General features: G+C 72.6%; 54 protein-coding genes and 2 pseudogenes (1 of these 56 only partly in view). 26 read left to right on the top strand and 30 right to left on the bottom strand.

Translation table 11 applies throughout. The features are described from left to right. The 4 genes from DVR05_RS23440 to DVR05_RS23425 form a co-directional block, all read right to left on the bottom strand. On the bottom strand, positions 1–91 hold the 5' portion of the coding sequence (locus DVR05_RS23440; RefSeq protein WP_116248071.1) for an FdhF/YdeP family oxidoreductase. It extends 2231 nt beyond the left edge of the window; only the first 91 of its 2322 coding nucleotides appear in the window; it begins with the start codon at positions 89–91; its stop codon lies beyond the left edge, outside the window. Between the two features lie 116 nt (positions 92–207). Beyond that, a complete protein-coding gene (locus tag DVR05_RS23435) occupies positions 208–684 on the bottom strand; it encodes a YbaK/EbsC family protein (RefSeq protein ID WP_116248070.1) in 477 nt (158 codons plus the stop codon). A gap of 151 nt (positions 685–835) precedes the next feature. Further along, positions 836–1633: a siderophore-interacting protein gene (locus DVR05_RS23430; RefSeq protein ID WP_116248069.1), complete on the bottom strand. Its 798-nt coding sequence runs from the start codon at positions 1631–1633 to the stop codon at positions 836–838. A gap of 96 nt (positions 1634–1729) precedes the next feature. Continuing rightward, positions 1730–2122, bottom strand: coding sequence for a helix-turn-helix domain-containing protein (locus tag DVR05_RS23425; RefSeq protein ID WP_116248068.1), 393 nt, complete (start codon positions 2120–2122; stop codon positions 1730–1732). Between the two features lie 115 nt (positions 2123–2237). Here DVR05_RS23425 and DVR05_RS23420 point away from each other — a divergent pair, with 115 nt between their 5' ends. The 8 genes from DVR05_RS23420 (at position 2238) to DVR05_RS23385 (ending at position 11281) form a co-directional block, all read left to right on the top strand. Beyond that, positions 2238–3095 carry an SDR family oxidoreductase gene (locus DVR05_RS23420; RefSeq protein ID WP_116248067.1) on the top strand — a complete coding sequence of 286 codons (858 nt, stop codon included), beginning with the start codon at positions 2238–2240 and terminating at the stop codon, positions 3093–3095. A gap of 631 nt (positions 3096–3726) precedes the next feature. After that, positions 3727–5130 (top strand): family 2B encapsulin nanocompartment shell protein, encoded by a 1404-nt coding sequence (locus tag DVR05_RS23415; RefSeq protein ID WP_116248066.1) that lies wholly within the window; start codon positions 3727–3729, stop codon positions 5128–5130. A gap of 35 nt (positions 5131–5165) precedes the next feature. Then, positions 5166–6527 (top strand): family 2 encapsulin nanocompartment cargo protein terpene cyclase, encoded by a 1362-nt coding sequence (locus tag DVR05_RS23410; RefSeq protein ID WP_116248065.1) that lies wholly within the window; start codon positions 5166–5168, stop codon positions 6525–6527. A gap of 79 nt (positions 6528–6606) precedes the next feature. Further along, positions 6607–7467, top strand: coding sequence for a geranyl diphosphate 2-C-methyltransferase (locus DVR05_RS23405; RefSeq protein WP_116248064.1), 861 nt, complete (start codon positions 6607–6609; stop codon positions 7465–7467). 125 nt (positions 7468–7592) lie between these two features. Beyond that, positions 7593–8192 carry an isopentenyl-diphosphate Delta-isomerase gene (idi, locus tag DVR05_RS23400; protein WP_116248063.1) on the top strand — a complete coding sequence of 200 codons (600 nt, stop codon included), beginning with the start codon at positions 7593–7595 and terminating at the stop codon, positions 8190–8192. A gap of 13 nt (positions 8193–8205) precedes the next feature. Next, positions 8206–8745, top strand: coding sequence for a class IV adenylate cyclase (locus DVR05_RS23395; protein WP_116248062.1), 540 nt, complete (start codon positions 8206–8208; stop codon positions 8743–8745). Positions 8746–9271: 526 nt separating this feature from the next. Next, a complete protein-coding gene (locus DVR05_RS23390; RefSeq protein ID WP_116248061.1) occupies positions 9272–10810 on the top strand; it encodes a sodium:alanine symporter family protein in 1539 nt (512 codons plus the stop codon). A gap of 171 nt (positions 10811–10981) precedes the next feature. Next, positions 10982–11281 carry a DUF1540 domain-containing protein gene (locus DVR05_RS23385; protein WP_116248060.1) on the top strand — a complete coding sequence of 100 codons (300 nt, stop codon included), beginning with the start codon at positions 10982–10984 and terminating at the stop codon, positions 11279–11281. A gap of 17 nt (positions 11282–11298) precedes the next feature. Here the strand turns inward: DVR05_RS23385 and DVR05_RS23380 are convergent, their stop codons facing one another. The 9 genes from DVR05_RS23380 to DVR05_RS23340 form a co-directional block, all read right to left on the bottom strand. Then, a complete protein-coding gene (locus tag DVR05_RS23380; protein ID WP_198659315.1) occupies positions 11299–12306 on the bottom strand; it encodes a LacI family DNA-binding transcriptional regulator in 1008 nt (335 codons plus the stop codon). 137 nt (positions 12307–12443) lie between these two features. Beyond that, complete coding sequence (locus tag DVR05_RS23375; protein WP_116248059.1) at positions 12444–13514, bottom strand: C45 family peptidase; 1071 nt, start codon at positions 13512–13514, stop codon at positions 12444–12446. After that, positions 13511–14539, bottom strand: coding sequence for a P1 family peptidase (locus tag DVR05_RS23370; protein WP_116248058.1), 1029 nt, complete (start codon positions 14537–14539; stop codon positions 13511–13513). The genes DVR05_RS23375 and DVR05_RS23370 overlap by 4 nt, the downstream gene beginning before the upstream one ends. Further along, entirely contained in the window at positions 14539–15597 is a 1059-nt protein-coding gene (locus DVR05_RS23365) for a P1 family peptidase (RefSeq protein WP_116248057.1), read from the bottom strand. The genes DVR05_RS23370 and DVR05_RS23365 overlap by 1 nt, the downstream gene beginning before the upstream one ends. Continuing rightward, a complete protein-coding gene (locus tag DVR05_RS23360; RefSeq protein WP_116248056.1) occupies positions 15594–16355 on the bottom strand; it encodes an ATP-binding cassette domain-containing protein in 762 nt (253 codons plus the stop codon). Before DVR05_RS23360 ends, DVR05_RS23365 begins: the two co-directional genes overlap by 4 nt. Further along, positions 16352–17332 carry an ABC transporter ATP-binding protein gene (locus tag DVR05_RS23355; RefSeq protein ID WP_116248055.1) on the bottom strand — a complete coding sequence of 327 codons (981 nt, stop codon included), beginning with the start codon at positions 17330–17332 and terminating at the stop codon, positions 16352–16354. Before DVR05_RS23355 ends, DVR05_RS23360 begins: the two co-directional genes overlap by 4 nt. Beyond that, the gene (locus tag DVR05_RS23350) at positions 17329–18204 is read right to left on the bottom strand and encodes an ABC transporter permease (RefSeq protein WP_116248054.1); all 876 of its coding nucleotides are present in this window, start codon (positions 18202–18204) and stop codon (positions 17329–17331) included. Before DVR05_RS23350 ends, DVR05_RS23355 begins: the two co-directional genes overlap by 4 nt. Then, positions 18201–19166 carry an ABC transporter permease gene (locus DVR05_RS23345; protein ID WP_116248053.1) on the bottom strand — a complete coding sequence of 322 codons (966 nt, stop codon included), beginning with the start codon at positions 19164–19166 and terminating at the stop codon, positions 18201–18203. The genes DVR05_RS23350 and DVR05_RS23345 overlap by 4 nt, the downstream gene beginning before the upstream one ends. A gap of 1 nt (position 19167) precedes the next feature. After that, positions 19168–20784: an ABC transporter substrate-binding protein gene (locus DVR05_RS23340; RefSeq protein ID WP_116248052.1), complete on the bottom strand. Its 1617-nt coding sequence runs from the start codon at positions 20782–20784 to the stop codon at positions 19168–19170. A gap of 317 nt (positions 20785–21101) precedes the next feature. On the opposite strand from DVR05_RS23340, the gene DVR05_RS23335 reads away from it, so the two are divergent. From DVR05_RS23335 to DVR05_RS23325, 3 genes are all read left to right on the top strand, one after another. Continuing rightward, the gene (locus DVR05_RS23335) at positions 21102–22886 is read left to right on the top strand and encodes an MOSC domain-containing protein (RefSeq protein WP_116248051.1); all 1785 of its coding nucleotides are present in this window, start codon (positions 21102–21104) and stop codon (positions 22884–22886) included. A gap of 179 nt (positions 22887–23065) precedes the next feature. After that, positions 23066–23461: a Fur family transcriptional regulator gene (locus DVR05_RS23330; RefSeq protein ID WP_116248050.1), complete on the top strand. Its 396-nt coding sequence runs from the start codon at positions 23066–23068 to the stop codon at positions 23459–23461. 151 nt (positions 23462–23612) lie between these two features. Next, complete coding sequence (locus DVR05_RS23325) at positions 23613–23909, top strand: hypothetical protein (RefSeq protein WP_116248049.1); 297 nt, start codon at positions 23613–23615, stop codon at positions 23907–23909. A 28-nt stretch (positions 23910–23937) separates the two neighbouring features. Here DVR05_RS23325 and DVR05_RS23320 read toward each other — a convergent pair whose 3' ends face one another. Then, positions 23938–24816: a LuxR C-terminal-related transcriptional regulator gene (locus DVR05_RS23320; RefSeq protein WP_116248048.1), complete on the bottom strand. Its 879-nt coding sequence runs from the start codon at positions 24814–24816 to the stop codon at positions 23938–23940. Positions 24817–24922: 106 nt separating this feature from the next. Between DVR05_RS23320 and DVR05_RS23315 the strand changes: the two genes are divergently transcribed. Together DVR05_RS23315 and DVR05_RS23310 are read left to right on the top strand one after the other, a co-directional pair. Beyond that, a complete protein-coding gene (locus tag DVR05_RS23315) occupies positions 24923–26635 on the top strand; it encodes an AMP-binding protein (protein ID WP_198659314.1) in 1713 nt (570 codons plus the stop codon). 213 nt (positions 26636–26848) lie between these two features. Continuing rightward, on the top strand, positions 26849–27445 hold the full coding sequence (locus tag DVR05_RS23310; protein ID WP_116248047.1) for a TetR/AcrR family transcriptional regulator: 597 nt from the start codon (positions 26849–26851) through the stop codon (positions 27443–27445). Between the two features lie 11 nt (positions 27446–27456). Here the strand turns inward: DVR05_RS23310 and DVR05_RS23305 are convergent, their stop codons facing one another. The 6 genes from DVR05_RS23305 to DVR05_RS23280 all read right to left on the bottom strand — a co-directional run bounded on the left by DVR05_RS23305 (position 27457) and on the right by DVR05_RS23280 (position 33263). Beyond that, a complete protein-coding gene (locus DVR05_RS23305) occupies positions 27457–28218 on the bottom strand; it encodes a DUF4184 family protein (RefSeq protein ID WP_116248046.1) in 762 nt (253 codons plus the stop codon). A gap of 102 nt (positions 28219–28320) precedes the next feature. Beyond that, positions 28321–28758, bottom strand: a complete 438-nt coding sequence (locus DVR05_RS23300) for a PPOX class F420-dependent oxidoreductase (RefSeq protein WP_116248045.1) — start codon at positions 28756–28758, stop codon at positions 28321–28323. Positions 28759–28863: 105 nt separating this feature from the next. Beyond that, positions 28864–29571 carry a gamma-glutamyl-gamma-aminobutyrate hydrolase family protein gene (locus DVR05_RS23295; protein WP_116248044.1) on the bottom strand — a complete coding sequence of 236 codons (708 nt, stop codon included), beginning with the start codon at positions 29569–29571 and terminating at the stop codon, positions 28864–28866. Positions 29572–29603: 32 nt separating this feature from the next. After that, complete coding sequence (locus DVR05_RS23290) at positions 29604–30368, bottom strand: 3-oxoacyl-ACP reductase (RefSeq protein WP_116248043.1); 765 nt, start codon at positions 30366–30368, stop codon at positions 29604–29606. A gap of 84 nt (positions 30369–30452) precedes the next feature. Then, entirely contained in the window at positions 30453–31829 is a 1377-nt protein-coding gene (locus tag DVR05_RS23285) for an aldehyde dehydrogenase (RefSeq protein ID WP_116248042.1), read from the bottom strand. Positions 31830–31889: 60 nt separating this feature from the next. Continuing rightward, positions 31890–33263 carry a glutamine synthetase family protein gene (locus DVR05_RS23280; RefSeq protein WP_304598601.1) on the bottom strand — a complete coding sequence of 458 codons (1374 nt, stop codon included), beginning with the start codon at positions 33261–33263 and terminating at the stop codon, positions 31890–31892. 353 nt (positions 33264–33616) lie between these two features. On the opposite strand from DVR05_RS23280, the gene eat reads away from it, so the two are divergent. Both eat and DVR05_RS23270 read left to right on the top strand, forming a co-directional pair. After that, a complete protein-coding gene (gene eat / locus DVR05_RS23275; protein WP_116248041.1) occupies positions 33617–35098 on the top strand; it encodes an ethanolamine permease in 1482 nt (493 codons plus the stop codon). A 156-nt stretch (positions 35099–35254) separates the two neighbouring features. Beyond that, positions 35255–36025 (top strand): FadR/GntR family transcriptional regulator, encoded by a 771-nt coding sequence (locus DVR05_RS23270; RefSeq protein ID WP_116248040.1) that lies wholly within the window; start codon positions 35255–35257, stop codon positions 36023–36025. A gap of 40 nt (positions 36026–36065) precedes the next feature. Here DVR05_RS23270 and DVR05_RS23265 read toward each other — a convergent pair whose 3' ends face one another. Next, positions 36066–36317, bottom strand: a complete 252-nt coding sequence (locus DVR05_RS23265; RefSeq protein ID WP_116248039.1) for a hypothetical protein — start codon at positions 36315–36317, stop codon at positions 36066–36068. Between the two features lie 441 nt (positions 36318–36758). Here DVR05_RS23265 and DVR05_RS23260 point away from each other — a divergent pair, with 441 nt between their 5' ends. After that, a complete protein-coding gene (locus DVR05_RS23260) occupies positions 36759–38522 on the top strand; it encodes a TIGR03767 family metallophosphoesterase (protein ID WP_116248038.1) in 1764 nt (587 codons plus the stop codon). 32 nt (positions 38523–38554) lie between these two features. On the opposite strand, the gene DVR05_RS23255 is transcribed toward DVR05_RS23260, so the two are convergent. Continuing rightward, entirely contained in the window at positions 38555–38815 is a 261-nt protein-coding gene (locus tag DVR05_RS23255) for a Prokaryotic metallothionein (protein ID WP_116248037.1), read from the bottom strand. Between the two features lie 190 nt (positions 38816–39005). Between DVR05_RS23255 and DVR05_RS23250 the strand changes: the two genes are divergently transcribed. From DVR05_RS23250 to DVR05_RS27605, 4 genes and pseudogenes are all read left to right on the top strand, one after another. Beyond that, positions 39006–39209 (top strand): zinc ribbon domain-containing protein, encoded by a 204-nt coding sequence (locus tag DVR05_RS23250; RefSeq protein ID WP_198659313.1) that lies wholly within the window; start codon positions 39006–39008, stop codon positions 39207–39209. Positions 39210–39583: 374 nt separating this feature from the next. Further along, complete coding sequence (locus DVR05_RS23245; RefSeq protein WP_116248085.1) at positions 39584–40729, top strand: sensor histidine kinase; 1146 nt, start codon at positions 39584–39586, stop codon at positions 40727–40729. Further along, entirely contained in the window at positions 40726–41412 is a 687-nt protein-coding gene (locus DVR05_RS23240) for a response regulator transcription factor (RefSeq protein WP_116248036.1), read from the top strand. The genes DVR05_RS23245 and DVR05_RS23240 overlap by 4 nt, the downstream gene beginning before the upstream one ends. A gap of 127 nt (positions 41413–41539) precedes the next feature. Next, a pseudogene (locus DVR05_RS27605) lies at positions 41540–42136 on the top strand (DUF2306 domain-containing protein); the annotation flags it as partial. A gap of 33 nt (positions 42137–42169) precedes the next feature. Here DVR05_RS27605 and DVR05_RS23230 read toward each other — a convergent pair. The 4 genes from DVR05_RS23230 to DVR05_RS23215 form a co-directional block, all read right to left on the bottom strand. Further along, entirely contained in the window at positions 42170–43525 is a 1356-nt protein-coding gene (locus DVR05_RS23230) for an NAD-binding protein (RefSeq protein WP_116248035.1), read from the bottom strand. 253 nt (positions 43526–43778) lie between these two features. Then, complete coding sequence (locus tag DVR05_RS23225) at positions 43779–44357, bottom strand: suppressor of fused domain protein (RefSeq protein WP_116248034.1); 579 nt, start codon at positions 44355–44357, stop codon at positions 43779–43781. Between the two features lie 66 nt (positions 44358–44423). Continuing rightward, positions 44424–46784: a hypothetical protein gene (locus tag DVR05_RS23220; RefSeq protein ID WP_116248033.1), complete on the bottom strand. Its 2361-nt coding sequence runs from the start codon at positions 46782–46784 to the stop codon at positions 44424–44426. A gap of 158 nt (positions 46785–46942) precedes the next feature. Continuing rightward, complete coding sequence (locus tag DVR05_RS23215; RefSeq protein WP_116248032.1) at positions 46943–48316, bottom strand: MFS transporter; 1374 nt, start codon at positions 48314–48316, stop codon at positions 46943–46945. A gap of 69 nt (positions 48317–48385) precedes the next feature. Between DVR05_RS23215 and DVR05_RS23210 the strand changes: the two genes are divergently transcribed. Further along, complete coding sequence (locus DVR05_RS23210) at positions 48386–48967, top strand: TetR/AcrR family transcriptional regulator (RefSeq protein WP_116248031.1); 582 nt, start codon at positions 48386–48388, stop codon at positions 48965–48967. Between the two features lie 36 nt (positions 48968–49003). On the opposite strand, the gene DVR05_RS23205 is transcribed toward DVR05_RS23210, so the two are convergent. Then, the gene (locus tag DVR05_RS23205) at positions 49004–49321 is read right to left on the bottom strand and encodes a nuclear transport factor 2 family protein (RefSeq protein WP_116248030.1); all 318 of its coding nucleotides are present in this window, start codon (positions 49319–49321) and stop codon (positions 49004–49006) included. A 325-nt stretch (positions 49322–49646) separates the two neighbouring features. Between DVR05_RS23205 and DVR05_RS23200 the strand changes: the two genes are divergently transcribed. The 3 genes from DVR05_RS23200 (at position 49647) to DVR05_RS23190 (ending at position 52704) form a co-directional block, all read left to right on the top strand. Continuing rightward, entirely contained in the window at positions 49647–51143 is a 1497-nt protein-coding gene (locus DVR05_RS23200) for a CYTH and CHAD domain-containing protein (RefSeq protein WP_116248029.1), read from the top strand. A 183-nt stretch (positions 51144–51326) separates the two neighbouring features. Further along, positions 51327–52199, top strand: a complete 873-nt coding sequence (locus tag DVR05_RS23195) for an SDR family NAD(P)-dependent oxidoreductase (RefSeq protein WP_116248028.1) — start codon at positions 51327–51329, stop codon at positions 52197–52199. 10 nt (positions 52200–52209) lie between these two features. Next, the gene (locus DVR05_RS23190) at positions 52210–52704 is read left to right on the top strand and encodes a MerR family transcriptional regulator (RefSeq protein ID WP_116248027.1); all 495 of its coding nucleotides are present in this window, start codon (positions 52210–52212) and stop codon (positions 52702–52704) included. Between the two features lie 333 nt (positions 52705–53037). Here the strand turns inward: DVR05_RS23190 and DVR05_RS23180 are convergent, their stop codons facing one another. After that, a complete protein-coding gene (locus DVR05_RS23180) occupies positions 53038–53232 on the bottom strand; it encodes a hypothetical protein (RefSeq protein ID WP_157982515.1) in 195 nt (64 codons plus the stop codon). Between the two features lie 267 nt (positions 53233–53499). Here DVR05_RS23180 and DVR05_RS27600 point away from each other — a divergent pair. Beyond that, a pseudogene (locus DVR05_RS27600) lies at positions 53500–53697 on the top strand (multiprotein-bridging factor 1 family protein); the annotation flags it as partial. A 206-nt stretch (positions 53698–53903) separates the two neighbouring features. Here the strand turns inward: DVR05_RS27600 and DVR05_RS23170 are convergent. Further along, positions 53904–55085, bottom strand: coding sequence for an NAD(P)/FAD-dependent oxidoreductase (locus DVR05_RS23170; protein WP_116248025.1), 1182 nt, complete (start codon positions 55083–55085; stop codon positions 53904–53906). Continuing rightward, on the bottom strand, positions 55082–55399 hold the full coding sequence (locus DVR05_RS23165; protein WP_116248024.1) for a bifunctional 3-phenylpropionate/cinnamic acid dioxygenase ferredoxin subunit: 318 nt from the start codon (positions 55397–55399) through the stop codon (positions 55082–55084). Before DVR05_RS23165 ends, DVR05_RS23170 begins: the two co-directional genes overlap by 4 nt. A 132-nt stretch (positions 55400–55531) precedes the next feature. Here DVR05_RS23165 and DVR05_RS23160 point away from each other — a divergent pair, with 132 nt between their 5' ends. After that, positions 55532–56317 (top strand): IclR family transcriptional regulator, encoded by a 786-nt coding sequence (locus tag DVR05_RS23160; protein ID WP_198659311.1) that lies wholly within the window; start codon positions 55532–55534, stop codon positions 56315–56317. Positions 56318–56622: the final 305 nt, after the last annotated feature.

The raw sequence follows: 56622 nt of genomic DNA, 5'->3' as shown, positions 1-56622 counted from the left end.
GACCGACCGCGCTCTTCTTGGGCGGACCCACCCGGGGGGAGTCCTGGGCGGGGTCGGGCTGTGCGGAGTGCTGGTGTGTCACACTCCGCATTGTTCCACCGGGCGCCCCCGCGTGGAACCGGGCGGGGCCACGGGCGCGTCGAACCGCGGCGGAGCCCTCGGGGGCGGCCGAACCCGGTCCGAGGCGCGGCGGAGGGGCCGGGGAGACTAGTTCACCGCGACGGGGGTCCCGTCGGTGAGCTTGACCAGCTCCGCGAAGTCGGTGGGAAAGACGGTGTGCGGCGTCCCACCGGCCGCCCACAGGCGCGGGTAGTCCTCCAGGGCGGTGTCGACCACGGTCTCGACCGGGGCCGGGTGGCCCACGGGGGCGACCCCGCCGATCGCCTGACCGGTGGCGGCGCGCACCTCCTCGGCGGTGGCGCGGCGGACGCGCTCCCGCCCGAGGCGCTCGGCCAGCAGCGCGGGGTCGACCCGGTGCCGTCCGCTGGTCATGACCAGCAGCGGATGCTCGTCGGCCATGAACACCAGGCTGTTGGCGATCGCGCCCACCTCGCAGCCCAGGGCGTCGGCGGCCTCCGCCGCGGTGCGCGCCGAGGCCGGGAGTTCGCGCACCACGCCCCGTGCTCCGGCGTGTTCCAGTGCCTCGGCCACCTGCCGGCTGCGCTCCGGGAGCCCCTCGCCCATCGTGTCCCGTCCCCTCCGCTCACGCTTTCCGCGCGGCCGAACCGACCGCGGACCCTCGTTCTACCACGCGGCCGGGGCCGCCACCCCAGGGGCACCGGTCCGGGCCGCGGTCCGCCCGGACCCCGGGCTCCGCCCCGTCCGACGGGGCGGGTCAGTCCATGGCGGCGCGGCCGTGGCGCCAGTAACCGATGAAGGAGATGTCGGGCTTGGGCACGTTCCGCTCGCGGACCAGGTGTCGGCGCAACCCGGTGGCCAGCTTGTTCTCCCCGGCCACGAAGCAGTAGGGGCGCCCCTCGGGCAGGTCGGCGGCCCTGACGGTCTCCAGTGCCAGGGCGCCGGGGACGGCGTGCGGGTCCGTGCGCGGCAGCCAGTGCATGGACACGCCCGGAGGGACGGCCAGGTCGCGGACGTCGTCCTCGGCGGGGACCTCCAGGTAGGCCCGGGCGCGCAGGTCCTCGGGGGCCTGCTCCAGAATCGACACCAGTGCGGGCACGGCGCTCTCGTCCCCGACGAGCAGCTGCCAGTCGGCGCCCTCGGAGGGCTGGTAGTAGGCGCCCTCGGCCAGGATGCCCATCTCGTCGCCGGGGCGGGCGGCACCGGCCCAGGCGGAGGCGGGACCGGCGTCGCCGTGGTCGACGAACTCCATGTCGAGTTCGCACCGTTCGGCGTCGTACCGGCGCACCGTGTAGTTGCGCACGTGCGGGCGTCTGCTCCTGGACATCGCGTAGAGCTGGACGACCCACTTGCGGTCGGCGCTCGCGGGCATGTGCAGCCGGTCCTGGCCCTCCCTCGGCAGGAAGATCCGGACGAACTGGTCCCGGCCGAGGTGGGGGAAGTCGGCCAGGTCCTCACCGCCCAGGGTCACGGTGATGAAGTGCTTGCTGGTCCGCTCCGTGCGCACGACACGGGTCCGGAGCATCGCGCGGTGGCTGGGCTGTTCGACGCGCACGGGGCCTCTCTCCTCGACGGGGGACGCGGCCGGCGTCGGCCGCATGTTATTAGGTTAGCCTAACCAACTCCTGTCGTCGATGCGAGGTGCCGCGGTCTACCCCTCGCCGGCTGGACTCCCATCCCGGCCGACCGCCAGCGGCACATGGGTCTCGGCCCAGTCGAGCAGGGGCAGGAGCAGGTCGGTGACCTCGCGTCCCGCGTCGGTGAGGCGGTACTCCACGTGCGGAGGCACGACCGGCCGCGCCCGGCGTAGCACGATCCCGTCGCCCTCCAGCGTGCGCAGGGTCTGGGCGAGCATCTTCTCGCTGATGCCGCCGATGCCGCGCAGCAGTTCGCTCCAGCGCCGGGGGCCGCCGTGCAGGGAGACCAGGACGAGGACCCCCCACTTGCTGGTGATGTCGCCCAGGAGGCGGCGCGAGGGGCAGTCGGCGGACAGAGCCCGCCCCCGCTCGGCCGTCACGGGTGTGCTCTGCGTGTCGTCGTTCATGTCTCTAACTTACCAAAAGGTGGGTACCCAACATTTGGAATGTGGCGTCGACGTGCCCGGTTGGCACAAGACAGCGACCGGGAGCGACCCGGTCCGTCCACGGAAGGAACACACCATGAGCGTCGTCGTCACCGGTGCCACCGGACACCTGGGTCGTCTCGTCGTCGAGGAACTCCTCGAACTCGGACACCCCGCGGAGGAGATCACCGCCGCCGGGCGCAGGACCGACCGGCTCGGCCCCCTCGCCGATCGAGGCGTGGCCACCACCCGCGTCGACTTCGACGACCCCGCCTCGCTCAAGGCCGCCTTCGCGGGCGCCGACGCCGTCCTGCTGGTCTCCGGCAGCGAACTCGGCAGGCGGGTGGAGCAGCACCGCAACGCGATCGAGGCCGCCCGGGAGGCCGGGGTCGGACACCTCGTCTACACCAGCGCGCCCCGGGCCACCACCACGAGCCTCGTCCTGGCCCCCGAGCACAAGGCGACCGAGGAGATCCTCGCCGCGTCGGGCCTGGAGCACACGATCCTGCGCAACGGCTGGTACCACGAGAACTACGAGCAGCAGCTGCACCAGGCGCGGGAGACCGGCGCCGTCGTGGCCAGCATCGGGGAGGGCCGCGTCGCCAGCGCCGCGCGCCGGGACTACGCCGCCGCGGCCGCCGCCGTCCTGCGTGCCCCGGCCCGGCACGCGGGCGCGGTGTACGAGCTGTCCGGCGACACCGCCTGGACCCTCGACGACCTGGCCGCCGCGGTCGGCGAGGCCCTGGGCCGCGAGGTGGTCGCCCGGAACCTCACCCCCGAGGACCACCTGGCGGCGCTGCTGGCGTCGGGCCTGGACGAGGACACGGCCCGCTTCGTCGTCGCCCTGGACGGCAACATCCGTGACGGGGAACTGGCCGACACCAGCGGTGAGCTCGCCCAGCTGATCGGTCGTCCGACCACCCCGCTGGTCGAGGCCCTGCGTGCCCTGGTCTGATCCGGTTCCGGCCCCTCCCGCCCCAGGGGGAGGGGCCTCCGGTTCGGTCGCCGCCGCCGGACCGGCCCCGCCGGCGGACCCCGGCGCCCTCCGTGCGGACACGCCGTGTTCTCTCCGGTCGAACGCCGTTCGTGTCCGTCTCGCTCGGGGAGGGCGGATCAGCCGTAAGGTCGCCTGTCTCGGTGACCATAATTGACTGTCTTGTCCATTCCTTCCCGAGTCGCATTTCACGATATCGACGGCAAATCGGGCACTTTTCTTGTCGGTGTCCCCGGTGTTCCGTGAGGTGGATCCGTGCTGAACCCGCAGTTCATCGCGGGAACAGACAGGGCCTCCCACGGCGGGAGCGCACCCGGTTCCGAATGGGTCCCGGATCAGTTTCCCAGGATTGGGACAGGCGGGCGGAGGATGTCGGTCGACGGTTCGCAGTGAATAACCACGAATCGGTTGTGCGTCGAGAGTTCGCCCTCTTAGTGTCTCCAGCGGTTCACGGAGCGCGTCTGACCAGTCACGACGGCGGGTCGGCGCGGGTGAGCCGATCACGGGCAACTCCCGGGGACTTCCCGACCGCGCGCCTCCGGCGGACCGCGCGGGACGGGCCCGCGGCCAACGACGAGGAGAAACACGGCGGATGTCGATCGACTCAGCTCCTGAGGTGCGTACCGACGAGCAGCAGAGCCTGGCCACCGCGGCGGCGCGGAACCTGGCCACCACCACCAAGTCCGCACCCCAGATGCAGGGGATCAGCTCCCGCTGGGTGCAGAAGTCGCTCCCGTGGGTGCAGACCGACGGCGGCACGTACCGCGTCAACCGGCGGCTCACCTACACCGTCGGCGACGGCCGGATCGAGTTCCACCAGACCGGCTCCGAGGTCCGGGTCATTCCGCAGGAGCTCGCCGAGCTGTCCCTCCTGCGCGGCTACGACGACGAGGAGGTCCTGAGCGCCCTGGCGGACCGGTTCGTCCAGCGCGAGTTCGAGCCCGGCGAGGTGCTCGCCCAGGAGGGCACCCCGGCTACCCACCTGTACCTGCTGGCCCACGGCAGGGTGCACAAGACCGCCCAGGGCCCCTACGGCGAGACCACGCGCCTGGGCGTCCTGGCCGACGGTGACAAGTTCGGCGAGCGGTACCTGCTCGACACCGAGCCGAACTGGGAGTTCACGGTCAAGGCCGCGACCGCCGGCACGCTGCTGGAGCTGCCGCGCGAGCAGTTCATCGCCCTGGTGGACGACTCGCCCAGCCTCCAGGCCCAGATCCACCGGGTTCAGAGCCTGCCCAAGCACCAGCAGAACAAGTACGGCGAGGCCGAGATCGCCCTGGCCTCCGGCCACAGCGGCGAGCCGGACCTGCCCGCGACCTTCGCCGACTACGAGCTCAGGCCCCGCGAGTACGAGCTGAGCGTGGCACAGACCGTCCTGCGGGTGCACAGCCGGGTCGCCGACCTCTACAACAAGCCGATGAACCAGACGGAGCAGCAGCTGCGGCTGACCATCCAGGCCCTGCGCGAGCGCCAGGAGCACGAACTCATCAACAACCGCGAGTTCGGCCTGCTGCACAACGCCGACTTCAAACAGCGGATCCAGACCCAGGACGGGCCGCCCACCCCGGACGACCTCGACGACCTCATCACCATGCGGCGCAACACGCAGTTCCTGTTCGCCCACCCCAAGGCCATCGCCGCCTTCGGCAAGGAGTGCAACAAGCGCGGCCTGCCCATCGACACCGTCGACCTCAACGGCCACCACGTGCCCGCCTGGCGCGGTGTCCCGCTCCTGCCCTGCGGCAAGATCCCGATCTCCGCGCACCAGACCTCCTCCATCATCGCCGTCCGTACCGGCGAGGACAACGAGGGCGTCATCGGCCTGCACCACACCGGCCTGCCCGACGAGGTCGAGCCCGGCCTCAACGCCCGGTTCATGGGCATCTCCGAGAAGGGCATCATCTCCTACCTGGTCAGCACCTACTTCTCCGCCGCGGTCCTGGTCCCGGACGCCCTCGGTGTCCTGGAGAACGTCGAGGTCCGGCCGCGTGACTGACCGCTCACCGCTGACAGGGAAGGAGGGCTGAGACGGTGTCACTGCTGTCCCGGATGTCCGCCTCCACCGCCACCCACCCGGCGGTCGACCTGGTGGACCTCCTGCTCCGTGACCCGAAACGGCCCGGTAGACGGGACCTGCTGGGTCCGCCGACCACCCCGGCCGGGGAGGGGGCCGCCGCGACCCGGCTGCCCGCCGGACCCACGGGGCTCGGCAGCGCGGCGGCCACGGCCCTGCTCCCCGAGCGCGTCGTCCCGGCGCCCGGCTCCGTCCCCGCGGGGGTTCCGGCGCCGTGCGGGGGCGGCGCCCGGCGCGGGGCGGTGCGGATCCCGAGCGCCCCGCCCGGACCGAGACTGCCGGGCGGCTCCGGCGACCGGGTCGAGGATCTCGCTGAGGGCAGGGCCGCGCCCCACGTCGAACCGCGTCCCCGGAAGGGCCGTCAGGACCTGGTGCTGTACTGCCCTCCGGCGGTACGGGACGACCCCGCGCTGGGCAGGGAGGTCGACCGCCGCCTGGTCGAGTGGGCCGAGGAGGTGGGGATCTACCCCGGCCAGCTCGACAAGGTCAGGAAGGCCGAGTTCGGGCGCCTGATGATGCTCGCCCATCCCGAGACCGACGACCCCGAGCGCCTGCTCGCGGCGGCCAAGTGCGGGCTGTCGGAGTGGGCGGTGGACGACCACTACGTCGACGGCGAGGTGGAGGACGCGCGCCCGGAGCTGCTCGGTCAGCGGCTGGCGATCGCCCACTCGGTCATCGACCAGGCCAACCTGCCGCTGAGGTACGCGCCCCAGCTGGAACGGGTGGTGCGCGACGACCCGGTGTGCGTCGCGCTGCGCTCGGCGATCAACAATCTGTCCACCATGGCGACGGCGTCGCAGGTGCGCCGTCTGCGCCACGAACTGGGCATCATGTTCGTCGCCTACAACCAGGAGGCGGTCTGGCAGGCCCAGGGCCAGCGCCCGCCGGTGTGGGAGTTCCTCATGCACCGGCACGAGAACAGCTTCGTCCCGTGCATGGTCCTCATCGACGCGATCGCGGGTTACGAACTGCCCTACGGAGAGTTCGCCGACCCGCGGGTCCGGCGGGTGTTCACCCTCGCGGGCAGCGCCACCGTGATCGTCAACGACCTGTACTCCATGGCCAAGGAGGACCCCGGTGACTTCAGCCTGCCCCGGCTGATCGCCGCCGAGGACGACTGCTCGCTGACCGAGGCCGTCGAGCGGACCGTGGAGATCCACGACGAACTCATGCACACCTTCGAGGCCGAGTCCTCCGCCCTGGCCGCCACCGGGTCACCGGAGCTGCGCCGGTTCCTGGCGGGCACCTGGGCCTGGCTCGGCGGCAGCCGCGAGTGGCACTCGTCGAGCGGCCGCTACCACCAGGCCGCCGCCGACTGAACGTCCGAGGGGTGTGCGCCCCTCGACCCGGTCCGGCATCCCGCCGGACCGCCCCTTCACGACAAGGAGTTCCCCCTCTATGACGTCGACCATGCCCTCCTCCGACCAGGTCCTGCGCACTGACTACCAGAAGTCCGTCGCCGCGTACTGGAACGCCGAGAAGGACCCCGTCAACATCCGTCTCGGCGAGGTCGACGGTCTCTTCCACCACCACTACGGGATCGGCGACTACGACCCGTCCGTGCTGGAGGGGCCGGAGGAGACCCGCGACGCGCGCATCATCGAGGAGATGCACCGTCTGGAGACCGCCCAGGCCGACGTGCTCCTGGACCACCTCGGGAACGTCGGCCCCGACGACAGCGTCATGGACACCGGATCCGGCCGGGGCGGCACGAGCTTCATGGCCCACCGGCGCTTCGGCTGCCACGTGGACGGCGTGAGCATCTCCCGGAAGCAGGTGGACTTCGCCAACGCCCAGGCCGAGGAGCGCGGCGTCGCCGACAAGGTGGCCTTCCACTTCCGGAATATGCTGGACACCGGTTTCGAGACGGGTTCGCTGCGGGCCAGCTGGAACAATGAGTCCACGATGTACGTGGACCTGTTCGAGCTGTTCCGCGAGCAGGCCCGACTGCTGGAGTACGGCGGCCGCTACGTCACCATCACCGGTTGCTACAACGACGTCACCGGCGGCCGCTCCAAGGCGGTGAGCCGCATCGATGAGCACTACACCTGCAACATCCACCCGCGCAGCGAGTACTTCCGGGCGATGGCGGCCAACAGCCTCGTGCCGATCAACGTCGTGGACCTGACCGACCAGACCATTCCGTACTGGGAGCTGCGGGCGAAGTCGTCGGTGGCGACCGGGGTCGAGGACCCGTTCCTGACCGCCTACAAGGAGGGCAGCTTCCACTACCTGCTCATCGCGGCCGACCGGGTGTGATCCGGAGTCGGCGCGGGCGCCCCGGCCACCGCCGGGGGCGCCCGCGCCGACCGCCCCGGGGGCCCGTCCGGGGCCACACCCGTCCCGCGCCCGTACCCGCCCACGGCCGACCACGAAGGACACTGATGACGACCACTCCCGCGACCGGGCGCACCGGCCCGTCCACCCCTGACGGCGGTCCCGACCAGCCGATCATGCTCGAACTGGTCGACGAGGCCGGGATCACGATCGGCACCGCCGAGAAACTGTCCGCGCACCGGGCGCCGGGGCGGCTGCACCGGGCCTTCTCGGTCTTCCTCCTCGACGACCGGGGACGGATGCTGCTCCAGCGCCGTGCTCTGGGCAAGTACCACTCGCCCGGCGTGTGGTCGAACACCTGCTGCGGCCATCCCTACCCGGGCGAGCCGCCGTTCGCGGCGGCGGCTCGGCGGGTCGGGGAGGAGCTGGGAGTGGCCCCCGCCCTGATGAGCGAGGCCGGAACGGTGCGCTACCGCCATCGGGACCCGGACTCGGAGCTGGTCGAGCAGGAGTACAACCACCTGTTCGTGGGGATGGTCAGCGACGCCCCCCGGCCCGACCCCGCCGAGATCGCCGAGACCGTGTTCGCCGACCCCGCCGAACTGGAGCGGATGACGGGCGAGCGGCCCTTCTCGGTGTGGTTCCCGACCGTGCTCGACGCCGTGCGCCCCGCCCTGCGCGGGCTCGCCGGCGGAACCGGCTGGTAACGGCGGGGGCGTGATGCGGGAGATCGAGACCAAGTACCGGGTGGCGGACCCCGACGCGCTCCTGGCCGCGCTCCGGGAGGCCGGGGTCACCCTGGGGGACCCGGTGCTCCAGGACGACCAGGTCTACGCCCCGGTGGGATGGGAGCCGGGGATGTCCAGGGTCGGGCGCACGTTCTGCCGTCTGCGCACCCAGGACGGACTGCACGTCTTCACCGCCAAGACGCCCGCGGCCAACCCGATGGAGCACACCGAGCACGAGACGGCCGTCGCCGACCGGGGGCAGATGCACGCGGCCGTCGTGCGGATGGGGTACGTGCCCAGTCTGCGGATCGTCAAGGAGCGTAGGGTCGGCGCGCTGCGCGACACGCTGGTCTGCGTCGACCGGGTGGAGGGTCTGGGCACCTTCCTGGAACTGGAGGTGGTCGTGGACGACGACCGCGACGGTCCCGCCGTCCAGGCGGAGTCGGACCGGTGGGCGCGCGGGCTCGGCGTGGAGTTGGAGCACACGACCGACACCTACGACATCCTCGTCCGCGCCGCCGGGAGCACCTGAGCGCGGACGGTGCCGGTCGGGGAGCCCGGGGCGGAGTCTCCGGTCCGGTCTGGACCACCCCGGTCGGGCGGGGACCCGGCGACGCGGGGAGGTGGATCGGTGCGCCAATTTTGATAACGAATAGGTAACGTGGCTGGCCGTGTGGCGTCGCCGGGTGGCGGCGGGCGTCAGTGCCCGACGGTGGGCGGGAAGTCCCGCGCCGTCGGGTTTTCCGCGTTCCGGGCCACTCTCGTGTAAACACTGATGACACACCGTGGCGAACTGGTGTGACGCATGGGCTGAAAGTAAAGCTTCGCCGCTTTTGTGTTGCTTGCCACTCTTGCGGGTTTAGGATCCCGAAAGTGAAGTTCAGCTAAAGCGTCCCTGTAGGGGTGCTAAACCCCGGATACCCACGGGGCCCGACTTCACCAAGCCCGTTCGACGGACCGGAACCGACCGCCCACGAGGCGGCCGAAGGGTCCCGTGCGGCCCGACCACCGGGCGCGCGGAGTCGTTCCGCGTCCTCCCCGGCCGAAAGGTGCGCTCCATGACCAGCGCTGACGCCGTACCCCGACAGCAGAGCATCGGCGAGACCATCGAAGGCGCCGTCGACGCCGTGTTCGACCCGATAGCGACGCTGCTCAGCGACGTCGTGTTCGCCAAGGTCCCCGTCTTCGGGGCGGAGTTCCCCTGGATCGTCGCCTGGCTCATCGCCGCCGGCGTGGTCTTCACCGTCTACCTCGGCTTCCTCCAGTTCCGGGAGCCCCTCACCGCGGTCCGGATCGCCCGCCGCGGCCTCGGCGACGGCGCTCCCGGCGAGGTGACCCACTTCCAGGCGCTCACCGCCGCCGTCTCCGGCACCGTGGGCCTGGGCAACATCGCGGGCGTGGCCATCGCGGTCACCATCGGCGGCCCCGGCGCCACGTTCTGGATGGTCCTGGCGGGTCTGCTGATGATGGCGGTCAAGTTCGCCGAGTGCACTCTGGGCGTGAAGTACCGCGAGATCGGCCCGGACGGCCAGGTCAGCGGCGGTCCCATGAAGTACCTCGCCAAGGGGCTCGCCGAGCGGGGACTGGCTCCCCTCGGCAAGGTCCTGGCCGGGATGACCGCGGCGTTCGTCCTCATCTTCGCCGTCGCCGGCGGCAACATGTTCCAGGCCAACCAGACGCTCGAACAGCTGCGCACGGTCACCGGCGGCGCGAGCGGCCCGCTCGGCGGCGGGCTGGGATCGTTCGTCTTCGGTGTGGTCCTCGCGGTCCTGGTCGGCGCCGTGGTCATCGGCGGCATCGGCAGCATCACCAAGGTCACCAGCAGGCTCGTGCCGAGCATGGCGCTGGTCTACGTGGTGGGGTGCCTGGTCGTCATCGGCGCCAACCTCCCCCTGCTGCCCGGCGCGTTCGGCCAGATTATCGACGGCGCCTTCGCTCCGACCGGTGTCGCCGGCGGTGTCATCGGCGCGATGATCATCGGCTTCCAGCGGGCGGCCTTCTCCAACGAGGCCGGGATCGGCTCCTCCCCGATCGCCCTGTCCACGGTCAAGACGGACTACCCCGCCAGCGCGGGCCTGGTCGCCATGCTGGCCCCGTTCATCGACACCGTCCTCATCTGCACCATGACCGCGGTGACCATCGTCATCGCCTCCCCGCAGTCCTGGCTGGCCGCCCGCGAGGCCGCGGCCGACGGCGCGGAGCTGCCCGGCGGTGTGAGCCTGACCTCGGACGCCTTCGCCACCGTGATGCCGTGGTTCCCCTACGTCCTCACCGTCGCGGTCGTGCTGTTCGCGCTGAGCACCGTCGTCACCTGGTGCTACTACGGCCTCAAGGGCTGGACCCACCTGTTCGGCAACGGACGGCGCAGCCAGCGCGTCTACCTGGTCGTGTACTGCGCGTTCCTGGTGGTCGGCTCGGTCCTGACCCTGGGGTCGGTCCTGAGCATGGCCGACGCCCTGGTGTTCGCGGCCGCGCTGTTCAACATCATCGGCCTGTACCTGCTGGCGCCGGTCGTCAAGAGGGAGCTGGCGCGCTTCCTGGCCCACCTGCGCGGCCAGGACGAGTCCGACGAACGGGAGAAGGAGCTCGTCGGATAGCCCCGAGGCCCCCGTCCCCCTGGAAGACGCCCGTCCGGCCTGCCCCGGGCGGGCGTCCTCGCGTTCCAGGACGCGCCCCACCCGAATGACCGCCACTCGGAGTGGTTGCTTGGAGACCCAACGTCATCACTGGAAGGCTTCGGGGTACGTCGACCCACTGGAGGAACCGCGATGAACCTGCCCCTGGCGAACCTGCCCCTGGTGAACTCGTGCAGCGCGGACGCGTGCGCGTACAACACGGACCACAACTGCCACGCCCTGGCCATCACCGTGGGCGAGACCGAGCACGCCCAGTGCGACACCTACGTCAGCGTCCCCGCGCAGGGCGGCGACCCCGTCGCCACGGGACACGTCGGCGCCTGCAAGATGTCCGACTGCCAGCACAACGTCCGACTGGAGTGCCAGGCCCCGGGCATCGCCGTCGGATACGTGGAGAACCAGGTGGACTGCCTCACCTACACGCCCGCCTGAGCCGGGGAGGCGACCGCTCAGCTCCGCGCGGAACCGCGCGGCCCGCCGAGGGTGGAGGCACGGGGGACGAAGCCCAGCTCCAACTCCCGGAAGGTGCCCTCCGGCGCGCGGTCCGCCAGGATGTCCAGGAGCAGTCGCCCGCAGGCCGCACCGGCCTCCTCGCCCCTGGGGTCGACCGCCGTGACCGGAGGGTCCATCGTCCGCAGGGCCGAGGAGTCCACGCAGGAGGCCAGGAGGAAGTCCTCACCGACACGCAGTCCGCGCGAGGCCAGGCTCGGGGCGACGGCCGCCGCCACCCCGTCCGAGGCGCACACGAGGGCGTCCACGTCGGGGTCGGCGTCCAACAGCGTCGCGACTTCGCGTCGCAACGCCTCCGGCTCCGTGCCGAAGGCGACGGTCGCCACGGTGGCGTGGTAACGGTGCGCCCGGCACCAGGCGTGGTAGGCCGACTCGATCGAGCGGGCCCAGTCGGAGTCGGTGGCCGAGGCCAGCAGCGCGATCCTGCGTGCACCGTGGTCACGTAGGTGGTCGAGGAGTCGGCCGGCCTGTCTGCCGTGGTCGGACCAGACCACGCCGGTCGGCCGTGCCCCGGCCATCCGCTCGCACGTGACCACGGGCAGACCCGACGACACCAGACGCGAGGCCATGGGGTCGCTGTGCACCGGATCGCAGAGGATGAGACCGTCCGCCCGGGGGAGCTGCGCCCTCCGCGTGTGGTGGGCGGACACCATCAGGGTCACGTCGTACTCGGAGACGGCCACGGTGTCCAGGACGCCGTGGACGAAGGCCAGGTAGTACTCCGAGCGGACGAGCACCTGGGGGATGTACAGGCCGATGGCGCCCGTGGTGGAGGTGCGCAGTGAGCGTGCCGAGCGGTTGGTGGCGTACCCCAGGCGGCGGGCCGCCGCGACGACGCTCTCCCGGGTCGCCTCCGACACGCGCCCCCGGCCCCGGAGGGCGTCGGACGCCGTGGTCTTGGAGACGCCCGCGGCACGGGCGACGTCGACGATCGTGACCGCGCTCAAGGATGTCGGTCCCTTCTGCGTGTGGACTCCATGATGCCTCGCAAGCCAGGGTAGGACCAGCGCCCCGTCCGCCGCCCACCCCGTCCGGGCGGACCGCCGACCGCGGGGCCGGTCCGGACGGGGTGGGCGGGCACCGGTCAGAACACCTGCCAGGAGGAGGCCGTGGCCGTACAGGGCGTGCCCTCGTGGAACCACAGCACCCCCGCCTCCAGATCCAGCGCCGCGGTCAGCAGGGTCTGCCACCGCCGGTGGAAGGGCAGGGCCGGATCGGCGTGGCAGCACAGCGGGGCGCCGTCCTCGGCGTGGGCGGTGATGCCCAGGGCGCGCTCGGGGACGCCGGGGGCCGCGAGCCGTTCGCGGTTCCCGTCCAGCAGGTCGAGCCTGGGATAGCTGTCGGAGGTCGGCGGCGCCATCTCCCCCCGTGCCAACTCCAGGTCGAGGAAGTGGTTGGTGTGCGTCAGCGACCCGTTCCGCGGCCGGATCACCGCCGACCCGCCCGCGCTGAGCTCCACGCACGCGGCGTCGCCCGCCCCGTCGCGGTGGGAGACGAGCGTCAGCACGGTCGACGCGGACACCCGAGCCGAGCACGCGATCGCGACCGCCTCGTCCAGGTCGCGCGCCCGGTCCAGGACCTCGCGCGCCACCGCGTGCACCGGGACGCCGACGCCGTCCCCGTCCGCGGCGTGGTGGAGGATGTTGAAGTGCACCCCCAGGCCCGCTCCGTTGAGGCCGATCTTGCCGAGCATCCCGAACTCGGAGAAGTAGCGGACCCGCGTTCCGTCCTCGGTGACGTGGCGGACCACCTGGGTGTCGGGGTTGGACTCGTCGTGCCAGTCCCATGTCTGCAGGGTGATCGGCGCGCCTCGCGGGGGCAGCACGACGGAGGTCGAGCACTCCCCCTCGCCGGTGGCGCCCACGGTGGCGAGGATCTCGGTGCGGGCGTTGAGCATCCCCAGCTCCCACGGGGGACGCCCCGAGCCCTCGGCGAGGCCGCGCAGTTCCGAGCCCAGGTCGGGCGACCAGCGGTCGACGGCCTCGACCGCGGCGTCGCCCAGGCCGGGCAGGTCGTCGGGACGCACCCCCACCGCCTCGAAGAGGCGCCGGTAGAAGCGCACGTTGAGGGCGATGCCGTCGGCGCCCGCGGCGCCGACGATTTTCCCCCTCGCCCAGGGGTCCGGTGTGTCGGCGGTGAGCCGTCTGACCGTCATCGGACGGCGCTCAGCACGGCGTCCCAGGCCACCTCGGAGGCGACGGTGGCCAGGGCGACGGAGTTCACCGAGTTCTCCCCGAGCGGGGGCGCACCCGCGGCGGGCAGGTCCACCTCGTCGGTGGTGAGCGCGAACAGGGTGTCCCCGTCGTGGTTGGTGTGGAAGGGCTGGATGGCCCGGTGCATGGAACTGTGCACCTGGCGGCCGAACAGCCGCAGGTCCTTGGCGCCCAGCCGCACGTTGGTCACCACCACGGTCACCGTGGTGTTGCCCGCTGCGGTCGTGGGGGCCACCCCCTCGGCCAGTGCCCGGGCGTAGTCGTCCCGGGGGTGGCGTCGGGTTCCCGTGGCGGGGTCGTAGTTGCCGCGCACGACGGCGCCGTCGCGGTCGACGACGACGCCGACGGGGTTGACCACGGTCACCACCAGGATCCTGATCTCGCCCAGGCGGCGGAACGCGGCGCCCTGTCCGGAGAACTCGCAGCGCGCGGCGGCGATCTTGCCGGCGGAGGCGCTGACCCCGGCGCCCGCGCGGCCCACCGCGACGGAGTCGGGCCGGGCTGCGAGCAGGGCCGCGCGCCCCAGCGCGGCGTCGGGCACCACCGCGTTGGGTCTGGCGCCCAGGTCGTAGACGACGGCCCCCGCGACGGCGCGCAGGTCCCGCCAGCCGACGCGGTTGCCGGTGCGCAGGAGCAGCTCCTGCTGCACCCCGGCGGCGGCGGCCAACCCGTAGGAGGAGCCGCCCGCGACGCACACGGCGTGGTTGAACTCCTCGTAGCGGCCGACGATGCCGATCGCGCCGCCGCGCGCGTCCACGCTGGTGCGGGCGCCGGCGGGCACGGAGACGACGGTCGCCCCGGTCGGTCCCTCGGCGTACTCGGCCGTGCCCACCTCCACTCCGGGGAAGTCGAAGCCGACCGTCCCGGAGCCGTCGCCGTGGACCGGGACGAGGCGGTCGAAGTCGTCGTTGCCCGGTCCCGGTTCCCAGTCGGGGATCGGAACCGGTCGCGGTGACAGGGTGCTCACTACTGCTCCTGGGACTCGTCGGTGCGGTGGGGGAGGACGCTGCTGAGCACGGCGTCCCACGCCGCCTCGGCGGCGATGCTGCCGACGGCGACGGACCGGGGCACGTCGTCGGCGCCGCGCCCCAGGTCGATCTCGTCGGTGGTGAGCGCGAACAGGGTGTCCCCGTCGTGCTCGGTGTGGAAGGGGACGATCGCGCGGTGCATGGAACCGTGGACCTGGCGTGCGAAGTGGTCGAGTTCCCGGTCGTCGAGGGCGGCGTTGGTGACCACGACGGTGAGCGTGGTGTTGCCGTGCTCGGCTCGCGGGACCGCGGCGGCGTCCAACGCCGCTGCGTAGTCGCGGTCCAGGTGGCGTCGGGTTCCCGTGGCGGGGTCGTAGTTGCCGCGCACGACGGCGCCGTCGCGGTCGACGACGACGCCGAGGGGGTTGACCACGGTCACCACCAGCACGCGGATATCGCCCGCGCGACGGAAGGCCGCCCCCTGGCCCGCGAACTCACAGCGAGACCAGTCCACCTTGCCCGCCGAGGCGGAGGATCCGGCGCCCACACGACCCACCGGAACGGAGCCGTGCGACGCGGCGCGTACCGCCTCCCTGCCCAGGCGTGCGTCGGGGACCACGCAGTTGTCACGGGCGGAGAAGTCGTAGATGACCGCGGTGGAGACCAGACGCAGGTACTCGACGCCGGTGCGGTTCCCCGCTCGCGCCAGCAGTTCCGCCGCCACCCCGGATCCGGCCCCGAGGCCGTAGACCGACCCCCCGGTCAGGCACACGGCGTGCGCCAGGTACTCGAATCCGCTGCTGAGGCCGATGGCGCCGCCCCGGGCGTCGATGGCCATGCGCGCCCCGGCGGGGACGTGGACGACGGTGGTCCCGGTGGGCCCCTCCGGGTAGGTGGCGACGCCGACCTCGACCCCGGGGAAGTCGTAGTCGACGCGCCCGTGCGGACGGCCCGGTCCTGGGCTCGGTGACAGGTCGGCGTTGCCGGGCCGGTCCCCCCAGGAGGGGACGCCGGTCAGCCGGGGCGCCTCCGCAGGCGGTTCGGGGCGGGTGTTCACGTGGCCTCCAGGAGTCGGCGCGAGTAGGGGTGACGGGGAACGTCGTAGAAGACCGACGTGGGTGCGGTCTCCACGATCTCGCCGCGGAGCATGACCGCGACGCGGTGGGCGACGTAGCGTACGGCCGCCAGGTCGTGGGAGATGAACAGGGAACCGAAGCCGTGCAGCTCCTGCAGGTCCCGGATCAGGTTGAGGATCTGAGCCTGGACCGAGACGTCGAGGGCGCTGACCGCCTCGTCGAAGACGATGAAGCGCGGTTCGGTGATCAGGGCGCGTGCGATGGCCACTCGCTGCCGCTGGCCTCCGGACAGTTCGTGCGGGTGGCGCGCGTCGAGGTCTGGTGGCAGGCCGACCTGTTCGAGCATGCGCCGGACGGCGTCGCGGTGAGCGTTGGGGGAACGGCCGTCGCGGGCGGCGAGCGGTTCGGCGACCGTCGCCCCCACGCGGAGCCGCGGGTTCAGCGACCAGTGCGGGTTCTGCAGGACCGCCTGGATCGCCCCCGGCCTGCGGCGCGCGCGGCGCAGCGGCTCGCCGAGGAAGGTCACCGTCCCCGAGGTGGGGCGGCGCAGGCCCAGGGCGACGGCCCCGGTCGTGCTCTTCCCGGAGCCGGACTCGCCGACCAGACCGAGGGTCTCGCCTGCGGCGACGTGCAGGTCCACGCCGCGCATGGCGCGCAGGACGCGGCGGGCGCGTCCCCGGCCCGAGGTGAAGACGGCATCGACGTCGCGTAGCTCGACCACGTTCTCCGGTGTGCTCACGATGCCGCCTTCACGTCGGACGGTACGGTGGTCTCGGTCTCGGGACGCAGGCACAGGACCGTGCGGCCGTCGACGGTCAGGGGGAGGGGCCGGTGCCCCTCGCAGTCGGCGACCGCGCGCGGACACCTCGGGGCGAAGGCGCACCCCGGGGCGCCCGCGACCAGGGTGGGCGGACCGCCCACGATGGCGGGCAGGCGCCGTCCCGGGACGGCGTGGGCGGGGTCCGACCGGGACAGCGCGCGGGTGTAGGGGTGCCTCGGGTCGTCGAGGACGGCGCGGGTGCTCCCGTCCTCGACGACCCGGCCCCCGTACATGACCGCGGTGCGGTCGCACCAGCGGCCGACGGCCCTCAGGTCGTGGCTGAGCCACAGGACGCTGGTGCCCTCGCTCTCGGCCAGGTCCATCACCAAGCCGGTGACCTCCTCCCTGGACTGGGCGTCCAGGGCGGCGGTGGGCTCGTCCGCGACCAGCAGGCGGGGGGCGGCGGCCATCACCGTGGCGATGACGATCCGCTGCGCCATGCCGCCGGAGATCTCGTGCGGGTACAGGCGCAGCACCCGGTCGGGGCGGTCGATGCGGACCCGCTCCAGTAGGTCGGCCGGGTTCCCGTCCTCGCCCGCCGACCCGCGCAGGGCGAGCCGCATCTGGCGTCCGACGCGCAGCGTGGGATCGAGCGCCCCGACCGGGTCCTGCGGGACGAAGCCGAGAACCTCCCGCCGCAGGGCCCGCAGATCCCCCGGCCTGAGGGAGAGCACGTCGCGACCGTCGACGGTGATGGTCCCGCCGACGCGCGCGCCGGCCGGAAGGAGCCTGCCGACGAGGAGCCCGAGCGTGGACTTGCCGGATCCGCTCTCTCCGACCAGGCCGACCCGCTCGCCCGGGGCGATCGTCAGATTCGCCCCGTCCAGGGCGCGGGTGGCGCCGTGGCGCGTGGTGTAGTCGACGGTCGCGCCGTCGACGCGTAGCAGGTGGTTCACAACGACCTCGCCTTCCGGGGTTCGAAGCGGTCCCGCAGGCTGTCACCGATGACGTTGATGGCCACGATGGCCAGGACCAGGATGACGCTGGGGGCGAGGAGCGCCCACGGCGCCTTGACCATGTAGACGGTGCCCTCCTGGATGAGCAGTCCGAGGGAGGAGGCGGGGAGCTGGACCCCGTACCCCAGGAAACTCAGACCGCCCTCCACCAGGATGGCGACGGACAGGGCGTAGGTGGTCTGCACGGCCACCGTTCCCGAGACGTTGGTCAGCACGTGCCTGACCATGATCCGCGGGGCGCTCACGCCGCTGATGCGGGCGGCGGTCACGTAGTCGCGCACGCACACCAGCCGGGCGGCCGCGCCCACCATCCGGGTCATGAGCGGCACGGTCACCAGCACGATGCTCACGAGCGCCGCCGTCCGACCCGGTCCCACCACCGACGCGACCAGGATGGCCAGGATGATGGCGGGGAAGGCGTACAGGACGTCGCCGATCCGCATGACCACGCCGTTGACCGCACCTCCGTGGTAACCGGCGACGATGCCGCCCGCGGTGCTGATGACCGCGGTGCACAGCACCGCGACGGCGGAGACCACCAGGGTGGTGCCCACGCCCTCGATCACCCGGGGCAGCAGGGAGCGTCCCAGGCTGTCGGTGCCCAGCGGGTACTCCGCCGAGGGCGGCGCCAGCCGGGGGCCGACGATGGCGGTGGGGTCGCCGCCCACGCCCGCCAGAGGTCCCGCGACGGCCGCCAGGGTGAGCAGCGCGAGCACTCCCGCGCAGGTCAGGGTCAGGGCATCGAAGGAGGCGAGGGCGCCGCGGACCGGGTTCCGGGGTCGGGTGGTGCTTTCGGTGGCGGTGTCCTTCATCGGCTCCTCCCGGAGACGGCCACCCTGGGGTCGAGCAGGCCGGTCACGACGTCGACGATCAGGCTCATGAGCACGAACACGGTGGTGGCGAGCAGGACGCAGGTCTGGATGACCGGGTAGTCGCGTCGCCCCAGGCCCTGCACCAGGTAGGAGCCGAGGCCGGAGACGTCGAAGACGCTCTCGACGATGACCGCCCCGCCCAGGAGCATGGCGGTGATGGTCCCGGTCAGGGTGAGCACCGGGACGGCGGCGTTGCGCAGCACGTGGTGGGTGATGATGAACAGCCGGGTCTCCCCCCGGGCCACGGCGGCCGAGACGTGCGGTTCGACCAGGACGTTGAGCACCGCGTCGCGGGTGGCGCGGGCGGTGGCCGCGATGGTGAACACCGCCAGGACCAGTGACGGCGGCAGGAGCGCCAGGAGCGTTCCCCCGAGGTCCTGCGCGGGCGCGCCGACGGCGCCGACGCTCGGCCCCAGCGGGAGGCTGGAGAGGGCGAAGACCACGACCGCGGCCAGGACGTAGTCGGGGACGCTGACGCCCAGGCTGCTGACCAGCCGTCCCGCCGCCGTGGAGCGGGTGGTTCCGGTCCGTGTCCCGGCCAGGATGCCCAGGGGGACGCCGATGACGACCGTCCAGACCACGGCCATCGCGGTGAGCAGGGCGGTGACGGGCAGACGGGCGGCGAGTTCCCCGGCGACGGGCTGCCCGCTGGCCAGGGAGTGGCCGAAGTTGCCCGTCACCGCTTGGCCGAGCCAGAGCAGGTACTGCTCGCCCACGGTGCGGTCGAAGCCGAACTCCGTCCGCAACGCCTCCCGTTCCTGCGCGGAGGCGAGCGGACCGAGGACGATCTGCGCGTAGTCCCCGGGCAGGAACCGCACGGCCGCGAAGATCAGCGCGGAGGCGCCGACCAGGACCACGGCCGCGCCGAGCAGCCTGCCGGGGAGCCAGGTGAGGATCCGCATGTCAGGAGCTCACGAGACGGAAGTCGGTGATGTTGCGCAGGATGTCGCCGTACCCCTCGACGGAGTGCAGGGTGGGGCTGACGGCGTCGGTCCGGTAGCCGATGACGCTGGGGCGTGTGACGAGGGGGACCACCTCGGAGCGCTCGTCGACGGCGGCGCACAGGTCGGCGATGACCGCCTCGCGCTCCGGCCCCCGCGGGGTCCGGCCCGCCTGGACGACCAGGTCGTTGACGGCGGGGTCGCCGACCATGAAGTCGGCCGTGAACGCCGCCGTGTCGGTGTTCCACCAGCGGGAGACCATGCTGGCGTCGCCGTAGCCCGCGTACCAGCTCACACCCATGTCGTCCGTCGCGGTGGACCCGCTGTAGAGGGCCGCCCCGAAGGACGCGTCGTCGACGATGTCGATGTCCACGCTCAGCCCGTGCCCGGCCAGCTGCTGCTGGACGACCTGGGCGATCTGTCCCGGCGCCGTCTCGGAGTTGAACGTGACCAGGGACAGTTCGACCTCGGTGACGCCCGCCTCCTCCAGGATCTCGGCGATCTCGTCGTCGTCGAGCAGCGCGGACGGGAGTTCTCCGGCGGGGCAGGCGTCGGGCAGCGTCGCCGGGGCGACGCCGGTGGGTCGGGCGTGTCCGCCCAGGGCCAGCTCGGAGAGCTGGTTCCGGTCGACGGCGGCGTTGACGGCGAACCGCACACGGTCGTCGGCGAGGGGGGAGCCGGGGTTCGCGGAGTTGAGGATCAGGTAGTAGAAGTCGGTGTTCTCCTGGAAGACGACCCGGGCCGCCGGTTCCGCCTCCAGCTGGTCGAGGGTGTCGATGTTGTTGAAGTAGGCGAAGTCGGCGCTGCCGTCGCGCAGGGCGGCCGCGCGGTTGAACTCGTCCGCCACGATCGAGATCTCCAGGCGCTCGACGGCCGGGGGCTCGCCCCAGTAGTGCTCGTTGACCTCGAAGGTCCAGGACTCGTCCTGGATGTGCTCAGTGGCGACGTAGGGCCCGGTGCCGACCATCTCGGCGGTGAGGTCGACCGACCCCCCGTCGACCTCCTCCATCGGCAGGATCCCGGCCGGGGTGTTGGCCAGCGCGCCCAGGAAGGCGGTGTGCGGGTGCTCCAGGCGGACGGTGACCTCGTGCTCGCCGGTCTCCTCGACGCTCTCCACGGGGCCGAGCTGAGCGGCCCAGGTGGACTCCGACTCCAGCAGGTGCTCCAGGCTGCGCCGCACGTCGCGGGCGGTCATGGGGCGGCCGTTGGAGAAGACCGCGTCGTCGCGCAGGGTGAACACGTAGGTGGTCGGGTCTGGGGTCCGCCAGGACTCGGCCAGGCTGGGCAGGAACTCGAAGTCCGGGCCGACCTCGACCAGCGTGTCGTAGCTCAGGCCCATCAGGCTCCAGGAGCGGGCGACGTCGGCGCTGCGCGGGTCGAGCCCGGCGGCCTCGGCCGTGTCGTAGTCGAGGTGGACGCGGAGGGTGCCGGTGCCCTCCAGAGAGGTGTCGGCCACGGCCAGGTACCCGGGCTCCTCCTCGGCGGCCGGGTCCGCCGCGGGGCCCGGGTCCGCGCCGCAGGCGGCGAGGGGGACCAGGAGCACGAGCGCCGTGCTGGCGACGGCGAGGCGTTTCGTCATGGTGGTCGTCCTTGTCGGCTCAGGGGGATCGGCCTCCGGGCACGTGCAGAGCCGGGGCCGGACACCGGAATGCCGGATCGTTCCGGCGTGCTGCGAACCTAATGTGACCCGATCCACACGTCAAGGGGGTGTTGGCAACTTTCCCTCTGGAAGATGCAGGTCAGTCGCTACAGAGCGAAGCGTGCGAGAGGCGTGAGGTAAGCGTTGACGATGTCCCCCATTGCTGTCTAGGCTCCTTCTGCCGGAACGATCCGGCATTCCATTGACAACCAACTGGACGCGAACGGAGCGCCGTTGTCCGGTGGGGAGGAGGCGATGTGGCCGACGGACGCCTGGCACGGCTGGTCCGCTACCCGGTGAAGGGGCTGGCCGGTGTCGAGATCGCGAGCGCCCGCGTGGAACCCGGACGCGGACTGCCGGGGGACCGCCTCCTGGCCCTGGCCCGCGCCGGGGCGAAGACCTCGGCGCCCTGGCGCCCGCGCGAGGAGTACCTCCACCTGGCGCGCGACGCCTACCTGGGCTCCCTCGACGTGCGCGACCCGGGCCACGCCCCGGTGGTCGTCGGCGTCCCCGGTGAGGGGGAGTTCGCGGCCTCGCCCGGAGCCGACGGGGACGCGCTCGGGGACGCCGTGGCCTCTCTCGCCGGGACCGGCGGCCCGCGCCCCCGGTTGGTGGGCGCCCCGGTCGGCCAGTGGGACTGGCCTAGCGCCCACCTGTCCGTGGTCAACCTCGCGACGGTCCGGCAGCTGTCCGCGGCCGCGGGTGTGGAGATCTCCCCCGAGCGGTTCCGCGCCAACCTCTACCTGGACGGGCTGCGCCCCTGGGAGGAGCTGTCCTGGGTGGGCGGTCGCATCGAGGTCTCCGGGGCGGTCCTGCGCGTCGTCCAGCCCACCGACCGGTGCCGCGCGACGGCCGTGCGACCCGGGTCCGGCGTCGAGGACCTCAACGTCCCCGCGCTCCTCGCCAGCGGCTTCGGCCACGGTTTCTGCGGGGTGTACGCGCGGGTCGAGGCGGAGGGGACGATCGAGGCGGGGGCCCCGGTCACGGTGACGCCCGGACGGGGGCGGGAGGCGGCCCCCTCCGGTGCGACGCCCTCATGGCCCCGGGCGGCGACGGTGGCGCGGACGGTGCGCGAGAGCGCGGACGTGCGCAGCGTCTGGCTGGCCGACCCGCTGGGCGGACGGCTGTCGCCCCGGCCCGGACAGCACCTGCGGGTCCACCGGGCCTGGACCGGATCCCCAGGATGGCGGTGCTACACGGTCTCCGCCGTGGAGGGAGGGCACGTCCGCGTCAGCGTGCGGCTCGACGGAGCCGTCTCCACGTGGGTGCACGGTCTGCGCGAGGGGGACCGCGTGACCGTGACGGGGCCCTTCGGGGAGTCGGAGCCGGACCTGTCGCGCACCCGCGACCTGCTGCTCTACAGCGCCGGGGTGGGGATCACTCCCACCGTGGCGTGGTTGCGCCACCTGGCGCGCACCCCGGACCCGGTGCGCGTGCGCGTCGTCCACGTGGAGCGCCGGGCCGACGAACTGGCCCTGTGGGACGAGGTGTGCGAGGCCGTCGCCGCGCTGCCGGACGCCAGAGCCCGCCTCTTCCTGACGGGGGAGGACGATCGGAACGCGCTCCGCGCGCTCGGAGCCCGGTCCGGGCGGCCCGCGCGCGCCGACCTCGCCGCGGACGTCGCCGACCCGTGCCGGACCGAAGCGCGCCTGTGCGGGCCGCGGCCGTTCGTCGGCGCGGTGCGCTCGGCGTTGATCCGCGCCGGTGTCCCCGACGCCGCCGTGCGGACCGAGTCCTTCACGGCCCCGCGCCGCCTCCGCACCGAACCGCCGCGCGCGCCCGCCACGCCGGGACCCCACACCGTGCGCCTGGGCGGGGACCGGCTCACCTGGACGGCCGGGGCCGGGTCGCTTCTGGAGGCGGCCGAGGCGGCGGGACTGTCCCCCGCGCACGCCTGTCGGGTCGGTGCCTGCGGCACCTGCGTCCGCCCGCTGCACTCGGGTCGGGTGGAGTACCTCGTGGAGCCCACGGTGGATACGGAGCCGGACGAGGTCCTGCTCTGCTGTGCCGCACCCCTGGAGGACGTGGAGGTGGGGCCGTGACCCCCGCCCGAGGGCGCCGGGGAGATCGTCGGTCGGGGCGGCCTGTGCGCCCGGGGGCGTGCGGACCGCATTCGACATGGCTATGATAATCATTCTCACAATGGTCCCGCTCCGCGTCGACGACCCCCGAACGCGGTGCGGGACCTCCCCGGTGCGGGCCGCGACGTCTGGAGGTTCCCTTGGCCAGGTACGACGCCGCCGTCTTGGGCGTGCTCGGTCGCGACCCCCGCTTCCGCAGCGCGCAGGAGGTGCACACACTCGTCGCCGGGCCGCGGTCCAGGCCCACCCGTCCACCGAGCCTGTCCACCGTCTACCGCACGCTGCGCCGCCTGGCCGACGACGGGGTCCTGGACACCGTGCAGTCGTCCGACGGTGAGCGCCTCTACCGCCTGTGCGGCAGCGACTCCCGCCACCACCACCTGGTCTGCCGGATCTGCGGCGAGGTCGAGGAGGTGCCCGAGCCGGGGGAGATCGCGCCGCTCGTCGAGCGCGTCGGACGCGCGAGCGGGTTCCGGTCGGTCGACTACTCCTTCGAACTCTTCGGCGTCTGCCCCTCCTGCGACCGGGGCGGATAATCCGTCCTCCATGAATACCTGAAAAACACTTCTTTCTGGTATTTGATATGAATTTTGTTCTCCGCCTTTTCGGCCCTCCCCTGATATGGTGAAAAGGGATTCGGGGCATGCTCCCTTTCGCCCCGGCCGCGTTCGGAGGAGGCGGAGCAGGGTGACTGAGCACCAGATCCACGGGGGCCACGTCCACGAGCACGGTGAGGGCTGCGGTCACGTGGCGATTCCGCACCAGGGCCACGTCGACTACGTCCACGACGGGCACCTGCACCGACAGCACGACGACCACGTGTGCGAGTGCGAACCGGGCACGGAGCACACCGCCCACGAAGGCCACCTCCACGAGCACGGTGAGGGCTGCGGTCACGTGGCGATTCCGCACCAGGGCCACATCGACTACGTCCACGACGGGCACCGACACGCCTTCCACGACGGGCACTGGGACGACCACTAGAGGGACGGCGCAGCGGCCCGACCGCCGATCAGGGCAGCAGACCCCGGCCGCGGGCGGCCACCACCGCCTCATGGCGGGTGCCCGCGCCCAGTTTGTGCATGGCCGAGCGCAGATAGGCCTTGACCGTCTCGGGCCGCAGCGACAGCCGGGCCCCGGCCTCGGCGTTGCTGCACCCCAGCGCCACCTGGGCCAGGACGTCGAGCTCCCTCGGCGACAGCGGTGACACCCGCCACGTGTCGCCGTCCGGCTCCGCGGCCCCGTCGGCGCCCAGCTCGGCCAGCCGACGGGCGGCGTCCAGGAGTTCGTCGCGCATCCCCTCGTCGTCGGCCCGCCGGGCCAGCGTGCGCAGCCGCGCGTGCACCCGCCTGACCTCCTCGGCCGCCGCTCCGCAGCCCAGGCGGCCCTCGTTGCTGCGGGCCGCGCGCCACCACCGCAGCCGCCGGTCGACCTCGTCGCGCACCGCGAGTTCGTGGGCGAGCTCCCGCGCGGCCCCGACCAGCGCCTCCGTGGCCCGCTCCCCGAGGACGGCACCGCGTGAGGCGCCGTAGAGCACACCCGCCACCGCTCCGGACACCACCACGGGCACCGCGACCACCGAGCGCAGCCCCTCGGCCAGGACGGGGCCGTCGTACTCGTGGGTGATGGAGGCGGCCGAACCGTAGTCGTCCACCGCGCCCGGCCGCCGCGACACCAGCACCCGGCCGCCCAGCCCCGAGGCCGCCGCCACCCGGAGTCCGCGCAGGCCGTTCGTGCGCACGCCGATGAACTGCGTCAGGCGCATCCCGCCCTCGGTCGCCACGCCGCCGAAGGCGACGGGCAGCCCGGCCCCGCGCCGCGCCGTCCTGAGCGCCAGTCGGAAGGCGTCCCCGTCATCCGGCCGCATCGGGCCGCTTCGGTTCGCGCTCACCGAACCACACCCTTTCGGGGGTATCCAGCCATTCGTGTGACATGGAGCATACGGGGATGCGGCGCACCGCCGGTTCCCACACATCCGAAGACGAAGGGGGAGGGGCGTGACCCACACCGATCCCACGGTTTCCCAGCGGGCGGATCACCCACCGGCCACGACGGCCGCCGAACGCGTACGGGAGCTCATCGCCCGTTTCGACGCACCGGACGCGTGCGTGGCCGAGCTCCTGTGCGACCGGCACCCCGCCGACGCGGTCGCCTTCACCGTGGTCGAGCCCGACCTGTCCGCCCGCGACCTCACCTACGGGTGGCTGTCGCGCGAGTCGGCGCGCTTCGCCGCCGCCCTGGCCGACCTCGGGGTGGGCCCCGGCGACGCCGTCGCCGTCCTCATGGGCAAGTCCGCGGACCTGTTGGTGGCGCTCCTGGGCATCTGGCGCCGCGGCGCGGTCCACGTCCCGCTGTTCACCGCCTTCGCCCCACCGGCGATCGCGCTGCGCCTGGCGGCCAGCGCGGCCCGCGTCGTCGTGGTCGACCGCGACCAGCGGCCCAAACTCGACCCCGGTCAGGACATCCCCGCCGACCCGCCGTGGCGCGTGGTCGTCGCCGACGGACAGGCCGGAGGGAGCGGAGCGCGGGACGCCGGAGGCGGCGACCTGTCGTTCTCCGGACTCCTGGCCGCCCACCGGGGCGACGAACCCGGGGCGGCTCCGGTCACGCGCGGCGGCGACGCCGAGTTCGTCCGCCTGTTCACCTCCGGCACCACCGGCACGCCCAAGGGGGTGCCGGTGCCGGTCCGGGCGCTGGCCTCCTTCCGGGCCTACCTGGAGCTGGGCCTGGACGTGCGCCCCGACGACGTGTTCTGGAACGCGGCCGACCCCGGCTGGGCGTACGGCCTCTACTACGCGATCCTCGCCCCGATGGCCGCCGGGAGGCGCGGCCTGCTCCTGCACGCCGGTTTCTCACCCGCCCTGACCTGGGACGTGATGGCCGAGTTCGGCGTGACCAACTTCGCCGCCGCCCCCACGGTCTACCGCGCGCTGCGCGGGGCCGACGTCCCCGTCCCCGACGGTGTGCGCCTGCGCGCGGCCTCCTCCGCGGGGGAGCCGCTCACCCCCGAGGTCGTGTCCTGGGCCGAGGAGGTACTGGGCACCACGGTGCGCGACCACTACGGTCAGACCGAGCACGGCATGGTCATCGTCAACGGCTGGGCCGACGCCGTGCGCGCACCGGTGCGTCCCGGGTCGATGGGCGAGGTGATGCCGGGCTGGTCGGCGCAGGTGCTCCTGGACGACCGGGACGAGCCCGCCCCCGCGGGGACCACCGGCCGTGTGGCCCTGCGCGTGGACGAGAGTCCGCTGATGTGGTTCACGCACTACGCCGACGCGCCGGAGAGGACCGCCGAACGCTTCTCCGCCGACGGTCGCTGGTACCTCACCGGCGACTCCGGATCCCGGGACGAGGACGGCCACTTCTACTTCGCCGCCCGCGACGACGACGTCATCATCATGGCCGGGTACCGCATCGGCCCCTTCGACGTCGAGAGCGCGCTGCTGCGGCACGAGCTGGTCGCCGAGGCCGCCGTGGTGGGCGCCCCCGACGAGCTGCGCGGCGAGGTCGTGGAGGCACACGTGGTCCTGCGCCCCGGGGCGGTCGGCGACCAGGCCCTGGCCGACGAGCTGCGCGACCTGGTCAGAACCCGGTTCGCCGCGCACGCCTACCCGAGGACCGTGCACTTCACCGAGAGCCTGCCCAAGACCCCCAGCGGCAAGATCCAGCGCTACCTGCTGCGGAAGGGGAGCGCCGACGGTCGGGGCTGAGCCGCCGCCCCGACCCCCGGCGGGCGGCGGACCCGGTCCCCGCCGCCCGCCACGGCCGGGGACGGATTGGACGCCGGTGGTCGGGTGGGCTTGCGTGACCACCGATACGGGGGTGTGATGGAGGGTGAGGGGGTGCTTCCAACCGAATGACGGTCCCTGTTGGGTGATATACGATATCTCCTGGGACGGGGTCTCCAGTTCTAGGATGATGACATGGAACGACCGCTCCCACGCCCGGAGTCGCTGCGCGAGCGCAAGCAACGCCGCACCCGCGAAGCGATCATCGAAGCCGCCCACGCATTGTTCGTCGAGCGCGGTTTCGACCGGGTCACCGTCAACGACATCGCCGAACGGGCCGAGGTCGGCCGGGCGACGTTCTTCCGGTACTTCGGTGACAAGCAGGAGGTGGTCTTCAGCGCCCAGCGGCAGCCCGATCCCGCCCGCCTGAGCGAACTCGTACCGCCACCGGACAAGCCCGTCGGAGGCTCCCTGGCGGCGGCGCTGACCCATCTGCGCCGGGTTGTGGCCGCGCTGGTGGCGCGACTGGTCGAAGACCACGAGGTCTACCTGCGCCACGAGCGCCTGCTGTCCCGGCACCCCGAGCTCTTCGCCCGCAGCCTCACCAAGTACCGCGCCTACGCCGAGGCGATGGACCGGATGCTGCGCGACCGGGGAGCCGACCGCGCCACCGCCGTGCTCGCCGCCGAACTCGCTCTCGCGTGCTTCCACGCGGGACGAGACGAGGCCGCCGACGACCCCGCGCGCCTGCCCAAAGCGGTCGACGCCGCCTTCGCCCGCCTCCTGCGCTGACACTCGGGGGTTCAGCGCGGTCCGGGCGAGCCCTTCCGCTCCTCCGTGCGGCAGGGGAGCCGACGCCGACCCCACCACACCGCCACGTAGCCGCCCAGACCGGCGCACCCCCCGGTGACCAGCCCGATCAGCAGGTCGCGCACGGCGTCGTACGGGCTCGGCACGGGCGCGGCGGTCCGTACCGCGACCACCGCCCCGACCACCGCGCACAGGGCGATCGCGCCGAGGACGGCGCCGCGCGCACCGCGTCCCAGACCGGCGGACTCCCCCTCCCCGGCCCGTGCGCGGTGCGCCGTCCACCAGACCACCGCCGCCAGACCGCCCGCCGAACTGACGTACATGAGCACGTTGAACAGCAGGTGCGGGCCGACGACCGGGGTGCTCAGCACCGGCCACGCCCGGACCGCGGCCCCGCCGAGCTGGGTGAAGGAGTCCCACGCCATGTGCGTCAGGGCGCCGACCGCCAGCGCCGCCACGGCCGGGAGCGCCGACCGGGGGAACGGCCCGGACCTCTCCTCGGGCCCGGCGCCCGCCCCGCGCACCAACGCGCGCAACGGCGCCCGGAGGGCGTACCGGTACAGCACCAGGACCACCGCGCCCATGAGCACGTCCGCGCCCACGCCCCACGGATGGTGGGTGTGCGCCGAGGACACCGGCAGCGGCAGGTAGTACGGCAGGTCGGGCACGAGGGCGCCGACGACGAGCGCGGCCGTGGGCAGCGGCGTACGGGCCAGCGGGAGGACCGCCGCCGCGTGGCTGAGGGTGAAGGGCATGGGGGAGATCCTGGCGCACGCGTACCGTCACGGGACGTCCGGGGAGTCCCGACCACGCCGCGCCGGTCCGGGGCCGCCTCGCTCGGGCGGTCCCGGGCCCGATCAGCGGATGCTGGCGCCGTACACGTGCTCGACCGTCATCGTCATCAGCACCCTGCGGTCGGAGACCATCACCGACCGGTACTCCTCCCAGTCCGGGTGCTCGCCCGCGGCGAGGCGGTAGTAGTCCACCAGAGCCTCCACCTCGGGGCCGTGGGGATCGGTGCCCGGACCGGTGAGCGTCACCGGGCCCTCGGCGGTGGCCCAGTCCATCCCGTCGGGGGCGGTGACCTCCAGCGCCGCCCACGGGTCCCGGCGCAGGTTCGCCGTCTTGGCCCGCCCCTCGGTCATCGACACGTGGAGGGTCTCGGTCTCCCGGCGGTAGAAGGGCATGACGGGGGACAGCTGCGGGCGGCCGTTGGACCTGATCGTGGCCAGGACACCGAGTCGGCTCTCCGCGAGCAGGGCGCGCGGGTCGAACGGGGCGTCGGGGTCGGGCATCGGTGCTCCCTCGTCGTGGGCGGGTGGGTGCTCTCGACCCATCATCGACCCTCACACCGGTGTCAAGGTCAAGACCGCGCCCGGTGGGGAGCAGTCCGGGCGGGCTCACCCCTGATCGGCGTCGCGGGCGCGCTCGACCAGCCAGTGGAACAGCGAGGGATCCCCACCCATCTCCGGATGCCACTGCACCCCCAGGACGTTGAACCGGTCGGTGTACTCGATCGCCTCCACCGTCCCGTCGTCCGTCCACGCCGTGGCGGTGACGTCCTCGCCCAGCTCCGCCAGCGACTGGTGGTGGTAGGTCGGCACCGCCAACTCGGTGCGTCCCAGCACCCCGGCGGTGCGGGAGAACTCGGCCACGACCACCGGGTGGGTGCCGAACACCCCGGCCTCCTCCCGGTGCCCGTGGTGCCCCACCAGGTCGGGCAGGTGCTGGTTGAGCGTGCCGCCGCGCACCACGTTGAGCAGCTGCATACCCCGGCACACCCCCAGCACCGGCAGCCCCCGCGCCAGCGCGGCGTCCAGCAGTTCGATCTCCGCGCTGTCCCGCTCGCCCCGGACCCCGGCGGTACGCGCGTCGGTCGGCGCGCCGTAACGTCCGGGGTCGATGTCGCCGCCGCCCGCCAGCAGCAGGCCGTCGATCCGCTCCACGGCTCCGGCCACCCCCGGCACGGGCGGCAGCAGCACCGGCACACCGCCCGCGTCCGCGACCTGGTCGGCGTAGGCCCTCGGCAGCAGGACGGCGGGCAGGTCCCACGCCTGGCCCCACCGGGCCTGTTCGGCGTAGGCGGAGATCCCGATCACGGGCCGCATCGGCCCCCCTTCCTCGTCGATCCCTCCGTGCCCTACAGCGGGGTGACGTAAGCCCCGGAGATCCCGCCGTCCACCAGGAAGTTGGACGCGGTGATGAACGAGGCGTCGTCACTGGCCAGGAAGGCCACGGCGGCGGCGATCTCGGTCACCTCGGCGAACCGGCCCAGCGGCACGTGCACCAGGCGGCGCTGGGCGCGCTCGGGGTCCTTGGCGAACAGCTCCCGGAGCAGCGGCGTGTTCACCGGTCCCGGGGAGAGCGCGTTGACCCGGATGCCCTCGCGCGCGAACTGCACGCCCAGCTCCCGGCTGAGCGCCAGCACCCCGCCCTTGCTCGCGGTGTAGGAGATCTGCGAGGTGGCCGCGCCCATCGTCGCCACGAACGACGCCGTGTTCACGATCGACCCGCGCCCCTGCTCGCGCATGTGTCCCAGCGCGTACTTGCAGCACAGGTAGACCGAGGTCAGGTTGACCTCCTGCACCCGCCGCCAGGCGTCCATCCCGGTGGTGAGGATCGAGTCGTCGTCGGGCGGGGAGATCCCCGCGTTGTTGAACGCCACGTCCACGCTCCCGTAGGTGGAGCGCGCGGTGGCGAACGCCTCGCGTACCTGGTCCTCGTCGGTCACGTCCGCGCGGACGAACAGCCCTCCGGTGTCCTCGGCGACCCGCTTGCCGCCGTCCTCGTCGACGTCCACGGCGACGATCCGCGCGCCCTCCTGCGCCAGCCGCAGCGCGGTGGCCCTGCCGATCCCGCTGCCCGCGCCCGTGATCACGGCCACGCGCCCGTCGAACCGCTGCATGTTCCCCCCTCGGGTCGATGTTCCTGGCTGTTCCCGGCGCGGTCGCGCGGCCGGGTGTCCTACGGTCCCCGTGTCCCGGCGCACTCAGGTGTCGTCGGACACGAAGACGGTCTTGGTCTCGGTGAACGCCTCCAGCGCGTCCGGCCCCAGTTCGCGGCCGATCCCGGAGTGCCCCATCCCGCCGAACGGCGTCCAGTACCGCACCGCCGAGTGGGAGTTCACCGACAGGTTCCCGGCCCGCACCCCGCGCGCCACGCGCAGCGCCCGTCCGACGTCACGCGTCCAGACGGAACCGGCCAGCCCGTACTCGGTGTCGTTGGCCAGCGCGACCGCCTCGGCCTCGTCCTCGAACGGCACCACGCACATCACCGGACCGAACACCTCCTCGCGCAGCACGCGGGCGTCGGGGTCGGTCGGGGTGAGCACCGTGGGCGGGAACCAGAACCCGGGCCCGGTCGGCGCCGTGCCCCGGAAGGCCACCGGCGCCCCCTCGGGCAGGTAGGAGGCGACCCGGTCGCGTTGGGCCGCCGAGATCAGCGGCCCCATCGCCGTCGCCGGATCGGCCGGGTCACCCACGGCGATCCCGGTGACGGCGGGCTCCAGCAGCTCCAGGAACCGGTCGAACACCGACCGCTGCACCAGCACCCGCGAGCGCGCGCAGCAGTCCTGGCCCGCGTTGTCGAACGCCCCGCCGGGCGCCCCGGCCGCCGCCCGCTCCAGGTCGGCGTCGGCGAAGACGATGTTGGCGCTCTTGCCGCCCAGCTCCAGCGTCACCCGGGTGAAGTCCTGCGCGGCGGCGGCCATGATCCGCCGCCCCACGGCCGTGGAGCCGGTGAACACGACCTTGTCCACGCCAGGGTGGCGCACCAGGCGTTCACCCGCGATCGGACCCGTCCCGGGAACGACCTGGAACACGCCCTCGGGAAGCCCGGCCTCCACCGCCAGCTCGGCGATCCGCAGCGCGGTCAGCGGCGTCAGCTCCGACGGTTTGACCACCACCGTGTTCCCGGCCGCCAGTGCGGGGGCCGCGCCCCACGACAGCACCGGCATCGGGAAGTTCCACGGAACGATCACCCCGACCACGCCCAGCGGCTCGGCGAAGGTCACGCTCCACCCGCCCGGCACCGGGATCTGCCGTCCGGTGGCCCGTTCGGGGGCGGCGGCGAAGTACTCGAACACGTCGCGCGCGTTGCCCGCCTCCCACCGTGCCTGTTCCACGGGGTGACCGGCGTTGCGCACCTCGGTTCGGGCCAGTTCCTCGCGGTGCTCGTCGATCCTCGCGGCCACGGCGCGCAGCAGCCGGGCCCGGTCGCCCGGGGCCATCGCCCGCCAGGCGGGGGCGGCGGCGCGGGCGCGTTCGACGGCCGCGTCCACCTCCTTCTCCCCGGCCAGGGGGACCTGTGCGATCACCGCCTCGGTGGCGGGGTCGACCACCCGCTGGACGGTCGGTTCGTCGGGCATCGTGCTCCTTCGTGGTCTCGGGTGCGCTCTCGGGGGCGCGGTGTCGTGGTCCGGGCGCCGTCACAGGCGCTCGAAGCCCCGGTACATCTCCCAGTCGGTGACGGCCGCGTCGAAGGCGGCCAGCTCCACCCGCGCGTAGTGGGCGTAGTGCTCGACCACGTCGTCGCCGAACACCTCGCGGGCCAGCGCGCTGTCCTGCCAGGCGGACAGGGCGTCGCGCATCGTGCCGGGCACGGTGGGCAGGTCGGAGGCGTAGGCGTTGCCGGACAGCGGTTCGCCCGGCTCCAGGCCCTTGTCGATCCCGTGCAGCCCGGCGGCGATGAGCGCCGCGTTGGCCAGGTAGGGGTTCACGTCCCCGCCCGGCACCCGGTTCTCCACCCGCAGCGAGGGCCCGTGGCCGACCAGCCGCAGCGCGCAGGTGCGGTTGTCGCGTCCCCAGGCGACGGCGGTCGGCGCGAAGCTGCCCGGCACGTACCGCTTGTAGGAGTTGATGTTGGGCGCCAGCAGCAGCGTGAACTCGCGCAACGCGGCCAGCTGTCCGGCGAGGAAGTGCCGTCCGATCGCCGACAGGCCCTCTCCCTCGGCCATGACCGGGGTCCCGTCCTCCCCGCGCAGGGAGATGTGGATGTGGCAGGAGTTGCCCTCGCGCTGGTTGGGTTTGGCCATGAAGGTGATCGACATGCCCTCCTGGGCGGCGATCTCCTTGGCCGCGTTCTTGTACACCGCGTGGTTGTCGCAGGTGCGCACGGCCTCGTCGTAGCGGAACGCGATCTCGTGCTGGCCCAGGTTGCACTCGCCCTTGGCCGACTCCACGTACAGCCCCGCCCCGCCCAGTTCGCTCCGGATCCGGCGCAGCAGCGGCTCGACCCGGGCGCCGCCGAGCACGGAGTAGTCGACGTTGTACCGGTTGGCGGGGGTCAGGTCGCGGTAGCCGCGGTCCCACGCCTGTTCGTAGCTGTCGCGGTAGACGACGAACTCCAGTTCCGTCCCGACCATCGCCCGCCATCCGCGCTCGGCGAGCCGGTCGGTCTGGCGGCGGAGGATCTGCCGGGGCGAGGCCACCACCGGGGAGCCGTCGTGCCAGGTCAGGTCGGCCTGGACCATGACCGCCCCCTCGGCCCAGGGGGTGCGCCGCAGGGTGGTCAGGTCGGGGGCCATGACGAAGTCGCCGTATCCGGTGTCCCAGGAGGACATCGCGTACCCGTCGACGGTGTTCATGTCCACGTCCACCGCGAGCAGGTAGCCGCACCCCTCGGTGCCGTGCCCGACCACCTCCTCCAGGAAGAACCGTGCCGAGAGCCGTTTGCCCTGGAGTCGGCCCTGCATGTCGGTGAAGGCCACCAGGACGGTGTCGACGGCGCCGGAGGCGGCGTCGCGCCGCAGGTCGTCGAGGGTCAGCGGCGGTTCCGAGACGACCGGGGGGATCTGTGGCACGGGGGTCTCCTTGCTCGCGTCGCGGTCCGGCGTGCGGGGTGTCGCCCGGGGGACGGCTGTGGTCGGTCGCCTGAACAACTCTTTGGTTCAGAAGCAGACCAATGCCGTGAATAGAACCAGGGCTCCGGGGCCGTGTCAATGGGTGCGCCTCCGGAAACCCCGCTGTGACCTGGTGGAAACGGAACGTCGTCGGCGGTCGGACCGGTCCTGGAAAGATCCGCCGACACCCCTTGACATTCCCGAGCGCGGCGGCGCATGATCTCCAGTCATCAAAAGGACCGACCATAGACCTTTGTCCCCCGGGTCTGGTCGGGGGCGACCGGTGGGGCTGGTTGACCGATCGAAGGAAGCCCATGACAGACGCCGACCACGCGAACCCCCACGGACCGGCCGACGGCCGCGTCCACGTGCAGGGAGCCGACTACTCCCGCGCCAGCGACGACTACCTCCGCAAGCGACAGCTCAGGCGGGGCGCGGCCGGATGGGTCCTGCTCGCCGGCCTGGGCGTCGCCTACGTCATCTCCGGCGACTTCGCCGGATGGAACTTCGGCCTGGCCGAGGGCGGCTGGGGCGGACTCCTCATCGCCACCCTCCTGATGGGGACCATGTACCTGTGCATGGTCTTCGGCCTGGCCGAACTGGCCTCCGCGCTGCCCACCGCCGGGGCGGGCTACGGGTTCGCCCGGCGCGCGCTGGGCCCCCTCGGCGGGTTCGCCACCGGCACCGCCATCCTCATCGAGTACGCCATCGCCCCGGCCGCGATCGCCGTGTTCATCGGCGGCTACGTGGAGGCGCTCGGACTGTTCGGCGTCACCAACGCCTGGCCGGTCTACCTGGTCTGCTACCTGCTGTTCGTGGGTGTGCACGTGTGGGGCGTGGGCGAGGCGCTGCGGCTGATGTTCGCCATCACCGGCGTCGCCGTGGTCGCCCTCGTGGTCTTCGCGGTGGGCATGGTCCCCCGGTTCGAGGTGGCCAACCTGTTCGACATCGCGCCCACGGACGCGGTCGGGGCCAGCGCCTTCCTGCCCTACGGGTACGCCGGGATCCTCGGCGCGTTCGTCTTCGGCATCTGGTTCTTCCTGGCGGTCGAGGGCGTCCCCCTCGCCGCCGAGGAGGCCCGCGAACCCAAGCGGGACATGCCCCGGGGCATCATCGCCGCGATGTCCGTGCTCCTGGTGACCGCCGCGCTCATGCTGGTGCTGGCCCCCGGCGGCGCCGGGGCGGCCGTGCTCGCCGAGTCCGGCAACCCGCTGCCCGAGGCGCTGCGCGAGGCCTACGGCGGCGACACCGTCCTGGCCGACTTCGTCAACTACGTCGGTCTGGCCGGACTGGTCGCCTCGTTCTTCTCGATCATCTTCGCCTACTCCCGGCAGCTGTTCGCCCTGTCCCGGGCCGGTTACCTGCCCCGGTTCCTGTCGGTGACCGGCCGCCGCCGCACCCCCTACGCGGCGCTCGTCGTCCCCGGAACGATCGGGTTCCTGCTCGCCGCCACCGTGGCCAACGGGGACCTGCTGATCAACATCGCGGTGTTCGGCGCGGCCGTGTCCTACGTGCTCATGATGGTCTCGCACATCGTGCTGCGCCGTCGCGAGCCGGACCTGCCGCGCCCCTACCGGACCCCCGGCGGCACCGTCACCACCGGGATCGCCCTGGTCCTGGCCGTGTGCGCGGTGGTGGCGACGTTCTTCGTCGACATGGTGGGGGCGGCCATCACCGCCGTCATCCTGCTCGCCTTCCTCGCCTACTTCTGGTTCTACTCACGGCACCGGCTGGTGGCCAACGCACCGGAGGAGGAGTTCGCCCTGATCGAGGAGGCCGAGTCGGAACTGCACTAGTCGGATCGGCCGACGGGGGAGCCCCGGCGGCCGACCGTGCGTCGAAGGGGTGACGGGGTGTTGCGGCCGCCGCGCCGGACGGGGGTCCGGCGCGGCGGCCGTACCCTGGGTGTACGAGATCGAACACGAGGACCGGACGCGACGAGGAGGGGCCGTATGGCCGACACCGGGACCGCCAACGGGGCGGGGGCCGACACCGGCACGCTCCCGGCGGAACCCGCGGTCGACGCCGTGTTCCGTCCCGTCCAGGCGGGCAACGCCTTCGAGGAGACGGTCGAACGCCTGCTGTCGGCGATCAAGCTCGGCGTGGTCGCCCGGGGCGAGCGCTTCCCGGCCGAACGCGACCTGGCCACGCGGTTGGGCGTCAGCCGGATCACCCTGCGCGAGGCGATCCGCGCCCTCCAGGAGGCCGGGTACGTCGAGTCGCGGCGGGGCCGCTCCGGAGGCACCTTCGTCACCTACGTGCCCCCGCGCCCCAGCCGTGCCGAGGCCCGCCGGGTGCTCGCCGACATGGGCGGCGATCTGGACGACCTCTTCATCCTGCGGCGCGCCCTGGAGGTCGGGGCCGCCGTGCTGCTGGCCGAGCGCGGGCTCACCCCCGAGCAGGACGCGCTGTTGTCCGAGCGGCTGGCCGCCGTGGACGGGGCCGCCGTGGAGGACTACCGCAGGCTCGACACGGTCTTCCACCTCACGCTGGCCGAGCTGACCGGGTCGCGCTCGCTGTGCTCGGCGCTGACCGACGCCCGGATGCGCCTGAACGGCCTGCTCGACGCCATGCCGATGCTCGTGAAGAACCTGGAGCACAGCGGCGCCCAGCACCGCGCGATCGTCGACGCGGTCCGCGCCCGCGATCCCGAGGCGGCCCGGCTGGCGGTGGACGAGCACCTGGAGGGCAGTGAGGCGCTGCTGCGCGGTTTCCTGGCCTGAGCCGGCCGGGCCCGGTTGGGGGAGGGGCCCGCACGGCGGTTCAGGGCGCGGCGCCGAACGTCGACACCAGAGGGCGGACGGTTCCGCCGACGTCCCTCCAGGCCCACTCCGCCCGGTAGGCGGGGTACGCCGGGTGGTCGGGCCGCCGCGGTTCCGGGGCGCGGTGCTCCACCTCCCCCGCGAACTTCTCCGGCCTGATGTCGTGGGGGTGGCCCAGGACGGGGAAACCCGCCGTCAGGACGGTGGCGATCCCGAGGCGCGGGAGGACGAGGACGATCTCGCCGACGATCACGGACGCAAGGGCCTCCGGTCACGAGGTCGGGGACGAGAACGGCCGCGCGGGCGGCCTCGGCCGCGCGGGCGCCGGGAGCGCCCTCGGATGGGAGTGGGGGAGCCCGCGCGCGGATTCGGGAGAAATTGGCCGGATCCGGCCAAACATGAAATCCGCTCACCTTTGTGACGGCTTCACCACGCTCCGGCGAACGCGACCGGAAGCGCCGACGACGCTTGGTCGGACATCGAACGATCACTGTGTGTGACGCGTTGGTCGCGCGCCGCCTGGCGGCCGGAGCGAAACCCGCCACTGTACCCTGGGCCGCCCCGGTTGCCTACCGCCGGGTGGGAAACCGTCCCCCGCACCCCCGTTGCCCCCGGCCGCGTCGCCGGTCTTCAATGACGACGCCCCACCCCCACCGGCCACCCCCGGCCGGGGTCGAAAGGACGTCGCACACCCATGACCCCCCTCAACCGGCGCGGATTCCTCACGACCACCACGGCGGGACTCGGCGCCGCCGCCCTCGGACTGTCCGCCGCACCCGCCTCCGCCGCCGCGCACGACCGGCTCCTCCGCCAGACCATGTCCCGGGTCGCCCGACCCGACGGCACCACCCTCGCCCAGGTCGCCACCCCCGTCGGCGAGGGTTACCGGCTGCTCACCGCCGGGCCCGGATGGCCGATCGAGGTCCGCGAGGACCTGGTCCCCGCCCGGGCGGGCCGTGACGACCGGCGCACCGCCCTCGCCGCGTTCGTCCAGTTCACCGACCTGCACATCATGGACGCCCAGAGCCCGGTCCGGTTCGAGTACACCCACCCCGTGATCGGCTCCAGCGCCCACCGCCCCCAGGAGGCACTGTCGGCGCTCGGCGCGTCCGCCCTGGTCAAACGGGTCAACTCGGTGCGGGTCGGGCCCGTGACCGGACGCCCGTTCGACTTCATGGTCACCACCGGGGACAACACCGACAACCACGAGACCGTCGAGCTGGAATGGCTCATGACCGTCCTCAACGGCGGCACCCTCACCCCCAACACCGGAGACCCCGCCCGGTACGAGGGCGTGCAGAACTGCGGCAGCGAACTGTACTGGCAACCCGACAGCGACCTCGCCGACCGGTACAAGGCCCGGGGCGGCTTCCCCACCATCCCCGGGTTCCTGGCCGCCGCCGTCGCCCCGTTCGAGAGCCCGGGCCTGGATGTGCCCTGGTACTGCACCATCGGCAACCACGACGACACCCCGGCGGGCACCCTGCCCGCCGGTTCGATGGACGAGGTCTACCTGGGCGACCGCAAGATCATGTTCGCCGACGACGAGGTGCGCGACCGGGCCGCCGAGGCGATGACCAACGAGGACGAGCTCGGCAACGTCCCCGAGGAGGTGGAATCGCCCGACGACACCGTCTCCACCGCCGCCGTGACCTCCACCGTCACCCCCGACGACCGGCGCGCCCCCTTCGACACGCGGGCGTTCGTCGCCGCGCACCTGGACGGGGCCAACACCGGCCCCGGGCCCGTCGGACACGGCTTCACCGACGACAACGTCGACGGGGTGGACTGCTTCTACACCTTCCGGATCGCCGACGGCGTGACCGGAGTCAGCATGGACACCACCACGCTGGCCGGACTGGCGGACGGGTCGATCGGCAAGCACCAGTTCGACTGGCTGGAGCGGACCCTGCGCTCCGCCAGCTCCGTCTACTACGACTTCTGGGGGCGGCGGCGCACCCAGCAGGTGACCGACGAGCTGTTCGTCCTCTTCTCCCACCACACCAGCGGCACGATGGGCAACATCCTCCCCGACAGCCGCCGTCCGGGCGACCTGCGGCTGACCGGTGACATCCTCGTGCACATGCTCAAGCGCTACCCGAACGTGCTGGCCTGGGTGAACGGGCACACGCACCACAACCGGATCCAGGCGCACACCCACCGCACCGCCGAGCGCGGCTTCTGGGAGATCAACACCGCCTCGCACATCGACCACCCGCAGATGGCGCGGGCGATCGAGATCGTGGACAACGAGGACGGGACGATGTCGCTGTTCACGACCCTGCTGGAGGCGGACAGCCCCTACCGGGCGGACCACGGCGACTTCTCCGCCGACGGGCTCGCCTCGCTCTACCGGGAGCTGTCGGTCAACGACCTGTACGCCGATCCGGCGGGCTACGGCGGCCCGCGCGACCGCAACGTCGAACTCCTGGTCGCCGCCCGCAACCCCGCCCGCTGAGGGACGGGGCGCCCGGGGCGTCCCGCGGAGCCTTACGGGTGGGCCCCGACCGAGTCGCAGATCCGCTGGGCCAGGTCCGAGGTCGCCCCCTCCCGGGCGCAGTGGGCGCTACAGAAGAACCGCCCCTCCACCTCGACCCCGTGACCGATGATCCGCGAGGAGCACTTCTCGCACACCGGGGCGAGCCGCTGGATGGCGCACTCGAAGCAGTCGAAGGTGTACCGCTCCCCGTTGATCGTCTCGACGTCGAACGACATCCAGTAGTCGTTGTGGCAGGTGTCGCAGACAGCCATGGGAACATCCCCCCTGTCGGGGTGTGTGGACTCAGGGCCCGGTCCCGACACGGCCGTGCGTCCTCTCCGGCCGCCGGCCGGCGGGACCGGCCGCTGCTGCTACCTGTCCTACCCGAGAGTGCTCCGGCGTTCACGCCGGAGGCGCATCGGATCCGCCCCTCCGCTCGTCGGCCGGGGCGGGCGTACCCGGTTGGCCAAGAGCGTGCACGATGCGGGGTGGTCGGCGTTCGTGCGCGTGCCGGAGTACGAAGCCAAGCGGTACGGGCGCGCCTTCGCCGAGGTCGACCGGTTCCTGACCTCCCCGCGGACCTGCTCGGAGTGCCGGATGGTCGATGGGCCCGAACCGTTGCACGTGCGCACCGTGGCCGTGTGCGGGGGGCGGAACCGTCCATGATCGGGACGTCGACGCGTCCCGTGTCGTGCTCGCCGCTGGACGGAAACCCGCCGGAGCGCGGGAGGCGGAGAGCTGAGACGCCGGGCCCCGCTGTGCGGATCACGCCGAGCTTGCGAGGCGGTGCACAGCAGGGGAGGGAGGGAACGTAGGACCGGTCCCTCGGGGTTGGCGGAACCCAGCGAAGCGGGAACCAGCGGACGCCGTGGGCGCGGTGCGCCTCACGGCCGCGAGGCTGTGGGAATCCCTGGGGTTCACCCCGGGGAGGACGTCAATTCCGGCGCCAGCCAGTCAGCGGCCCGTCCGCACCCCCACCGCGCGTCTCTCCTCCCTCCGGCCGATCCGCGCGCGGGCCCCGCTCTCGTAGCATGCTGTCCGTGGACACCCTCCTCAGGTCCGTGTGGAACGAGCCCCGCCCCTTCGACCCACCGCCGCGGACGTGGCGGGATTGGGCACTCGTGGGAGCGCTCGTCCTGGTCGCGGTCCTCGAAGGGGCCGTGCGCCCCGATCTGCCGTGGCGGTTCCTGTGGACGGCGGTCGTCGCCGGGCTGGCGTCCACGCTGCTGTGGCGCCGCACCCGGCCGCTGGCGGCGCTCGCGCTCGCCTCCGGCGTCCCCGGACCGCTCCTGCTGGTGACGGACGGCGAGTTCGCGCCGATGTACACGACGGTGTGCTTCCTGCTCCTGCCGTACTCCCTGGTGCGGTGGGGCTCTGGACGCGAGATCGTGGCCGGTGCGGCGGTCGTGCTCGTCGGCTCCGCCGTCCGGATCGCCCTCGACGGTTCCGCCTCCGGCCTGGCCGACCTCGTCGGCGGGTTCGCCGTGCTGTTCTCGGTCGGTGCGCTGGCCGCGGCGGTCCGCTTCCGGTCCGGGGCACGGGTGCGCGAGCTCGACCGGGTCAGGATGCTCGAACGCGAGCGGCTGGCCCGGGACCTGCACGACACGGTCGCCCACCACGTCTCGGCGATGGCGATCCGCGCCCAGGCGGGCCTGGCGGTGGCGGAGTCCCGACCGGGCGCCGCGGCCGAGGCGCTCAGAGTGATCGACGCCGAGGCATCCCGAGCCCTGGCCGAGATGCGTGCCGTGGTCCGGGCCCTGCGCTGGGGCGAACCCGCGGACCTGGGGCCCGGACCGCGGATCGGCGACCTCCGGCGGCTCGCCGGTCGCGAAGGGGCGGGACCGGCCGTCGACGTGGGGATCACCGGTGCCGTCGACGACCTCCCCCCGCCCGTCGCGGCGGCGATCTTCCGCATGGCCCGGGAGGCGGTCACCAACGCCCGGCGGCACGCCCGCCGCGCGACCCGGATCGAGGTCCGCGTCACCGCCGACGCCACGTCGGTGCTCCTGCGGGTGAGCGATGACGGAGAGACCGGTTTCCCCCGTCCCACGGCGGCTCCGGGATACGGGATCGTGGGCATGACCGAACGGGCCGCCCTGCTCGGCGGCGCCTGCGAGGCCGCCCCCGGCCCCGACCGGGGCTGGACCGTGACCGCCGTGCTGCCCCGGACCGGGACGGCGGCATGAGCATTCGGGTGATCGTCGCCGACGACCAGGAGATCGTCCGCACCGGCCTGGCGATGATCCTGGACGCCCAGCCCGGTATCTCCGTCGTCGGCCAGGCCGCCGACGGCGCGGAGGCCGTCGAGCTCGCGCGGCGCCTGCGGCCCGACGTGTGCCTGTTCGACATCCGCATGCCCGGGGTCGACGGCGTCGAGGCCACCCGAGCCCTCGCCGGGCCGGACGTCGAGAACCCCCTCGCCGTCGTCGTCATCACCGTCTTCGACCTCGACGACCACGTCTACGCCGCCCTCCGGGCGGGGGCACGGGGGTTCCTTCTCAAGGACGCCGGAGCCGATCTGCTCACCCGGGCCGTGCGCGCCGCCGCCCAGGGCGACGCCCTCATCGCGCCGAGCGTCACCGCGCGGCTGCTCGACGCCTTCGCCGACTCCGGGCCGGCCGAGCCGCCGGTCCAGCCCGTCGAACCGCTCACCGGCCGGGAGGAGCAGATCCTCGCCGCCGTCGCCCGGGGGCGGACCAACGGCGAGATCGCCGCCGAGTGCCACATCTCGCTCAGCACGGTCAAGACCCACGTCGCCAGCCTCATGGCCAAGCTCGGGGCCCGCAACCGGGTCGAGATCGCGATATGGGCCTACGAGACCAGGCGGGTGAGGAACCGCTCCGGCCGCGACGGAACCGCCCGGGGGTGACCCGGAGGTAGGGCCCGCCCCTCGCACTTTCGACCGACCCGGTTCGGGCCCGAGTCCCGATGCGCCGCCTCCCCCTCGGCCGCCACGGTGGAGCCATGCCGCCGCCGGCCGACCGAAGGGACTCGCCGTGACCCGCTCCAGAACGGGCTGGACCGTACTCGTCGCCCTGCTCGCGCTCAGCGCCGTTCCGGTGCTCGCCGGCGCCTTCCGGCTGGGCGAGCTGGCCGGTGGCGCCGAGCCCACACCGGACAACGCCCGCTTCCTCACCGATCCCGTGCCCGTCGTGGCGCACATCGTCAGCGCCAGCGTGTACTGCCTGCTGGGGGCCGTCCAGTTCACCCCCGGGCTGCGCCGCCGGTGGATCGGCTGGCACCGTGCCGCCGGGCGGCTGCTGGTTCCGCTGGGGGTCGTCGCGGCGCTGTCGGGGCTGTGGATGACCGTGTTCTACGACCTCCCCGAAGTGGCCGACGGCGCCTTCCTCACCGCCCAGCGGCTCGTGTTCGGCGCGGTCATGGCGCTGTCCCTCGTCCTCGCCCTCGTCGCGGTACGGCGGCGTGACATCGCCCGGCACCGGGCCTGGATGATCCGCGGGTACGCGATCGGCCAGGGCGCGGGCACGCAGGTGTTCACCCACCTGCCCTGGGTCCTGTTCCTCGGCGACCCTGGCGAACTCACGCACGCGCTGCTCATGGGCGCGGGCTGGGTGATCAACCTCGCCGTGGCCGAATGGGTCATCCGCCGGGGGCACGGGTGGCGGTCAGACGGGAATCGCGGTGTCCACGTGCTCGCACCCCCGGCGCGCGGCCAGCGGCCAGGGCGTGAAGGCGCCGTCGGGCAGACGCACGAACACCTCGTGCCCGTGCGCGATGACGCCGGTGGCTCGGCCGCCGAGGAGCCGCTCCAGCACGTAGGCGGAGGACAGGCTGGTCACGTCGCGGATGGTGCCCAGGGGCAGGAGCGAGCGGGTCTCGGCGATCGCCTCGTGCTCACCCGCGCGCAGGACGACCCTCGTTCCGGGGGACACACCCTGGGCGGCGATGGAGACGGCGATGTTGTCCAGGTCGTCGGAGCCGACGGCGGCCAGGGCCCGGGCGCGGCGGAGGTGGAGCCTTTCGAGGACGGTCCGGTCACCGCCGTGTCCGGCCACCACCGGAATGCCCAGGGAGCGGGCGAGACGTACGTTCGGTGCGTGCGGGTCCCGTTCCACGCCGACGACGGGGACGCCCAGTCGGCGCAGTTCGCAGCAGAGCCGGAGCCCGACCTGACCGACGCCGACGACGATCACGTGCCCGAACCGGGGGACGGTACGGGATCCGATCAGACCGACGAGGCGGGGGCCGAGCATCCGCTCGACGAGACCCGCGGTGAACATGGCGGTGAACACGATCGTGCCGAGCATGAGAGCGCCGGAGACCAGCTGGTAGGCGGTCGAGCGCTCCGCCGCGGTCGCCGGTCCGACCGCGGCGACCACGCGCGCGGCGTGGAAGAGGGCCTCGGCGGGCGGATGACCGAGGCTGAGCAGCCACAACCAGTCGAGGAACAGTGACGCGACGATTCCGGTCAGGCCCCCGAGCATGAGACGGGTGCCCGGGTCGTAGGAGCGCAACTGTCCCGCCAACCGGCCCCACCACGCCCGCCATCCCGTGCGTCCGCGCGTCCACTCCTCGGCACGCGGCGGGTCTCCGTCGGCCACCCGGACCGCCCGCGCACGGGCGCCGTCGTCGTACAGCGCGACGATGCCGGGGTCCGCGCACGGTCCGGCCAGGGCGGGAGCCACCAGGTCGGCGGGGGAGGTCACGTGGCACTGCGGGAGCAGCCGGAGCACTTCGTCGGCCACGGTCCGGTCGAAGATGGTGACGACGATCCGGATGTCGGGGGACATGTGCGCGACCGCCAGCGCGTACCGCAGCGCGGCGGCGTCGTCGTGCAGCAGCACCGCCACGGCGTCGTGGGGTGTCGACATCACCGCGCGCAGCTCCTCGTCCCTGGGCTGGACGAGATGCCGGACGGCGTGCGTCTCCTCCCGAAGCGACGCGCACACCCCGCGTGCCAGGTTGGTGTCACCGATGATGACGAACGAGCGGTGCCGGACGGGAGCGGGTGCTTGACTCATGGGCCGGTTCATCTCTGGTGGGGGACTGACCCACCGGTGTCGTGGTGATCGGATGATCCCGGTCGGGAGGCGCGGCGGGTGTGGGAGCGCGCGTGGGCCCGGAGCGGGATTCGTGGTCATCGCACCCGGGTGGCGCGAGCATCGCGCCGTGACCGGACGGGGGGAGACGACGGCGGATCTCCGACGGATCGGGACGAAGCCGCTGTCTGGACCCCAGTGTAGAGACCGGTGTCGTCGGCGGTCGGTTCGGGGGTCAGGCGACCGACGCCCGGAACGGATCGGTGGGGATGATCTCCGCCTCGTCGAAGAGCCGTTCCAGCGCCTCGTGCCCGTGACGCCGGCGGAACTCGATCTCGGCGGCGGTCACGGGCAGGGCCCACAGGACGCGGGCGTGTCCCCCGGGCACCGGGCAGTGTTCGAGCCCGGGGCCGTGGAGGTAGGGCAGGCTGATCAGCAGGTGGTCACAGGTCGAACCCGGCACCCACGGTTCGCCGATCGGGACGCTGTGTTCCACGTCGAGCCGACGCCCTTCGAGGTGGTAGCCGGCGACCATCGCCATGAGTTCGATGAACCGCTGGTCACGGACGTGCGCGGTCATGACGAACTCGCGTCCGCGGCCGTCCTCCTCCGCCGGCGCGCAGCACCCGGCGGTCACGTAGGTCCAGCAGTCGCCGCGCGGACCGGGCCCCACGACGAGAACGCGCCGGTCGGGAACGGCCTTCCGCCCTCGGAGACCGGGGGTGTGGTCGACGGCCTCCACGGGGTGCCCCGTGAAGAACCCCCGGACGTGTACCTCGACGGCCTCCGCGGCCGACGGACCCGTATCGCTCATCGGGCCATCCTCCCAGACCGCGGCGGGGCGGCGGGACGGCTGTCGCCGAGGCCGTCCGCTGGCCCCTCATACGCGGGACCCGCCCCCCTCACGCGTTCCGGAGGCGGGCGGGGGGATCCGGTTCCCGCCCGGGAGACGCCGGTGGGACGGCCGCGTCGGGCGTGCGGCCAACCTTTGGCCGAGGGAGTCGCGGAAGTGGGGCTTGACCTGCCAGTCGCGGTCGTACTGTTCCCGGAGAAGGGAGATGAACCGCGGTTCGCCCTGCATGCACTCCAGGTCCGGATCGCAGGCCATGAGTTCGGAGGGGCGGTAGTGTTCGCACACCGAGGGGTTCAGCGCCTCGCGGAGCGTCGCGATGACATCATCCACGGATCTCGCCACCTCCTCCCTCTCCTCCTCGCTGGAGGGGGTCTTCGACTCCACCCGCTGGGTGGCGATCAGGGACGCCTTGTTGTAGGTGAGCGCCCATGTCCCCCACCCGGGGTTGGCCCTCCTGAACGCGTCGACGTCCCTCACCCCTCGGGCGGGCCGCTTCCTCCTCCGGCCGGGAAGCTCCGGTCGGGGGGTTCCGCCCGCCGACACGATCCTGCTCTCGATACTGCTGCGCAGCAGGCGGAGTCCGAGATCGTAGTACTCCCATCTCCGCCAGGGGGATTCCTGGGAGGCGGCCCCAGGGGGCAGGACGCTGTAGGGATTCTTTCCGCGCCACCTGATGTTCTCGCAGACCAGCCTGCTCCGGGAGAAGTGTTCCGCCATCGCCCCGGTCTCCGCCTCGGCCACGCGGAGCAGGACCAGGCGCGTGCTTCGGAGACCGTCGTCACCCCCACTGGGTGAGACGAACCCCTCCTCCCGGAGGCCGTCGGGCAGGAGCCCGGCGAGCCGCAGGGCGTGGAAGACGTCGCGTCGGTCCTGCGGGTCCGCCGCGCTCCACACGTCCGCGAACCTGTGGTTGGCGATCATCTTCAGCAGGACGACCATGCGGTAGCGGCTTCTCTGGAAGATCTTGTTCCGGCCGCTCTCGGACGAGTAGTGGGCGCGGTTGAGGGCGTGCAGGCGCAGCGCCTTGACATGCTTTCCGTCCTGTTCGTAGAGCGAGGCCAGTTCATAGCGCACTATCCCTGAGACGCGTCGGGAGTACGCCACGCGCCGGAGAATCCTGATGCGCTCCCGCTGTATGCCGTGGAAGGCGTCATAGTCTTCGTGAAGGTCGGTGGAACGCCGCTCCCAGTATCTCCTGTCGAGTCTCGGGAGTTCCTTGACCAGCAGGTACGCGGCCAGATCCTCCCCCTGGTAGGTCCCCTTCGCCCAGTCCGGTATCAGCGGGTCCTCCGCGAACACGCGGGTCGCGACGAATCCGGCCGCACGAACGGCCGCCAGGTCCGAACGGAGCGGGGGCAGTGTGATCTGGTGCAGGCTCCTGCCGGAGACGCGGTCGTGGATCTCGACGGTGGCCGACACGTACCCGGACTCCTCGGGGTCGTTTCCCTCCGGTCCGTCGGCCCGGACCCGGACGCCGTAGGACGGGGGGACCGGAAGGACGAGACCGAGGACCCGCATGAGCGCGGACGCGACCCCGGCCCCCGGGAGGTCACTGTTCTCGACCAGGGCGGCGACGGCCTGCCCCGGCGGCGCTCCGGGCTTCCACGCGGGCGCGAGCACCTCGATCCCGGGAAGCCTCAGCCTCAGTTCGCGGTTGAGTCTCCTGGTCGCCTCGTCGTCCTGTTCCCTGGGCTCGGAGACCTGCACGCTGGGTTCGTGCCTGACCGCGGTGGTCTCCAGCCACAGGTAACCGCCGGCGAGCAGGACCAGGAGCGCGGCGGTCCAACCTCCGCGGATCGGATCGGGCCAGTCGGGGAGCTGGTCGAGGCCCTCGGGGAAACGGCTCCACGCCGCCCAGATGAGGGCGGTCGCGCCCATCGCCAGGGCGGACAGGCGCAGGCCGCGTTGGCCGAAGACGTGCGCCATCCCCCGGAGGAAGAAGAACGAGGACGTCAGGACGACGGCGTTGAGCACGAGGAGGACGGCCAGACGGGGGAGGCGTGGATCTCCGGCGAGGACGGGAAACATGGCCTCCAGCGACCAGCGGAACCAGTCCCCGCCGAGGAACCCGCACAGGCACGGGGGACCGGGAACCGCGGTCACCGCACCGGGGACCGGTGCGCAGCACCGCGTGCCGACCAGGTCGAGGATCGCCAGAGCCGTGACCGCGGAGAAGAGGGGGAGAGCCGCTACGGCCCCCAGCAGGGCGGGGGCGCCGAGCTCCTCCCCGATCTCCCTCCGGCAGCGCCAGATGAGCACCGCCGCCGCGAGGACGGGGACGAACAGGACGAACGGCGCGGGAGCGGCCCGCAGGGTCGACGCCGCGACCACGACCGCGACGGCGGTGCCGCCGCCGAGAACCCAGAGCACGATCTTCGTACCGTCCATGTGACGCATCCCCCAGCACGGCCGCGGATCCGCGGGACGTGGGGATTCCGGCGCCGTGCACGATCCTGAGACGGAGTCGCCACCCCTCCACGGTCCCACCGCCGCCGTGACGGCGCGAGCGGAGTGTGCCGCGGTTGACAGTGTTGGAACCCGGGCCGTCAGCCGTGGGCGGGGGTGTCGGACCCCCGCCGGTCACACCGGCGGGGGAGTCCGGCCGCGAGCAGGGCGACCGTGCCGACCAGCCCGCCCATCAGCAGGAAGGCGGCCCGGTCGGTGCCGGCGAGCGCGGTCGCGGCGGAGGCGGCGGCCAGGCCCAGGGCTCCGCCGAACTGTTTGGCGGTGTTCATCAGCCCGGAGGCCGCGCCGGCCTCGTGCGCGGGCACCCCGGCGGTCACCACCGTGGCCAGCGGGGTGTTGAGCAGCCCGCCCCCGACGCCGATCACCACGCTCGGCCCGAGCAGGGTGAGCACGTAGCCCTCCCCGATCGCGAACGCCTGCCAGAGGAGTCCGGCGGAGGCGGTCGCGGCGCCGAGCGCGACGAGGGCACGGGACGGGACGCGCGCCATCAGGCGCGGGGTGACCCAGGTGTTGACCACGAGCACGGTCAGCGTCAGCGGCAGGAATCCGAGGCCCGCCCGCATCGGGGTGAGCCCCATCGCTCCCTGCATCCGGTAGGTGAGGAAGTACCACAACCCCGCCTGGAAACAGGCGGCGGTCAACGCGGTGGCGACGTTCCCGCGCACCACGAGTCGGTTGCGCAGCAGACCCGGAGGCACCAACCGGTGCGGGGCCCGGCGCTGCTGGGCGCCGAGCAGGAGGAACAGCACGGCGCTCGCGGCGGCGCACCAACCGGCGCTCGCGGCGGTCGCGGGCGTGCCCGCGGCGGACAGCGCGTAGGTCGCGCAGGTGAAACCACCGGTCGCCAGGACCGCGCCGACCAGGTCGAGCCGCCCCCGTCCGGGCGCGGTGGGCGCGTGCCGGCGCAGGAGGAGTGCCCCGGCGAGGACGGCGGCGCCGACGGGCAGGTTGACCAGCAGCACCGCGCGCCAGGAGACCAGTTCGGTGAGGGCTCCGCCGAGGATGGTGCCGAGGCCCCCTCCGGCCAGGCTGACCGCCGTCCACACCGCGAGGGCGCGGGTGCGGGTCGGGCCCTCCGGGTGCGTGGTGGTGAGCAGAGTGAGGGTCGCCGGTGAGACGACGGCCGCGCAGAGCCCCTGGGCGGCCCGCGCGCCGACGAGCACCGTTCCGTCGGTGGCGAGCCCGCCCGCGGTACCGGCCAGTGTGAACGCGCCGATCCCCCACGCCAGGACCGGACCGGTGCCGAGGACGTCGGCCAGCCGCGCGCCGACCAGGAGGGCGCCGGCGAAGCCGAGCCCGTAGGCGAGCGCCACCCAGGTGGTCCGCGTCGGGCCCGTCGCGAGGTCGGCCTGGATCGAGGGAAGGGCCACGTTGACCACGGAGACGTCCAGCACGACCAGGAGTTGGGCCACACACGCGACCCACAGCGCGAGCGTTCGGGGAGCGGTCGCCACACGGCCTCCTTGATACGCGTGTATCAACTTGATACGAGCGTATCATCGCAGTGTCGGAGGGAGGACGGGGTGTCGGAGTCGCAACGCCGTGAGCAGATCCTGGACGCCGTGGAGCGTCTGCTCGGCCGGGAGGGCCTGCACGCGGTCACCATGCGCGCGGTCGCGGCGGAGGCGGGGGTGTCCCTGCGCCTGGTGCAGTACTACGGGGAGTCCAAGGAACGGCTGTTGACGGCGGCGCTCGACCGCCTCGCGGAGCGGAGTCTGTGGCGCTGGCGGGAGCGGACGGCGGCGCCGCAGGGGGGCGGGCCGGCGGCGGTCCGGGCGTTCTTCGACGAGGCGCTGCCCACCGACGAGGACGCCCGCGCGTTCCACCGGATCGGCGTCTGCCTCGAACTGCTGGCGATCACCAGGCCCGACGCCGCCGCGGCCGCCTACCGCGACCACCTGCGGGCACTCGCCGACCACCTCGCCGGGATCGTCGGCGCCGAGGCGCGGGTGGACGCCGCGCGGGCGGGGCGGATCGCCACCGAGGTCATGGCTCTGGCCCACGGACTCGGATCACTGCTCATGGCCGGGAGCGTCACCCGGGCGCACGCCGAAGAGGTGGTCGACGACTACGTGGCGCGGCTGACGGCGGAGTGGTCGGAGTGAGGGGCGCTCCGCCGACGCCCGCACCCCGACGCCGGATCACGCCTGGCCGGTGTCGAACCTGGAGACCTTCCCGTTGGTCACCGTGAACCGCCAGCGGGTCCGCATGGACCCCCAGGTGTCGTTGCGGTAGTCGGCGACCAGCGACCGCCCCTCGTCACTCGCGGAGACGACGTCGATGCGGCCGTTGGCGGAGAAGATCTCCTTCTCGGCCCACGGGAACAGATCGCGCTCCGACCCGTCGTCGGACATCGTGGCGTCGGGGGTGAGCGCATCGGCGAAGGCCTCCCGGTCGCCCGCGTTGATCGCCTCTATCAGATCGCGCACGGCCCGGTCGGTGACGTCGGGGTGGGGCATGGCGGTGTGCCTCTCGTGTCGGGCCCGTCGCCGTGGCCGGACGGGCGTCGGTACCACGCCTTCCTACCCCGGGCCCCACCCCGGTTTGTGGGAAACACCGCGGTCCCCCGCCGAGTCCTTGCCGTTCCGTTCCCGGCCCTTGGCGGTGGGCGTGCGCCGCGACGCTCCGGCGTCCCGCCCCGCCCCGCGCCCCCGGGAGCCGGGGCCGGACCCCGCCACGACACCTTTCCTCCCGGTGCCGCGCGGGTAAACCGTAGGAAACGAGGACCCACCACCCGCCCCGGCCCCACGGGGGTCGGGGCACACCGCCGGAGGTGAACCGCCGGTGCCCGACCACATCGAGATCGAGACCACCTACGCCGTCGACACGGACGCGCGACTGCCGGACCTGACCGACCTCGCGCCCGGCGGGATAGCGGAGCGGTCCCACGAACTGGACGCCACCTACTACGACACCGACGACCTGCGTCTGGCCGCGCGCCGCGTCACCCTGCGCCGACGCACCGGCGGGACCGACGCCGGGTGGCACCTGAAGATCCCCTGGGGCGCGGACGCCAAACGCGAGTTCCACGCCCCGCTGGGGCGGGACACCGACACCGTCCCCGCCGAGCTGGCCCGGCTCGCGGCCGGGGCGGCCCGGGGAGAGCCCCTGCGCCCGATCGCCCGGATCGGCACCCGGCGCGCCGAGTACGAACTGCGCGACACCTCGGGCGAGCCCCTCGCCCTGGTCGCCGACGACACGGTCACCGGCGAGGCGACCACCACCACCGCCTGGCGGGAGGTCGAGATCGAACTCGCCTCGGGCGGCCGGGAACTCCAACACGACATCGGCCGACGCCTGACCTCGGCCGGAGCCGCCCCCTCCGCGACCGGCAGCAAACTCCTCACCGTGCTCGGCGACCGCGTTCCCCCGCCCGTGCCCCGGCCCGGGGGCGACACCGCCGGTGACGTGGTCCTGGCCTACCTGTGGGACCAGGTCGAGCACCTGCTCGCCCACGACCCCAGGGTCCGCCTGGACGAACCCGACGCCGTGCACCAGATGCGGGTGGCCACCCGCCGGATCCGCGCCGTGCTCCAGGTGTTCCCCTCCGTCCTGGAACGCGGGTCCACCCGACCGGTCGCCGACGAACTCCGCCGTCTGGCGGGCGTGCTGGGCCTGGCACGGGACCTGGAGGTCCTCCGGGAGCGGTGTCGACGGTGGCTCGGCGACCTCCCCGAACACGCCGCGGGGCACCGGCTCACCGGCACCTGGCTGCGCGCCATCGACGACCACCGCGCCACCGAGATGGAGCGGATCGCCGAGGAGCTGTCGGGTCAGCGCTACTTCGCACTGCTGGAGACCCTGGACCGCCTGCGCACCGACCCGCCGCTGACCGAGGCGGCCCACCGCAAGGCGCGCCCCGTCCTGACCGAGGACCTCCTCGGAGCCTGCCGCCGGATGTCGTCCGCCCACGACCGCGCGGTGGCCGCCGAGGACGCCGACACGCGCCTGACCGCCTGGCACGACGTCCGCAAGGCGGCCAAACGCACCCGCTACGCCGCCACGCTCGCCGCACCCGTCCTGGGCAAACGCGCCAAGCGCGTGCGCACGTGGGCCTCGCGCCTGCAGGATGTGCTCGGCGAGCACCAGGACGGCGTGGCCCTGCGGACCTACCTCGACGAGCACGCGCCGACCCTGGTCGAGGCGGGCGACCACGACGACGGGGTCCTGGTCACGCTTGGCGCCGTGGCCGGGGCCGAGGTGGTCAGGGGGCGGACACTCATCGACGAGGCCGCGCGGGTGTGGAGTTCGGGTCCCGACCCGCGCCACCCCCTCGCCTGAGGAACGACCGCCCACGGTGAACCGCCGACGGGTCCGGGCGCCGTCGCGGAGGTCGGCGACGCCGGTGCGGCGGGGCGATCCCCTCGAAGACGGTGAGGGCCGCACCGGCCTCGGGGGAGCCCCGCCCGGTTCGCGTCAGCCCGGTTTGCGTTCGAGCGCGCTCGAAGTCCTAGCGTCGCCGCCATGACGACACGGACACAGGCACAGACCTGGATCATCACCGGCGCGTCCCGCGGTTTCGGACGCGCACTGGCGGAGTCGGCGCTCGCGGCGGGCGATCATGTGGTGGCGGCGGTGCGCCGCCCCGAGAGCGTAGCCGACCTGGCGGCCGAGTACCCCGACCGCTGCCTGGTCGCGGGGTTCGACGCCCGGGACGTCACCGCGGCCGCGGACCTCGTGCGGGCCGCCCTCGACCGCTTCGGTCAGCTCGACGTGCTGGTCAACAACGCGGGTCGGGGCATGGTCGGCGCGGTCGAGGAGGTCAGCGATGCGCGGTTGCGGGAACTGATGGATCTGCACCTGTTCGGCCCCGCAGCGCTCGTCCGCGCGGCGCTGCCCGCGATGCGCGCGCGGAGCACCGGGACGATCGTGCAGATGAGCAGCCAGGGCGGACGGATGTCGTTCCCCGGCGTCGCGGCCTACTCCGCGTCGAAGTTCGCCCTCGAAGGCTGGTCGGAGGCACTGGCCGGGGAGGTCGCGCCGTTCGGGATCCGCGTGCTGATCGTCGAGCCCAGTCGGTTCCGGACCGACTTCAACGCCTCCGGCACGCTTGAGTTCGCCGAGGTGTCCCAGACCTACCGCGACCTGCTCGCCGCCGTTCGCGCGGACATGGCCGGGGCCGACGGAGCCCAGGAAGGCGACCCGGCCCGGGCGGCCGAGATCATCGTGTCCCTCGTCCACGGTGACGAGGTGCCGTTGCGGCTGCCGCTCGGCCGGGAGGCGGTCGAGCGTGTCTCGGGTGCCTACCGGCGTGGGCTGGAGGAGGTCGGGCGGTGGGCCGAGATCGCGCGCGGCGCCGACTTCGAGGGCGTACCGGCGTCGGCCCGGCCGGTCTAGGCTGGTCGTCATGGCCACCGACGACCTGATGAGCAGGGCGCTCGAAACGCTCGCGGACGACGATCCACCGTCGGTCGAGGCGATCCACCGCCTCGTCGACCTGGCCGACATACCCGAGTCGGTGACGATCACCGAGGCCGCTGACCTGCTCGACGTCTCACCGCACACGCTGCGCTACTACGAGCGGGCCGGGCTGGTCGCGGTGGCCCGCGACGGCAGCGGTCATCGCGTCTACGACACCGAGGCGATGCGGCGCCTGGTGTTCCTCACCCGGATGCGGCTGTCCGGCATGCCGATGCGCGACCTACAGCACTACGTCTCGCTCGTCGATGCCGGAAAGGAGACGGTGCCCGAGCGGCTCGACATGCTGATCGAACACCGCGACACCATCCGCCGTCGGATTCGTGAGCTGACCCTCTCCCTCACGGCGACCGAGTACAAGATCGCCACCTACGGCGGTTCGACCGGCCCGGACGTCCCGTCCCCCGATCCGACGACGTCCTGACGCCGACGTCCGCTCTTCCGCACGCGAGGTCCGCCCCCGGCTTCACCGCCGGGGGCGGACGCGGTTTCAGGGGGATGCGGGCGTTGCACGTGGGTCTTCGGCAGGTCACCGTGTTCCAGCTTCGTGAAGGTGATCATCTGTCCGTTGCGCACCACGACCGCGCCTCTGGGACAGCGGAAGAGGGTGCCGCGCTCCGACGGGTGGAGGAGGCCGACCGCCGAGCACAGGATCCGGCCGGGACCCAACTGGGCGACGCCCTCGAAGGCGGCGAGCGCCTCACCGGTCTCGGGAGCGACCTCGCCGACGTGGCGGGGGTGTGGTTGACCGCGCTCATCACAGATCCACCTTCGGGATGGAGAGGACTCCGGAGATGCGCCGGGCGAACTCGGGCTCCTGACCGACGGGCAGCGCGCGGTCGTACTCGTGCTTTTCGGTGTCGGTGCGGTAGGAGTCCCACACCCGGTACCAGTGCAGGCCCTCGCCGATCTCGCGCAGGAGCACCGTCTGGCTCTGGTCTCCCTTGTGCACCTCGATCAACATTCCCTTGCGAGGGAGTGGTGTGAGGTCGTTTTGTCCAGCTCAAGGCAGAGCGCCTTGGCCGCCTCCTGCGGAGTCATAATGTCCCCTTTGTTTGAAATGCATGGTGAAGTTGGTGATATATCCGCAGATCCGGAGAACCATCAACTGTGACCAGGATTCAAGAGGACGCCGGGAAAACCTAGGACCCTGAACAGGGCGCGATCATCAGGCGACAGGGATATTCAATGGTGTTTTCCGTGGTGAGGCTGGTGAAAGATGGCGAAACGCAAGGTCAGGCCGCATGCGTTGCAGTGGGGGATCGAGCTGCGGAAGTTTCGCAACCAGGCGGGCAAGACACAGTCATGGCTGGCGAAGCAGGTGACCTGCTCGAACGGGCTGGTATGCGGGTTCGAGCAGGGGACACACTGGCCAAGCAAGGCAATGGCAGCGGAGCTGGACAAACTCGTGCAGGCCGACGGGGGCCTGTTCCAGCTCTGGCTCCGACTCTCCGGGAAGAGGGCCTACCCCGAATGGATGGGTGAGCGTGTCCATGCTGAACCCCGAGCGATCCCCGTAAGGGAGTTCGAGATCACGGTGGTGCCGGGTCTGCTTGGAGACGAGGAAGCTCGGGGCACGGGCAGATCCGGTTCGGCGGGGTCGGCGGGACCGACCCCGCGCGGTCACACGGCCGCGCGGTCGCGCAGCTGTCGACGCAGGCGGCCGAAGAGCTTGGGGTTGTTCATCGCGAGCACGCCCACCGTCGCTCCCCGGCGGCGGTACTCGGCGACGAACCGGCGGTCGTTCGGCGACCCGTCGACGACGGCGACCTCGTCGGCGTCCGCGGGGTGTCCGGCGACCTGCAACCGGGTCCCGTACTGGTCGGACCAGAAGTAGCCGGACGGCCGGTACTCCTCGATCGTCGTGCCCGCCAGGAGGTTGCGCACGGCGGTGACGGGTTGCTCGGAGGCGTTGGTCCAGTGCTCGTGCCGGACCGGCCCGCCGGGGCCGTGGTAGCGGGCGACGTCGCCCACCGCGACGACGGAGGGGAACGCGGTGACGCATCCCGCGTCGCAGAGCACACCGTCCTGGACCGGGATCCCGGACCCGGCGAGCCACTCGGTGTTGGGCAGCATGCCGATGCCGACCACGACCACGTCCGCGGGCAGGTGCGTGCCGTCGGCGAGGTCAACGCCGGTGACGCGCTTCCAGGGGCCGAAACCCGACGAGGTCAGGGAGCGGACACCCACACCGGTGCGCAGGGCCACGCCGTGGTCGGTGTGCAGCGCCGCGCAGACCGAGCCCATGTCCGGGCCGAGGACGCGCGCGAGCGGGGTCGGGCTCGCCTCGACGACGGTCACCGGACGCCCGAGCGCGTGGCAGGTCGAGGCGACCTCGGAGCCGATCCAGCCCGCGCCGATCACCACCACCCCCGTCGAGCTGTTCTCCAGGTCGGCGCTCAGCGCCGCCGCGTCGTCGAGCGTCCGCACGGTGTGCACCCCGGACAGGCCCTCCGAACCGGGGAGCGGGCGGGCCCGGCCGCCGGTGGCGATGACGACGCCGTCCGCGGTGATCTCCTCCCCGTCGGACAGCCGGATCGACCGGGTGAGGGGGTCGAGGGAGTCGGCGCGAACCCCGAGCCGCCACTCCGCGGCCAGGTCGTCCGTGTCGGACTGGTCGGCCAGCCGCAGGCTCTCCGGCGTGCGGGTGCCCGCGAGGTAGCCCTTCGACAGCGGCGGGCGGTCGTAGGGCTGGTACGGCTCGTCCCCGATGACCGTGATCCGGCCGTCGAAGCCCTGCGACCTGAGTTCCTCGACCGCGCGCAGCCCCGCCAACGAGGCCCCGACGACAGCAACGGTTCTCATACGACTGCCTCCTGGTTCTGCGGGACCACGTAGATCACGCCGTCCTGGATCACGACCGAGTGGGTGCGGACCGGCTTCTTGGCCGGAGCTCCGGTGGGCATGCCCGTGCGCAGGTCGAAGCTCGCGGCGTGGAGCGGGCACTCGATGAGGCATCCTTCGAGCCACCCCTCGGAGAGTGAGGCGTCCTGGTGGCTGCACGTGTCGTCGATGGCGTAGATCTCGCCGTCGACGTTGAAGACCGCGATCGGGACCTCGCCGGGGATGCGGACCGCCTCGCCCTCGGGCAGGTCCGCCACGGCACATGCTGGGATCATCACACCCTCCGTTGCGCTATACGAAACTACTTGTTCGATACGCAACACAATGATGAAAGCGTGATCGGCGCGTAGTCAAGGAGTGTCGGGGCGAATTTTCGAAGAGTTGCGCATATCGGTTATAGTTGCACTATGAGCAACAAAGAAACCACGGGAGAACGCGAGCCGACACTGGTCCAGTCAGTGGACCGGGCGATCACCATCCTGGAGCTCCTCGCACGCGGGGAGAGGGGGGTCACGGAGATCGCCGCCGAGCTGGGGGTGCACAAGTCCACCGTGTCACGGCTGGTCTACACCCTCCAGGCGAGACAGCTCGTGGAACAGCACGGGGAGCGCGGCAGGTTCAGCATCGGCATCGGCATGCTGCGGTTCGCCGGTGCCGTCGCCGGTCAGCTCGACATAGTCCAGGTCGGCAATCCGGTGTGCGAGGAACTGGCCGGCCGCCTCGGCGAGACGGTGAACGTCGCGGTACTCGACTCGGCGAACGCGATCAACGTCAGTCAGGCGCTGGGCACCTCGGCCGTGGCGGCGCAGAACTGGATCGGCCAGCGCACCCCGTCGCACGCGACGGCCAGCGGCAAGGCGCTGTTGGCCTTCATGCCCCCGGGCGAGCTGGACGAGCTGCTCGCCGGGGGGCTCGTGTCCTACACGGCGCGCACGATCACGGACCCGCAGGAGCTGGGGGAGGTCCTCAAGGGGGTGGCCGAGGACGGGTACGCCACCTCCTTCGAGGAGCTGGAGCCGGGCTTGCACGCGATCGCCGTGCCGGTGTTCGGGTCCGGCGGGGACGTGATCGCGGCGATCAGCGCCTCCGGTCCGGCGTACCGGCTGTCGAGGAAGCGCATCCCCGAGGTCGTGGAGGAACTGCGCCGGGGGGCGCGTGAGCTGTCGGACCGGATGGCCTACATGGGTCGCTGACGGCGCGACGGCGACCGTACTCCGGTTGCCGTGCGCGGTTACTGATATATCAATCAATTATTAACCGACGATCAAGTCGCACGAACTAACCCTTCAGGGTCTTGACAGACCCGCGAGTAGCCCTCACTGTGATCCACATCGCGTTGTGCATCACGGAATTCGTTGCGCATAAAGCAACAAAAGAAGGGAGTGCTCGTTGGTTTCCACCGCACCCGGTGTCCCGGTCCTCGACCGGACCCTGGGCGAGCTGGACCCGGAGGTGTCGGCGGCGGTCGACGCCGAGCTGGAGCGCCAGCGTGACACCC

The organism is Nocardiopsis sp. FIRDI 009, from assembly GCF_003386285.1.
Classification (GTDB): Bacteria; Actinomycetota; Actinomycetes; order Streptosporangiales; family Streptosporangiaceae; genus Nocardiopsis.
Note: the sequence above shows the minus strand (reverse complement) of the source record. Positions and strands in the feature narration are given on the sequence as shown.

Excerpts from the sequence above, each read along its gene's own strand:
- DVR05_RS23375 (WP_116248059.1), bottom strand. The coding sequence starts at position 13,514 with ATGACGGTCAGACGGCTCACCGCCGACACACCGGACCCCTGGGCGAGG.
- DVR05_RS23290 (WP_116248043.1), bottom strand. The coding sequence starts at position 30,368 with ATGCAGCGGTTCGACGGGCGCGTGGCCGTGATCACGGGCGCGGGCAGC.
- DVR05_RS23350 (WP_116248054.1), bottom strand. The coding sequence starts at position 18,204 with ATGAAGGACACCGCCACCGAAAGCACCACCCGACCCCGGAACCCGGTC.
- DVR05_RS23385 (WP_116248060.1), top strand. The coding sequence starts at position 10,982 with ATGAACCTGCCCCTGGCGAACCTGCCCCTGGTGAACTCGTGCAGCGCG.
- DVR05_RS23190 (WP_116248027.1), top strand. The coding sequence starts at position 52,210 with ATGGCCACCGACGACCTGATGAGCAGGGCGCTCGAAACGCTCGCGGAC.
- DVR05_RS23340 (WP_116248052.1), bottom strand. The coding sequence starts at position 20,784 with ATGACGAAACGCCTCGCCGTCGCCAGCACGGCGCTCGTGCTCCTGGTC.
- DVR05_RS23420 (WP_116248067.1), top strand. The coding sequence starts at position 2,238 with ATGAGCGTCGTCGTCACCGGTGCCACCGGACACCTGGGTCGTCTCGTC.
- DVR05_RS23395 (WP_116248062.1), top strand. The coding sequence starts at position 8,206 with ATGCGGGAGATCGAGACCAAGTACCGGGTGGCGGACCCCGACGCGCTC.
- DVR05_RS23310 (WP_116248047.1), top strand. The coding sequence starts at position 26,849 with ATGGAACGACCGCTCCCACGCCCGGAGTCGCTGCGCGAGCGCAAGCAA.
- DVR05_RS23405 (WP_116248064.1), top strand. The coding sequence starts at position 6,607 with ATGACGTCGACCATGCCCTCCTCCGACCAGGTCCTGCGCACTGACTAC.
- DVR05_RS23160 (WP_198659311.1), top strand. The coding sequence starts at position 55,532 with ATGAGCAACAAAGAAACCACGGGAGAACGCGAGCCGACACTGGTCCAG.
- DVR05_RS23295 (WP_116248044.1), bottom strand. The coding sequence starts at position 29,571 with ATGCGGCCCGTGATCGGGATCTCCGCCTACGCCGAACAGGCCCGGTGG.
- eat (WP_116248041.1), top strand. The coding sequence starts at position 33,617 with ATGACAGACGCCGACCACGCGAACCCCCACGGACCGGCCGACGGCCGC.
- DVR05_RS23300 (WP_116248045.1), bottom strand. The coding sequence starts at position 28,758 with ATGCCCGACCCCGACGCCCCGTTCGACCCGCGCGCCCTGCTCGCGGAG.
- DVR05_RS23345 (WP_116248053.1), bottom strand. The coding sequence starts at position 19,166 with ATGCGGATCCTCACCTGGCTCCCCGGCAGGCTGCTCGGCGCGGCCGTG.
- DVR05_RS23285 (WP_116248042.1), bottom strand. The coding sequence starts at position 31,829 with ATGCCCGACGAACCGACCGTCCAGCGGGTGGTCGACCCCGCCACCGAG.
- DVR05_RS23255 (WP_116248037.1), bottom strand. The coding sequence starts at position 38,815 with ATGGCTGTCTGCGACACCTGCCACAACGACTACTGGATGTCGTTCGAC.
- DVR05_RS23230 (WP_116248035.1), bottom strand. The coding sequence starts at position 43,525 with ATGAGTCAAGCACCCGCTCCCGTCCGGCACCGCTCGTTCGTCATCATC.
- DVR05_RS23415 (WP_116248066.1), top strand. The coding sequence starts at position 3,727 with ATGTCGATCGACTCAGCTCCTGAGGTGCGTACCGACGAGCAGCAGAGC.
- DVR05_RS23170 (WP_116248025.1), bottom strand. The coding sequence starts at position 55,085 with ATGAGAACCGTTGCTGTCGTCGGGGCCTCGTTGGCGGGGCTGCGCGCG.
- DVR05_RS23425 (WP_116248068.1), bottom strand. The coding sequence starts at position 2,122 with ATGAACGACGACACGCAGAGCACACCCGTGACGGCCGAGCGGGGGCGG.
- DVR05_RS23390 (WP_116248061.1), top strand. The coding sequence starts at position 9,272 with ATGACCAGCGCTGACGCCGTACCCCGACAGCAGAGCATCGGCGAGACC.
- DVR05_RS23305 (WP_116248046.1), bottom strand. The coding sequence starts at position 28,218 with ATGCCCTTCACCCTCAGCCACGCGGCGGCGGTCCTCCCGCTGGCCCGT.
- DVR05_RS23270 (WP_116248040.1), top strand. The coding sequence starts at position 35,255 with ATGGCCGACACCGGGACCGCCAACGGGGCGGGGGCCGACACCGGCACG.
- DVR05_RS23435 (WP_116248070.1), bottom strand. The coding sequence starts at position 684 with ATGGGCGAGGGGCTCCCGGAGCGCAGCCGGCAGGTGGCCGAGGCACTG.
- DVR05_RS23240 (WP_116248036.1), top strand. The coding sequence starts at position 40,726 with ATGAGCATTCGGGTGATCGTCGCCGACGACCAGGAGATCGTCCGCACC.
- idi (WP_116248063.1), top strand. The coding sequence starts at position 7,593 with ATGACGACCACTCCCGCGACCGGGCGCACCGGCCCGTCCACCCCTGAC.
- DVR05_RS23260 (WP_116248038.1), top strand. The coding sequence starts at position 36,759 with ATGACCCCCCTCAACCGGCGCGGATTCCTCACGACCACCACGGCGGGA.
- DVR05_RS23225 (WP_116248034.1), bottom strand. The coding sequence starts at position 44,357 with ATGAGCGATACGGGTCCGTCGGCCGCGGAGGCCGTCGAGGTACACGTC.
- DVR05_RS23205 (WP_116248030.1), bottom strand. The coding sequence starts at position 49,321 with ATGCCCCACCCCGACGTCACCGACCGGGCCGTGCGCGATCTGATAGAG.
- DVR05_RS23165 (WP_116248024.1), bottom strand. The coding sequence starts at position 55,399 with ATGATCCCAGCATGTGCCGTGGCGGACCTGCCCGAGGGCGAGGCGGTC.
- DVR05_RS23220 (WP_116248033.1), bottom strand. The coding sequence starts at position 46,784 with ATGGACGGTACGAAGATCGTGCTCTGGGTTCTCGGCGGCGGCACCGCC.
- DVR05_RS23195 (WP_116248028.1), top strand. The coding sequence starts at position 51,327 with ATGACGACACGGACACAGGCACAGACCTGGATCATCACCGGCGCGTCC.